Here is a 57671-nt window from a genome sequence, read left to right as displayed (position 1 = left end):
CCCACAAGGCGCTCGTCTTCGACGACGTGCACCTCGACGACGCCGGACAGCAGGCCTTCGTCCGCCACCTCGGCGACCTCACCACCGCCCATCCGACGGTCGGCGCCGTCGAGGGCTCCCCGAACGTGCTGCCGGTGGACAGCGAGCGGGGCCGCGCCAACCACTGGCACACCGACGTCACCTTCGTCCTCAACCCGCCGCAGGCCAGCACCCTGCGCTCGATCACCGTCCCGCCGTACGGCGGCGAGACCCTGATCGCCAACGCGGCGGCCGCCTACCGCGACCTGCCCGAGCCGCTGCGCCGGCTCGCCGACACGCTGTGGGCCGAGCACACCAACGACTACGACTACGCGGTGCCGGACGAGTCGATCGACGAGGAGAAGGCCGCCCAGCGCGCCCAGTTCACCTCCATCAAGTACCGCACCGCCCACCCGGTGGTCCGCGTCCATCCGCTGACCGGGGAGCGCGGGCTGTTCATCGGCGGGTTCGCGCAGCGGATCGTGGGGCTGTCGGTGGGCGAGTCCCGCAAGGTCCTCGACCTGCTGCAGGCGTACGTCACCCGCCCGGAGAACGTGCTGCGCCACCGCTGGTCGGAGAACCAGCTCGTGCTCTTCGACAACCGCATCACCCAGCACTACGCCATCGACAACTACGACGGGCAGCCGCGCCGGCTGCACCGGGTGACCGCCGCCGGTGACATCCCGGTCGGCGTCGAGGGCAAGGAGAGCTACTCCATCGAGGGCGACGCCACGCACTACACCCCGGTCGCCGCGTAACCGGGGTCTCACCCTTCGTACAGCGCGCGTCCGGATGCTGGGCGGCCCCTTCGCGGGAGCGAACGGGCCGCCCAGACTGGCTTGGTTTTCGCCGCCGACGACTGGACGAGCCGCGCCCATGCCCCACAGCACCCTCGAGACGCCACCGCTGCAGCGGTCCGGCGACTCCCTCTCCCACGGCCTCAAGCAGCGCCACCTGTCGATGATCGCCCTCGGCGGGGTGATCGGCGCCGGCCTGTTCGTCGGCTCCGGCGCCGGCATCGCGGCCGCCGGTCCCTCCGTCGTCGTCGCGTACGCGGTATCCGGCCTGCTGGTCATGCTGGTGATGCGGATGCTCGGCGAGATGTCCGCCGCCTACCCGTCCTCGGGCTCGTTCTCCGCGCACGCCGAGCGGGCCATCGGCCCGTGGGCCGGGTTCACCGCCGGCTGGTCCTTCTGGGTGCTGCTGTGCACCGCGGTGGGCCTGGAGGGCATCGGCGCCGCGAACATCGTGCAGGGCTGGCTGCCGGGCACCCCGCAGTGGGTCTGGGTGGCCCTGTTCATGCTGGTGTTCTGCGGTGCGAACCTCACGGCCGTGAAGAACTTCGGCGAGTTCGAGTTCTGGTTCGCGGCGCTGAAGGTCGGCGCGATCGGCCTGTTCCTGGTCCTCGGCGTGCTGGCCATCGCCGGCGTCCTGCCCGGCACCCACTCCCCCGGCGCCTCCCACCTCGGCGACTTCCTGCCCCACGGCAGCGAGGGTCTGGTGATCGGCCTGCTGGCCTCGGTCTTCGCCTACGGCGGCCTGGAGACGGTCACCATCGCGGCGGCCGAGTCCCAGGACCCGGTCAAGGGCGTGGCGAGCGCGGTGCGCACCGCGATGTGGCGGATCGCCCTGTTCTACATCGGCTCGATGGCCGTCATCGTGACCTTGGTCCCGTGGAACGCGAAGTCGGTGGTGACGGACGGCCCGTACGTCGCCGCCCTGCGGCAGATCGGCCTGCCCGGCGCCGACCAGGTGATGAACGTGGTCATCCTGGTGGCCCTGCTGTCGGCGATGAACGCCAACATCTACGGCTCCTCGCGCATCGCCTACTCGCTGGTCGAGCGCGGCCAGGGCCCGAAGGCGCTGGCGAAGGTCTCCGGCGGGGTGCCGCGGATCGCCGTCCTCGTGTCGTCGGTCGTCGGCTTCGGCTGCGTGCTGCTCAGCTACTGGCGGCCGGACGACGTCTTCGCCTGGCTGCTGAACATGATCGGCGCGGTGATCCTGGTCGTCTGGATCTTCATCGCGGTCTCCCAGCTCCTGCTGCGCCGCCGCATCGAACGCGAGGCGCCCGAGAAGCTGGTCGTGCGGATGTGGGCGTTCCCGTACCTCACCTGGGTCGCGCTGGCCGGCATGGCGGCGATCTTCGTCCTCATGGCCCGGGAGCCGGACACCCGCCTGCAGCTCCTGTCGACGGGCGGCATGACGCTGGTCCTCGCGGCCGTGGGCTACGCCTGGCAGCGGGCCCGCGCCAAGCGCTGACCCGTCCCCGCCCCGGCGCCGAAGGCCCCCGCGTGCGACACGCGGGGGCCTTCGTGCGTCCCCGCCTTGTTGTTGCTAGCGTGTAGTTGCAAGAGACTTGCAATAAGGTTCGGAGGGGAACCGCCCATGCCCGTGTACTCGCTGCCCGACCTGCCCTACGACTACGCCGCGCTCGCGCCCGTGATCAGCCCCGAGATCATCGAGCTGCACCACGACAAGCACCACGCGGCCTATGTGAAGGGCGCCAACGACACCCTGGAGCAGCTCGCCGAGGCACGGGAGAAGGAGAGCTGGGGGTCGGTCAACGGCCTGGAGAAGAACCTGGCCTTCCACCTCTCCGGGCACATCCTGCACTCGATCTACTGGCAGAACATGACCGGCCCGAAGGAGGGCGGCGGCGAGCCCCTCGCGGCCGACGGCGTGGGCGAGCTGGCCGAGGCGATCAGGGAGTCGTTCGGCTCGTTCGCCGCGTTCCGGACCCAGCTGTCCAAGGCCGCGGCCACCACCCAGGGCTCGGGCTGGGGCGTGCTGGCGTACGAGCCGCTGAGCGGCCGGCTGATCGTGGAGCAGGTCTACGACCACCAGGGCAACGTCGGTCAGGGCTCGACCCCGATCCTCGTCTTCGACGCCTGGGAGCACGCCTTCTACCTGCAATACCGCAACCAGAAGGTGGACTTCGTCGAGGCGATGTGGCGGGTCGTGAACTGGCAGGACGTGGCCGGGCGCCTCACGGTCGCCAGGTCCCGCGCGGACGTGCTGCTGCTCGCCCCCTGAGAACGCCCCGCCTCGTGATCGTCTTCTCACCCTTCACGGCGGCGGGCGGATGAGAGGAGGACCCCCGCGAGGACGTGACTCGCGGGGGCCCTCCGGGCTGAGCGCGGGCTCTACAGGTTGCTGAAGTCCGGGCCCTTGGTGCGGGTCCGCTTGATCTCGTAGAAGCCGGGGACGGAGGCGACCGCGAGGGTGCCGTCCCACAGACGGGCCGCCTCCTCGCCCTTGGGGGCGGGGGTGACGACCGGGCCGAAGAAGGCGATCTGCTCGCCGTCGGGGCCCGGCACCGCGATGACCGGGGTGCCGACGTCCTGGCCGACCTTCTCGATGCCCTCCTTGTGGGAGGCGCGCAGCTCGGCGTCGAACTCGAAGTCCTGCTGCTCGGCGTAGTCGATCAGCTCCGCGGGCAGGCCGACGTCCGCGAGCGCGCCCGCGACGGCCTCCAGGGTCGGGCCCTCGCCGTTGTTGTGGATGCGGGTGCCGAGCGCGGTGTACAGCGGGCCGAGGACGTCCGCGCCGTGCTTCTGCCAGGCGGCGGTGACCACGCGCACCGGCTGCCAGGCCTTGGTGGCGAGCATCTCCCGGTACTCCTCGGGCAGCTCGTCCAGCCGGTTCTCGTTGAGGACGGCGAGACTCATGATGTGCCAGCGGACCTCGATGTCCCGGACCTTCTCGACCTCCAGCACCCAGCGGGAGGTCATCCAGGCCCAGGGGCACAGCGGGTCGAACCAGAAGTCCACGGGGGTCTTGCCGGAGGGGGTCGCGGTCTCGGACATGCTTCTCCTCAGCGAAGGTCTTTTGAAGCGGCAACAGCACCGCCGCTCCCGCCATTCCCGCACCGGCCGTGTCGAGGGGATTCCCTGATGTGCCGTGTCAGGTGCGCATGGCAGGATCGGTCCTGTTGTGAGGTGTCCAAGCGACCACAAGGGAGTGCCACGACGTGCCCGGTGAGAATCTGACCCGCGACGAGGCCCGGGAGCGGGCCGCCCTGCTGTCGGTCGACGGCTACGAGGTGGCGCTGGACCTGCGGTCCGCCGTCGGGGACGGGGGCGCCGAGCCGCGCACCTTCCGTTCGGTGACGGTGATCAGGTTCCGCTGCAACGAGCCGGGCGCGTCGACCTTCGCCGACCTGATCGCACCGAGCGTGACCGCGGTCACGCTCAACGGGCGGGACCTGGACCCCGGCGCGGTCTTCGACGGTTCCCGGATCCTGCTGGAGGACCTGGCCGCGGAGAACGAGCTGACGGTCGACGCCCAGTGCGCCTACTCGCGCACCGGCGAGGGCATGCACCGCTTCGTCGACCCCGAGGACGGCGAGGTCTACCTCTACACCCAGTACGAGCCCGCCGACGCCCGCCGGGTCTACGCCAACTTCGAGCAGCCGGACCTGAAGGCGCCGTACCGCTTCGAGGTGCGGGCGCCCGAGGGCTGGACGGTGTGGAGCAACGGAGCCGGCGAACTCGCCGACGGCGTCTGGCGGTTCGCGGAGACCAGGCCGATCTCGACCTACATCACCTGTGTGGTGGCGGGGCCGTACCACTACGTGACGGACCACTACGAGCGGGTCTTCGAGGACGGCACGAAGCTGGAGATCCCCCTTGGCGCGATGTGCCGCAAGGGGCTCGCCCCGTACTTCGACGCAGAGGACGTCTTCCTGGTCACCAAGCAGGGCCTGGACTTCTTCCACGACCACTTCGACTACCCGTACCCGTTCGGGAAGTACGACCAGGCCTTCGTCCCCGAGTACAACCTGGGGGCGATGGAGAACCCGGGTCTGGTGACCTTCCGCGAGGAGTACATCTTCCGCGGCAAGGTGACGCAGGCGTCGTACGAGGCGCGGGCCAACGTGATCCTGCACGAGATGGCCCACATGTGGTTCGGCGACCTGGTCACCATGGAGTGGTGGGACGACCTGTGGCTGAAGGAGTCCTTCGCGGACTTCATGGGCACGTTCGCGAACGTCGGCGCGACCCGCTTCACCGACGCCTGGATCACCTTCGCCAACCGCCGCAAGGCCTGGGCCTACCGCGCGGACCAGCTCCCCTCCACGCACCCGATCACGGCGGACATCCGCGACCTGCAGGACGCCAAGCTCAACTTCGACGGCATCACCTACGCCAAGGGCGCCTCGGTGCTCAAGCAACTGGTGGCGTACGTCGGCCGGGACGCCTTCCTCGAGGGCGCCCGCCGCTACTTCAAGCGCAACGCCTACGGCAACACACGCCTGGGCGACCTGCTGTCGGTGCTGGCGGAGACCAGCGGCCGGGACATGACGGTGTGGGCGCGCTCCTGGCTGCAGACGGCCGGCGTCAACTCGCTGACCCCGCAGGTGCTGCTGGACACCGAGGGCGGCCGGATCGCCGAGCTGGCCGTCCTCCAGGAGGCCGCGGAGACGCACCCGGAGCTGCGCCCGCACCGGGTCGCGGTGGGTCTGTACCGGCGCACGCCCGAGGGCGCGCTGGAGCGGTACGCGCGCGTGGAGACGGACGTCGAGGGCCCGCGCACGGTCGTGGCGGAGCTGGCCGGCGCCGAGGCGCCTGAGCTGGTGCTGGTCAACGACGACGACCTGACGTACTGCAAGGTCCGCTTCGACGAGACCTCGCTGGCCACCCTGCGCGAGCACCTGGGGGCGCTCACCGACCCGCTGGCCCGCGCCCTGTGCTGGTCGGCGCTGTGGAACCTCACCCGTGACGCCCTGCTGCCGGCCCGGGACTTCATCGGCCTGGTGCTGCGGTTCGCGGGCCGCGAGTCCGACATCGGCGTGCTGCAGATGCTGCACGCCTGGGCGAACTCGGCGCTGGTGCACTACGCGGCGCCGCAGTGGCGCGCGACCGGTGAGCGGCTGGTGGCGGAGGGGGCCCTCGGCGAGCTGCGGGAGGCCGAGCCGGGCAGTGAGCACCAGCTCGCGTGGGCGCGGTTCTTCGCGACCGTCGCCGCCGCCGACCACGATCTGCTGCTGCTCCTGAAGGACCTGCTGGACGGCGCGGCGGAGATCGACGGCCTGGTGGTGGACCAGGAGCTGCGCTGGGCGTTCCTGGAGCCGCTGGCGGCGCACGGCATGGCGGACGAGGCGGTGCTGGCGGCCGAGCTGGCCCGCGACGACACGGCGTCCGGCAAGCGGCACCAGGTCCGGTGCCTGGCGGCCCGCCCGTCGGCGGCGGTGAAGGCGCAGGCCTGGGCGCAGGTGGTGGAGTCCGACGCGCTGTCCAACGCGCTCGTGGAGGCGACCATCGCGGGCTTCGGCCTGCCCTCGCAGCGGGAGCTGACCGCGCCGTACGCGGAGAAGTACTTCGCGGTGATCGAGCGGGTGTGGCGGGAGCGGTCGATCCAGATCGGCATGGACGTGGTGCGCGGTCTGTACCCCTCCTACCAGGACCGGCCGGAGACGCTGGCGGCGACCGACGCCTGGCTCGCGGCGCACACGGAGGCGGCCCCGGCGCTGCGCCGGCTGGTGCTGGAGGCGCGGGACGACCTGGCGCGGGCGCTGCGCGCACAGGAGTGCGACGCGGCGGCGGCCGGCCACTGAGCCTTGGCCAGGGATTCCGCTTTCGGTGACCGTTACGGAATTCAGTCAATAGCAGCCGTAACCCCTGGTCCGCACCCGATGGGACCAGGGGTTTCCGGACCCTACTCGGCACCCGAACACCCGTCCTTTAATACCGCGTTGTCCGCATTCCTCAACGAGCGTGTAACAGCGGTTACAGGGGGGACGAAGCGCGGGAACGTCGAGGCCATGACGCACGACACCCCCCTCTCGCCCCGCACCCTGCGCCACCTTCCCGACGTCCGCCGGCGCATCATGACGCCCGCTCAGCTCCGCTCCCACGGCGTCTCCACCGCCGAGCTGAACGAGCAGTGCCGTCCCGGCGGCGCCTGGCAGCTCCTGCTGCCGAACGTGGTCCTGCTCCACTCCGGCCCGCCGACCAGCGAGGAGCGGCTGCACGGCGCGCTGCTGTACGCGGCGCGGGAGTCGGCGCCGGGCGTCCCCACCCAGCCCACGGCCGGCGACCCGCACCGCCCGGTGTACCCGGAGACGATGATCACGGGTCTGGCGGCGCTCACCCTGTACGGCTTCTCCTGCACCCCGCCGCTGCTCTCCCTCGACAGCGTCGACGTCCTGGTCCCGCGGCTGCGCCGGCTGCGCACCACGGGCTACGTCCGCGTGCTGCGCGCCCCCGACCTGCCCACGCCCGTCGCGGTGACGGGCCTGCCGGTGGCTCCGGTGCCGCGCGCGCTGGCGGACGCGGTGGCGGGGCTGACGGACGCGGGCGCGGTCCGCCGGCTGCTGACCGAGGCGGTGCGCGACGGCCACTGCGAACCCGCCGCCGTGGTGCGCGAGCTGACCCGGGCGAAGCTGCTGAACCGGCCGCACGTGGTGGGCGCGGTGGACTCGCTGGTGGCCGAGGGACGGTCGGTCGCGGAGACCCGGCTGTACCGGATGGTCGGCGAGCACGGGCTGCCGGACCCGGTCTGGAACGTGGACCTGCGCCTGCCCGGTGGTCCGCACCTCGGCGGAGTGGACGCCTACTGGCCCGAGCAGGCGGTCGCGGTGGAGCTGGACACCCGCGGGCCCCGGCAGGACGAGGACGCGACGTGGTCGGAGTACGCGCGCAGGCGGGAGCACCTGGAGCGGCTGGGGATCACGGTCGTCCACATCACGCCCCGCAAGCTCAGGGAGTCCATGGAGCAGCAGGCGGCGGTGGTCCGGACGGCCCTGATGGCGTCCGGCGACCGCGATCCGGCCGCGTACGTCGTGGTGCTGCCACGGTAGGAAGGTCCGGCCGGGGCCGGGGACGAACGGCACGGCCGGCGGAGGACGGGCGGAGGACTAGCCGCCGCAGAACTCCTTCTCGGTCACGGCGCCGGTGCCGCCCGACCAGTCGCCGTTGAAGTCGACCGCGAGGGAGTGCCGGCCGTCGGCCGTGGTCACCGCGGAGGAGGCCGAGCCGTGGATGGCGCCCTCGTGGCCCCACACATGGACGCCGCAGCCCAGCCTGGTGTCCATCAGGCCAAGCCCGTAACCGGTGTTCGGCGAGCCGGGGACGCGCACGGTGGTCTTCATCTCCTTGAGCTGACGGGCCGGGAGCAGTTTCCCGCCCAGGAGGGCGGAGTAGAAGCGGTCGAGGTCCGCCGAGTCGGAGATCATCTCCCCGGCCGCGGAGGCGAGGGAGGGGTTGAGCTCGGTGACGTCGTACGTCGGGCCCGTCGTCGTCAGGGCGAGCTTGGAGTAGGCGCGGCTGCTGGGCCGGGGAACGGTGACCCGGGTGCCGGGCAGGGAGGTGGCGGTGAGCCGCAGCGGCCGGATGACGCGCCGCTCGATCTCGGTGGCGTACGAGTGGCCGGTCACCTCCTCGATCAGCATGCCGGCGACGACGTAGTTGGTGTTGGAGTACTTCCAGGACGTGCCCGGCGCGAAGTACGGCTCGTGCCGCATGGCGGTCTCCACCAGGTCGCGCGGGGTGAGCGTGTCGTAGCGGTGCCGGAAGAAGCCGTCCTTGAGGAAGTGGTCGCGGACGAAGTCCGCGTCGGAGGTGTAGTCGTAGACGCCGCTGGTGTGGTTCAGCAGTTGCCGGACGGTGATCTCCCGGCCGTCGTGGCCGTGGCCCCGCAGCAGCCCGGGCAGCCAGGTGTCCACGGTGTCGTCCAGGTCGAGCCGGCCCTCCGCCTGCAGTCGCAGCAGGACGGTGGCGACGAACGTCTTGGTGATGCTGCCGACCCGGTAGCGGTCGGCGGGCGAGCGCGGCGCGCCCGTGACGACGTCGCCCACGCCCGCGGTCGCCGACCAGGTGCCCCGGGAGTCCCTGGCGGTGGCGGTCACCCCGGGCACACCGGCCGCGACCGCCGCCTCCATCGCCCGGCGGGTGGCCTGGTGGCCGCCGGCGTCCCGGCCGGCCGCGGCGGGTGCGCCCGCGAGGGCCGGCCCCGCCAGGGCCGCCGACAGGAACAGGGCGGTGGTGCCCACCAGGGCGATGCGGACGCGCATGCTGTCCCCCAACATGTGGTGTTCGGTGCCGTCGGGGGGTGATACCCGGCAGTGCGCGCGATCGTGCCTGACCGTCACTCGGTCGAGTGACTCTCAGCCCTTCTTGAGCACCAGCTCCGTGTTCCGGTCCACCGCGTCGCCGGCGAGCGCCTTGCTCGCGCCCGGGGCGTTGTACGACAGCTCACGGTAGAGGGCGGCCAGGCCGGTCTGCGAGAGGTCGGCGTGGTCGGCGCGGTGCGGGGCGGCGGACTCGACCAGGGTGGTGAAGACGGAGAGCGTGCCGTCCTTGTTGTCGACGAGTTCGACGACGCGGGCGAGCTGGGGGAAGTCGACGTGCGAGGCGGTGGAGACCTCCCAGAAGGCGCGGCCGCCGGAGGCCCGGTGCGGGGTGATGTCGTTGCGGTGGATGTGGCCGTTCACCCAGGCCAGCACGTTGGGGTGGGAGGAGAGCACCGAGACGACCTCGGCGCCGTTGTGGCGGCGCTCCCCCGGGCGGTCCGGGTCGGGGCGGGTGTTGGTCATGGTCTTGCTGGTGTGGTGGCTGAAGACGACGGCGTAGGAGTCCTTGTTGTCCTTGAGCGTCCTGTCCAGCCACGTGAGCTGGGCGGTGCCGATGGACCCCTCGTAGTGGCCGCCGGGGTCGGTGGTGTCGAGGCTGATGCCGATGACGTCCTCGGAGACGCGGAAGGCGTAGTACTGGGTGCCGGCGTCCAGGTTCGCCGAGGAGTAGCCGTGGCCGGCCGGGCCGAGGCCCTGGTGGGCGGGGTCCAGGTGGGCCTTCAGGTAGTCGGCCCGGGTGTACGGCGCCCGCCTCTCGTCCGGGGTGACCTGGCGCGCGGAGCGGGCGTGGGCCTTGAGGAAGTCGCGGTAGCCGACGCCCTCGGGGTCGGTCGCGTTCTTGATGGCGTCCTGCAGCTTCTTGGCGTCGGCGGCGGAGACGCTCATCAGCTTCCGGCCGCCGATGGCCGCCTCGGTGAGGTACGGGTCGCCGTGGGAGCCGTAGCAGCCGAGCGGGAGGGCGTCGTGGTTGCCGACGGTGGAGTACCAGGGCAGGTTGAGGCCGGGGCTGCGGACCTCCCGGGTCGCGGCGGCCAGGAAGCCCTTCAGGTACGGGAAGCCGAGCGCCTTGTCCCTGTCGCGGGCGGTGGAGCCGGGCTGCCAGTACTGCTTCAGGCCGCTGTTCTGCACGCCCTCGTAGTGGCGCGGGTCCCCGGAGTTCGGGGTGATGCGGCCGCCGCTCATCACCGTCATGAACCACTCCAGTTCGGAGTGGGCGTTGTTGTCGGTGTTGTCGCCGGTCGTCATCACGAAGTGCAGCGGCGCGCCGGTGACGGGGGCGCCGCGCAGCGCGTTGACCCGCTCGACGAGCGAGACGGCGCCGGGCACGGTGAGCGCCTCGTGCGGGCGCCAGGCGTGCGGGTCGTGGGCGCGCAGGAATTCCAGGCGCAGCGGGTGCTGCACGTCCATCAGGTGCAGGTCGGTGAACTGCACGAACGCCGCGAGGGCGGTACGGCGGCCCGCGCGGCCGGACTTGGGGGCCGCCAGCTCGTCCCGGACGACCCGCTTCCAGCCGGGGCCGTCGCCGAGCCGGCGGTAGCCGGAGCCGCTCAGCGGGGCGGCGACGGAGGCGAGGGTGGTGCCCTTGGTGTAGGGGGCGAGGGGTGCCGGGGCCGCCTTGCGTGAGGTGGCGACGGGTGTCTCGGCGGTGGTGGTCGCGGCCCGGCCGTCGGTGGCGGTGGCGGCCTGGCTTTCGGTGGGGCGCAGGGCGTAGCCGACGCCCGCGGAGAGCGAGACGGCTCCGGCGGCGGCGAGCACGGTACGGCGGTGGACCCCCAGCGTGGAGGTGGCGACAGAGCGTATGCGCGACATGGCGCGGTCTCCCCGGGTGCGAACGCGTCGGCGGTGGTCGCGGGCCGTCGCAGGCGCCGACGCCCCGCTCGCTCTGGATGGTTCGCACCGGGGATGACCTGTGCGTGAACAGGGCGGCAACGCGCAACACCGATCACCGAACGTGGATCACGGTGTGCGCGGCGCGGTCATGGAGTCGAACGCGCGCGGCCGGGGGCCGGTCACTCCTCGTTCATCTGCCGGGGCAGTGGGTGGGTTCCGGGTCCGAGATGTCCGGTCTCCGGACGCTCGCGCCACAGCCGCAGCGCCACGTCGACGAGGCGGATCCGGGTGAGGCCGGACACCGCGTCGAGGTCCTGCCAGGCCGCGAAGTCGGTGGAGCCGCCGATCTCGTGGCGGAGTTCGCCGCCGGTGATCCCGGCCTCGTAGACGATCCGCACGCCCTGGTGGTCGGTGCGGCGCGGCGGCCGGCCGCCGCGGTAGACATGGCGGGAGGAGTCCACGCCGAGCAGCCGGGTCACCTCGATCCGGTAGCCGGTCTCCTCGGCGACCTCGCGCCGCACGGTGTCGTACGGGTCCTCGCCGTGCTCCATGCCGCCGCCCGGCAGCACCCACTCGTGGCCGCCGCCGGGGGCCGGTGAACGGGCCAGCAGGATCTGTCCGTCACGGACGCACACGGCGTAGGCCGCCACCCTCAACTTCTGTCGCATGAGGGGACGTTAGCGCGGGTTGTCCGGATTGGCGGGTGAGTATTCCGGCGCGGACCAGCGCAGCGGCAGGGCGGCCGGGGTGTGCACGGCGCCGGTGACGGTGAAGCGGACGGTCCGCTCGCCGCCGGCGCCGAACCGGGTGCGGGCCGAGCCGGTGAGCTGGAGGGTGGTGCCGGTCGTCCAGTCCAGGAAGAGCAGTCCGGCGCGCGGGTCGGCGTACAGGTTGCCGAGACTGCGGAACATGGCGTTGCCGGGATAGTCCGGCCAGGCCAGTTCGTCCGGTGAGACGACCCGGACGAATCCGGGGTTGCCGCCGCGGTGGCTGGCGTCGGCGCCGTCGGCGTGCACGGTGGCCAGGAAGAAGGTGTCGGCCGCCGCGACGAGCGCGGCCTGCTCCGCGCCCAGCCGGTCCAGGGTGCGGGGGGTGCCCGGCACGCGGTCCGGCACCCGCTCGCAGAGCTCCCGGCGCTGGATGTACTTGGGGCAGTTGGCGAACACCTGCTCCGCCTCGACGGCGAAGCCCCGGGGGGTGGGCCGGACCCGGCCGCCGAGGCGCATCCGGCGCCGGGTGCGCGGATCGAGGGCGATGGCGCCCACGGCGGTGCCCGGGGTGGCCAGGGCCGTCGCGAGCGGGTCGGCCGGGGGCGGCCCGCCGGTGACGGACACCTGCCGGGGCCCGGTGGCCCGGACGAAGCCCGGGGCGCCGGCGAGCGGGGACGCCCAGACCCGGCCCGTGGCGGGGTCGGCGGCGCCCACGACGAGCAGCGGCTGGAGTTCCAGGAAGGCCGCCGCGACCGGTTTGAGGTCCGGCCCGAGGGAGCGGCCGACGTGGTCGGCGCGGTCCCGTACGCCGACCAGGTCCTGCACGGCGCGGGAACCGGCGTGATAGACGCTCATGGCACCGCTTTCTAGAAGAAACCGCAGGTCGGATCGGATGCGTGCGGGGCGGGCGCATCCTCGGCGCCGTGCGGGACGGAGATCTCCAGGCGGGTGCCGTCCGGGTCGTGGAAGAAGATCCCGCCCGAGGCCGACCCCTCCCGGTGGGCCACCACGCCCTCGTGGGCGAACTCCACCCCGGCGGCCCGGAGCGCCGCCTCGTACTCCCGGACCCGGTCCACCGAGCCGGCCGTGAAGGCGAGGTGGTGCAGCCCGGCCCGGCCGCCGTCGTAGGGGCCGCCGGCCTGCTGCCAGAGGGTGAGGACGGGCCCGTCTCCCCCGGCCTCGCCGAGGAACGCGTACCGGCGGCCGTCCTCCTTGCCCTCGGCGAGCAGTGCGAAGCCCAGGACGTCCCGGTAGAAGGCAAGGGAACGGTCGAGGTCGGTGACGTTCAGGCCGGTGTGACCGGTGCGCAAGGTCATGGCTCTCCCTTCGGGGCTGTCCCGCGATCGGGACTCTCTAACCCCCATGGGCAACGTTAGACAGTTAGAGAGCATTGCGTCAACCGGTCACGTACGCTTGAGCGGTTAGCAGAGAAGGAGCCGGTCATGCCCACCGCCCGCGACCCCCGCCCGCTCACCGGCGAGCCCCTGGCGCTCGACCTGCTCAACACCCGGTGGAACAGGGACGGCGCGCCCCAGGACCTGCTCGACGGCACCGACGGCCTCGCGGTGTGGCTCGCGGCCAACGGGCTGGACGGCGAGCACCCGGCCGACGAGGACGTGCTGCGCCATCTGCGGCAGGCGCGCGAGGCGCTCGGCGCCGCGGTGGACGGGTCGCTGGAGGAGGGCGCCCCGCTCGTGGACGCCGTGCTGGCGCACGGGCGCATCCGGGCACGGCTGACCGGCGAGGGGGCCTTCGAGGAGCCCGAGTTCGCCGACGCCTCCTGGGCGCCGGCCTGGCTCGCCGCCCGCGACTACCTGGACCTGCTCGACCGGGCCCCGGACCGGATCCGCCGCTGCGCCCACGAGGCGTGCGTCCTGCACTTCTTCGACACCTCCCGCAACGGCACCCGCCGCTGGTGCTCGATGGCGTCGTGCGGAAACCGCGCCAAGGCCTCCCGGCATTACGCCCGCTCCAAGGAGAGTTGAGCCAATCCGGGACGCGACGGGATTCATCCCGCCAAATCCCATCGCGGGTTTTCCCCATACATTGATTACGTTCAGGTCAACGGTCCCCAAATTCCTTTGCCTTGGGTAAAGCTGTGCGCTCGTCCGGCACTGGTTTCTCACCTGCAAGGGATGCCGATGACCCACACCCCCGAGCGCGACCCGATATCCGGCCCGAGACGCCTGGCCCGCATAGCCGTGGCCGTCGGCGTGGTGGCCGCCCTCTCCGCGGCCGGGCCGGTACCGCTGGCCCTCGGCGCGGACGCGCCCCCCGCCACGGCCGATCCCGCCGTCAAGTCCGCCCACGACAAGCTCGGTTCGGAAGACGCCGACCGGCTCGCCGAGGCCAAGGCGGACGGCGACAAGAACGTCACGATGATGATCGCCACGGCGCCCGGGCAGACCGAGCAGGTCGCCTCGGAGCTGGACGCGGTCAAGGGCGGCTCGGTGGGCCGCACCTACGACAAGCTGGGCTACGTCCGCGCCACCGTCCCGACGGCGAAGGCGGACTCCGCGATCGCGGCCGCCGCGAAGCTGTCCTCGGTGCACGCGATCGACCTCCGCCAGGAGATCCCGCTGGACGACCCGACGCCCGCCGCGGACACCGCCCAGGGCGCCAAGGGCCACGGCTCGGCGACCACTTACTCCGGACCGGGCAGGAACACCCCGGCCGAGAACCCGTACAACCCGTCCTTCGAGACCGGCGCCGTCGACTTCGTCAAGGACCACCCGAAGGCGGACGGCCGGGGCATCACCATCGGCATCCTCGACTCCGGCGTGGACCTCGGCCACCCGGCGCTGCAGAAGACCACCACGGGCGAGCGGAAGATCACCGACTGGGTGACCGCCACCGACCCGATCATCGACGGCGACGGCACCTGGCGCCGGATGACCAACCCGGTCAGCGGTCCGTCCTTCGCCTACGGCGGCGCGAACTGGAAGGCGCCCGCGGGCAGCTACCAGGTCAACCTGTTCCGCGAGTCGTCGACGGCCGGCGGCGACGCCAAGGGCGACGCCAACCGGGACGGCGACACCACCGACGTCTGGGGCGTCCTCTACGACCCGGCCGCCGGCACCGTGCGGGTCGACCTGAACAACAACTTCGACTTCACCGACGACACCCCGATGAAGCCGTACAAGGACGGCTACCAGATCGGGTACTTCGGCACCGACGACCCGAAGACGGACGTGGTCGAACGCCAGCCGTTCGTCGTGCAGATCCGCAAGGACGTGCCGACCGACCCGTACGGCGGCGACTGGGTCGGCAAGACGGCCGACTTCGTCAACATCGGCGTCATCGAGTCCGAGCACGGCACGCACGTCGCCGGCATCACCTCCGCCAACGGGCTGTTCGGCGGCAGGATGAACGGCGCGGCCCCGGGCGCGAAGCTCGTCTCCTCCCGGGCCTGCACGTGGAGCGGCGGCTGCACCAACGTCGCGCTGACCGAGGGCATGATCGACCTCGTCGCCAACCGCGGTGTCGACATCGTCAACATGTCCATCGGCGGTCTGCCGGCGCTGAACGACGGCAACAACGCGCGCGCCGAGCTGTACACGCGGCTGATCGACACCTACGGCGTCCAGCTCGTGATCTCCGCGGGCAACTCCGGGCCCGGCGCCAACACGATCGGCGACCCCGGCCTCGCGGACAAGGTGATCTCCGTCGGCGCCACCATCTCCAAGGACACCTGGGCGGCCAACTACGGCTCGGCCGTCGCGACCAGGTACGCGATGATGCCCTTCTCCTCGCGCGGCCCGCGTGAGGACGGCGGCTTCACCCCGACCCTGAGCGCGCCCGGCGCCGCGATCAACACCACCCAGACCTGGCTGCCGGGCTCCCCGGTCGCCGAGGCGGGCTACTCGCTGCCGGCCGGCTACTCGATGCTCCAGGGCACCTCGATGGCCTCCCCGCAGGCGGCGGGCGCGAGCGCGCTGCTGCTGAGCGCCGCCAAGCAGAAGGGCATCGACCTGACGCCCGCGAAGCTGCGCACGGCTCTGACCTCGACCGCCGACCACATCAGCGGCGTGCAGGCCTACGAGGAGGGCGCCGGCCTCATCGACATCGTGGACGCCTGGGACGCCGTCCGCGACGGCGCCACCGCCCACGACTACACCGTGAAGGCGCCGGTCGACACCGCGATCGACTACGCGCTGAAGACCCCGGGCTTCGGCACCGGTCTGTACGACCGCGAGGGCGGCCTGAAGGCCGGCCAGCGCAAGACGTACGACGTCACGATCACCCGCACCTCCGGCCCGGACCGTGCCCTGCGGCACGAGCTGAGCATCGAGAACAACGCCGGCCGGACCTTCCGGATCCTCGGCGACGACGAGGTGCGGCTGCCGCTGAACCAGCCGGTGACGGTCAAGGTCCAGGCGGCTCCTGGCTCCACCGGTCTGAAGAGCGCGATCCTGGACGTCGACGACCCGCGCACGGAGGGGGTCGACAAGCAGATCCTCACCACCGTCGTGGTCGCCTCCCCGGTGAACTACACCTACTCCGCGTCCGGTTCGGTGCAGCGCAACAGCACCCGGTCCTACTTCGTGACCGTGCCCGAGGGCGCGAAGTCGCTGGAGGTCGCGATCGGCGGGCTGAAGGACAAGAGCCAGACCCGCTTCATCTCGATCCACCCGTACGGCACGCCGGTGGACAACACCAGCACCCCGTACTGCTACAACAACTACCTCGACGGCAACGGCTGCAAGCCGGACGTCCGCTCCTACGCCGACCCGCAGCCCGGCGTCTGGGAGGTCGAGGTCGAGGCCCGGCGTACCTCCCCGCTGCTCGACAACCCGTACGAGCTGGACGTCACCGTGCTCGGCGCGGTCTTCGACCCGGAGACCGTGACCGTGCCCGAGGCCAAGGTCGGTACGCCGGCCGCCGTCTCCTGGAAGGTGACCAACAAGTACGCGGCGCTGGACGGCAAGCTGGTCGGCGGCCCGCTGGGCTCCTCCGAGTCGTCCCGCCCGTCCATCAAGGAGGGCGAGACGCACACCACCACGGTGGACGTCCCGGCCGGCGCCAAGTCCCTGGACGTCGCGATCGGCAACGTGTCCGACGCGGGTGCCGACCTGGACCTGACCGTGTACGACGCCAACGGCACGCAGGTCGCGCAGTCCGCGGACGGCGACTCGGAGGAGGCGGTCTCCATCCCGTCCCCTGCCGCCGGCACGTACACCGTCAAGGTCGTCGGCTACTCGGTTCCGGCCGGCTCGACCGACTACGACTACCGGGACGTGTTCTTCTCCAGCACGCTCGGCACCGTCTCGGTCGACGGCTCGGCCGCGGTCAAGCTCGGCACGGGCGACTCCGCCACGGTGACCGGTCAGGTCACGGCCGCCGCCGAGGCCCCCGCGGGCCGCGCGTTCTTCGGCCAGGTCCAGCTGGTGAACGGCCGCGGCACGGCCGCGGGCACCGGCAGCGTGAAGATCGAGAAGGTCACGCCGTAACGGGGTGATCCCAGCAGAGGGGCGGGTGTCCGGACACGGGCGCCCGCCCCTCTTGTCGTCCGCCGGGTCACCACCCGCGGGCGCAGGCCGTCCCGGCCGGCCTCGTCGTCCCCGTCGGCCCCGTCGTCCCCGTCGTCCCCGTCGTCCCGCAGGCGGGATACGCGTCCGCGTGCCCTCGCTCCGAGACGACGAGGACGGCGACCGCCGCCGCGGCGAGCAGCAGCAGCGCCCCCACGACCACGGCCCACCGCCACCACCGCGTCACCGTGTCCCGCTCACGGCTCGTCGCACGGGGCGGGCGCGGACTCGGGCCCGGTCCCGGCGATCCGGGCGCGTTCGGCGGCCACGCGGGCGTCGCCGACGGCCCACAGGGTCGCCTCCCGGCCGCCCCGGACCACCCCGGCCAGCACGTGCTGCCCCTCGCGCGGGGCCGGGCTCGCGGCGTCGCCGAGGAGGAAGGCGACCTCCGACGGGCCGTGGGAGGGGCGGTAGGAGCGGGTCACGGTGAGCACGACACGGATCCGGGGGGCGTCCGTCCGCCGGTCCACCCCGGCCACGGTGCCCTCGGCGAGCAGCCGGTAGCAGGAGAGCGCCGCGCCGCTTCCGGCCTCGGCCGGGCCGTCCGCCCGGCTCTTCGCGTCGGCGCTCTTGTCCGAGCTCGCCGAGACACCGCCACCGGACCGCACCGCCACCCAGCCGAGCCCCGCCACCAGCCCGAGGGCCATCACCCCGGCCACCGAACCGAGCACCACCCGCGCCCCGCGCCGGACTCCGCCGGGCCGGCCCGGCCGCCGGACGCTCCGCGCCCGGCCGGGGGCCCGCGGCCCGCGGACCCCGGCGGCGCCGGGACCCCCGGCCCGCACGCGACCGGCCCCCCGACCGCCCGCGGCGATCCCCTCCGCCGCGCCCGCGGCGGCACTCGCCGCCGGCCCGCCGTCGCCCTCGGACCCGGCCGGGTCCGCGCTGCGGGAAGACATGCTGTCCCCGCCCGGACCGTCCTGACCCGAGGCGGCCTCGGGCCCGGCCGGGCCGGTACCCGGACCGTCCGCCCCGCCCTGGCCGGGGTCGTGCGCGGCCGCCAAGGCCCCCGCCCGCCCGGCGTCCGTCGCCCCCGGTGCCGGTCGTTCCGTCTGGCGCTCCCCCGTCAGGGCCTCGGCGAGCCAGACCAGTTGGTCCCTCAGCACCGCCACGTCCGCCTCGGCCGACCACCGCCGCGCGAGGAGGGCGGGGTCGTCGTGGGCGTCCGGCGGCAGCGGGTCGCCCGTGATCGCGGCCATCAGGGCGTCCATGCCGCCGTGCTCCCCGGTGTCCTCGTGTCCGGCGGGCATCTCACACCACCTCGTCCTCGTGCAGTCGCCGGCGCAGGGCGCGGACCGCCGTGTGCAGCCGGCTCTTGACCGTGCCCTCGGGAACGCCCAGCTCCTCGGCGATGCCGCGCACCGGCAGGTCCGCGAAGAAACGCAGGACCAGGACCTGGCGCTGGGCGTCGGGCAGCTCGTCCAGCCCCCGGGCGACGGCGAGGGAGAGCACGCTGGTCTCCTCGCCCGACGGGTGCGCGGGCTCGCGCAGGGCCGCCAGCCGCTCCCCCAGCCGCTCCTGGCGCCGCTTGGCCCGGTGCCAGTCCATGGCGAGGTTGGAGGCGACCACCGCCGCCCAGGCCGACACGTCCCGCGGCGCCTCCCGCCCGCTCGCGGCCCGCTCCAGCAGCCGCAGACGGACCTGCTGCACCCCGTCCGGCAGGTCCGCCTGCGGCACTCCGCCGAGCGCGAGCACCGCCCGCACCCGGCGTTCCTGGGCCGCGTCCAGTGGGTCTCCGCCGGTACGGTCCGCACCGGCGTACGCCCCCTTGTCGCGGCGCGTCCTTCCGCGCAGCACAAGCCACCCCCTCACGCGTTTGCCCCTACGACGCACGAGGCGGCGGAAACGTTCGGCCGGACGCCGAGGTCCCGGGAGGCGTACATCACACCACCGTGTGGGCGGTTCCCCGACGGGCAGGGACCCCGCAGCACAGCTTCCGGCGCGGGGCCGCCGCCGGGGAAACATCTGCAGCTCAGCGCGGCGTACGACGGAGGTCCAGAACCGGACCCGGAGTGATCGCGTCTTACAACGCGGGCAGGCGCCGCAAAGAATTGGACAGGTGGACCGGGACTGGCCGCATGATGGAAAAGCCCCGGTCATGCGAAGGCAAGCAGCAACACACACAGAGGGAGTCGCCGTGAGGGTCGGAATCGTCGGAGCCACCGGTCAGGTCGGCACGGTCATGCGCAGGATCCTCGCGGAGCGGAACTTCCCGGTCACCGAGCTGCGCCTGTTCGCCTCGGCCCGTTCGGCCGGGACCGTGCTGGACGGCGTGACGGTGGAGGACGCGGCGGCCGCCGACTACTCCGGCCTGGACATCGTGCTCTTCTCCGCGGGCGGCGCGACCTCCAGGGCGCTGGCCGAGAAGGTCGCCTCCCAGGGCGCCGTGGTGATCGACAACTCCTCGGCCTGGCGCCGCGACCCCGAGGTGCCCCTGGTGGTCGCCGAGGTGAACCCGCACGCCATCGCCGACCGGCCCAAGGGCATCATCGCCAACCCGAACTGCACCACCATGGCCGCGATGCCGGTCCTGAAGCCGCTGCACGAGGAGGCCGGCCTGGAGGCGCTGGTCGTCGCCACCTACCAGGCGGTGTCCGGCTCCGGCCTGGCGGGCGTGGCCGAGCTGCACGGGCAGGTGCAGAAGGTGGCCGCCGAGGCCGACAAGCTGACCCACGACGGCGCGGCGGTCGACTTCCCCGAGCCGCAGGTCTACAAGCGCCCCATCGCCTTCAACGTGCTCCCGCTGGCCGGCTCCATCGTCGACGACGGTCTGGGCGAGACCGACGAGGAGCAGAAGCTGCGCAACGAGTCCCGCAAGATCCTGGAGATCCCGGCCCTGAAGGTCTCCGGCACCTGTGTGCGCGTCCCGGTCTTCTCCGGTCACTCCCTCCAGGTCAACGCCCGTTTCGCCCGGCCGCTGAGCCCGGAGCGGGCGACCGAGCTGCTCGCGGGCGCCCCGGGCGTGGCCCTCTCCGACATCCCGACCCCGCTCGAGGCGGCCGGCCAGGACCCCTCGTTCGTCGGCCGCGTCCGCCGCGACGAGACGGTGGACAACGGCCTGGCGCTGTTCGTCTCCAACGACAACCTCCGCAAGGGCGCCGCGCTGAACGCCGTCCAGATCGCGGAGCTGGTGGCGGCCGAGCTGTCCGAGAAGTAGGCGCCCGTCGCACAGGGGGCGGTCACGTGCGCGTGACCGCCCCTTTCGCGTGCCCGGGCTCATCGCTTTCCCCGTGGCCGCCATGGAAGGATGGCGCAACCCACACATAACGAGGAGATGACCGCGTGCCTGGCACAAACCTGACTCGCGAAGAGGCGCGGCAGCGGGCGAAGCTGCTCACCGTTGACTCGTACGAGATCGATCTCGACCTCTCCGGCGCGCAGGAGGGCGGCACCTACCGGTCCGTGACCACGGTGCGCTTCGACGTGGCCGAAAGAGGCGCCACGTCCTTCATCGACCTGGTGGCCCCGGCCGTCCACGAGGTGACGCTGAACGGGGACTCGCTCGACCCCGCCGAGGTGTTCGCCGACTCGCGGATCGCGCTGCCCGAGCTGCTGGACGGGCGCAACATCCTGCGTGTCGTCGCCGACTGCGCCTACACCAACACCGGTGAGGGCCTGCACCGCTTCGTGGACCCGGTCGACGAGCAGGCGTACCTCTACACCCAGTTCGAGGTGCCGGACGCCCGCCGCGTCTTCGCCTCGTTCGAGCAGCCCGACCTGAAGGCGACCTTCCAGTTCACCGTGAAGGCCCCCGAGGGCTGGACGGTCATCTCCAACTCGCCGACGCCGGAGCCGCAGGAGAACGTCTGGGTCTTCGAGCCGACGCCCCGCATCTCGTCGTACATCACGGCGCTGGTCGTCGGCCCATACCACTCGGTGCACAGCGTGTACGAGCGGGACGGGCAGAGCGTGCCGCTCGGCATCTACTGCCGTCCCTCGCTGGCCGAGTTCCTGGACTCGGACGCCATCTTCGAGGTCACCCGGCAGGGCTTCGACTGGTTCCAGGAGAAGTTCGGGCTGGCGTACCCGTTCAAGAAGTACGACCAGCTCTTCGTGCCCGAGTTCAACGCCGGCGCGATGGAGAACGCGGGCGCGGTCACCATCCGCGACCAGTACGTCTTCCGGTCCAAGGTGACCGACGCGGCGTACGAGACGCGCGCCGAGACCATCCTGCACGAGCTGGCCCACATGTGGTTCGGCGACCTGGTCACCATGGAGTGGTGGAACGACCTGTGGCTGAACGAGTCGTTCGCCACCTACACCTCCATCGCCTGCCAGGCCGCCGCGCCCGGCTCCCGCTGGCCGCAGGCGTGGACGACGTTCGCGAACTCCATGAAGACCTGGGCGTACCGGCAGGACCAGCTCCCGTCCACGCACCCGATCATGGCCGACATCCGCGACCTGGACGACGTGCTCGTCAACTTCGACGGCATCACGTACGCCAAGGGCGCGAGCGTGCTCAAGCAGCTCGTCGCGTACGTCGGCGAGGACGAGTTCTTCAAGGGCGTGCAGGCCTACTTCAAGCGGCACGCGTACGGCAACACGCGCCTGTCCGACCTGCTGGGCGCCCTGGAGGAGACCTCCGGACGCGACCTGAAGACCTGGTCGAAGCAGTGGCTGGAGACGGCCGGCATCAACGTGCTGCGCCCGGAGGTCGAGACGGACGCGGACGGCGTCATCACCTCCTTCGCCGTCCGCCAGGAGGCCCCGGCGCTGCCCGCCGGCGCCAAGGGCGAGCCGGTGCTGCGCCCGCACCGCATCGCGATCGGCGTGTACGAGCTGGACGGCGGCGGCAAGCTGGTGCGCACCGACCGGATCGAGCTGGACGTCGACGGCGAGCTGACGGCCGTGCCGCAGCTCGCGGGCCGGCGCCGGCCGGCCGTCGTGCTGCTCAACGACGACGACCTGTCGTACGCGAAGGTCCGGCTGGACGAGGAGTCGCTGCGGACCGTCACCGAGCACCTCGGCGACTTCGAGGCCTCCCTGCCGCGCGCCCTGTGCTGGGCCTCGGCCTGGGACATGACCCGCGACGCCGAGCTGGCCACCCGGGACTACCTGTCGCTGGTGCTGTCCGGCATCGGCAAGGAGTCCGACATCGGTGTCGTGCAGTCGCTGCAGCGCCAGGTGAAGCTGGCGATCGAGCTGTACGCCGACCCGGCCGCCCGGGAGACCCTGCTGGCCCGCTGGACCGACGCCACGCTGGCCCACCTGCGCTCGGCCGGCCCCGGCAGCGACCACCAGCTCGCCTGGGCCCGGGCGTTCGCGGCGACGGCCCGCACGCCGGAGCAGCTCGACCTGCTGGACGCGCTGCTCGACGGCTCGCAGACCATCGAGGGCCTGGTCGTCGACACGGAGCTGCGCTGGGCGTTCGTGGAGCGGCTCGCGGCGGTCGGCCGCTTCGACGAGGCGGAGATCGCGGCGGAGTACGAGCGGGACCGGACCGCGGCCGGTGAGCGGCACGCGGCCACCGCCCGGGCGGCCCGTCCGACGCCGGAGGCCAAGGCGGAGGCGTGGGCGTCGGTCATCGACTCCGACAAGCTGCCGAACGCCGTGCAGGAGGCCGTGATCGGCGGCTTCGTGCAGACCGACCAGCGGGAGCTGCTGGCGCCGTACACGGAGCGGTACTTCGAGGTCCTCAAGGACGTCTGGAACGCCCGTTCGCACGAGATGGCCCAGCAGATCGCGATCGGCCTGTACCCGGGGGTGCAGATCTCCGAGGACACGCTGGCCAGGACGGACGCCTGGCTGGCCTCGGCGGAGCCCGGCGCGGCCCTGCGCCGGCTGGTCTCGGAGTCCCGCTCGGGCGTCGAGCGCGCGCTGAGGGCCCAGGCGGCGGACGCGGCCACCGCGTAACGCCGAACGGCCACGAGGGCGCCCGGTCCGGCACCGGGCGCCCTTTTCCGGGCCGGCGTCCGCGGGCGGCGGGTTCGACGTCCGGATTCCGCCGGTGCGCGGTACGCCCGGCGGGCCACGCTGGCCGTATGACGACCTACACCGCACGGCCCCTGCCGGCCGCGGTCCTAGGTCGTGTCGTCAAATTCCCGTCGTCCGCCCGGAGGGCGGGCCCTGCGGCGTCAGGTGCGTGCTCTCGGCGTGCCGGGCCCTGGCCCTCGTACTGGATGTACCCGGGTCTGGGCCCGGTGCGGCGAGAGTGCGTGCATGGCGTCGCAGGGCAGACGGGAATTTGACGACAGGGCCTAGCGGAGCTGCGCGTCTCGGACGACGCGGGCCGCCCCATGACCGCCTTCGAGGACACGGAGGGCGGCGCACCGCTGCGCTGCTGCCTGCGCCGCAGCGCGCCGGGCGAGCGCGTCGCCCTGGTGTCGTACGCGCCCCTGCGCCGCTGGGCGGCCGCGACGGGCGCCGACCCGGGGGCCTACGACGAGCAGGGGCCGGTCTTCGTGCACGCCGGGGACTGCGCCGGGCCCGAGGACGGCGACGCGCTCCCCTTCACCGGCGCCCACCGCACGCTGCGCCGCTACTCCGCCGACGGCCGCATCCTCGGGGGCCGCCTCGTCGCGGACCCGGACGGCTTCGGACCGGCGTTCGCGGAGGCCTTCGCCGACCCGGAGGTGGCGCTGGTGCACGTGCGGGCGGTGGAGTACGGGTGCTTCCTGTACGAGGTGCGGCGTCCGTAGACCGCTGCGCTCCCGAGCTGCCCGGCCGCCGTCGCCGCGAACGCCAGGGCCATGCCGAGCGTCTGCACGGGGGTGAGCGCCTGCCCCAGGGCCGCCCAGCCGGTCACGGCGGCGGTCAGCGGGGAGAGCGGGCCGAGGAAGCCGGCCCGGGTGGCGCCGAGCCGGCCGATGCCGCGGAACCAGAGCCAGTAGGCGACCGCCGTGTTCGCCAGCGCCAGGTAGAGGTAGCCGCCGACCGCGCGGCCGTCGAGCGCGGGCGGGGCGCCCTCGGCCAGCAGGGCGACCGGCGCGATGAGCAGGCCGCCGGCGGTGAGCTGCCAGCCGGTGAGGGCGAGCGGTCCGACGCCCTCGGGCCGGCCCCAGCGCCGGGTCAGCACGGTCCCCGCGGCCATCGAGGCGGTGGCGGCGACGGCGGCGAGCACCCCGGCCGCGTCCAGGGCGCCGGCGCCCTTGAGCACGACGAGGCTGACGCCGAGCGCGGCCACGGCTCCCGTGACCAGGGTGCGGGCGGTCGGCCGCTCCCGCAGCAGCAGTGCCGACAGGCCGACCACGAACAGCGGCCCGACCGAGCCGACCACGGCGGCCATCCCGCCGGGCAGCCGGTACGCCGACACGAACAGCAGCGGGAAGAAGGCGCCGATGTTCAGCGCGCCCAGCGCGGCCGCCTTGGCCCACCAGATGCCGCGCGGCCGCACCCGGGTGAGGGCGAGCAGCAGCAGCCCGGCGGGCAGAGCCCGGACGAGAGCCATGAACAGGGGGCGGTCCGGCGGCAGGAACTCGGTGGTGACGGCGTAGGTGGTGCCCCAGGAGACGGGGGCGAGGGCGGTGAGCAGGACGGTCGTGGGGCGCTTCATCACGGGCCCTTTCGCGGGTTTCAGCAAGTGATAAGTAGCTTAGCTGCAAGCTACTTATCGTCAAGCTACTTTCTTGCCGACGACTGTGCCCTGCGGCGATACTCGGCACATGAACGCAGGCCGGCAGCAGCCCCACGACCCCGTCGACGCGATCATCGACCAGTGGGCGGCCGTCCGCCCCGACCTCGACACCCGGGCGATGGAGGTCTTCGGGCGCATCCACCGCCTCTCCCGCGCCATGGGCGACCGCATGGAGAAGGCCTACGAGCCCTTCGGCGTCTCCCGCGGCGAGTTCGACGTGCTGGCCACCCTGCGCCGCTCCGGCGAGCCGTACACCCTGTCCCCGCGGCAGCTCTCGGCGACCCTGATGCTCACCACCGGCGGCATGACCGGCCGCCTCGACAAACTGGAGCGGGCCGGGCTGCTGCGCCGCTCCCCCGACCCCCACGACCGCCGCGGGCTCCAGGTGACCCTGACCGAGAAGGGGCTGGACGTCATCGACCGGGCGGTCGGCGCGGGGCTCGCCGTCCAGACGGAGGCCTTGGCCCACCTGGACGACGAACAGGCCGGCCAACTGGCCGGCCTGCTGCGGGAGCTGCTCTCCGGGACGCGGTAGGCGGGCGGGCCGCCGCCGGCGTGCCCGGAAACGCCGAGGGCGCCGGCCTCACCCGGGTACGGCGGTGTGCGCGTACCGGGGGGAGAGCGGCGCCCTCGGCGGGACGGGGAGGCCGGTCAGGCCTTCGCCTCGCCCTTCACGTTGATGTTGGACGTCGTGCGGTCCTTCTTGGCGTGGGACTTGTCCAGCACCATGACCAGACCCGCGATGACCACGAACAGGGCGATGGGCAGGAGCACATAGAGGCCCAGCGTCTGGATGACGCTCAGGCCGGGGCCGGGGTCGTCACCGTCGTCGCGGGTCAGCGCGAGCGCGGGGGACGACATGAGCAGCATCATCAGCGTCGTACCGGCGGCCAGGGCGCCGGCGCGCAGGGCGTTCTTCTTGTCCACACTCTCAAGTTAGCGAACCACCCGAACGGACGCGCGCGCGGGGTCCCCTACGCGGCCCTCACCGCCCCACCCCCTGCCTGAGCACGTCCAGCAGCGCCCGCAGCCGGGGCGAGGCCGCCAGCTCCTCCAGCGTCACCGGGCGGCCGTCCGAGTCGGCGACGGGCAGCCGCCAGTTCGGGTACTCGTCCCAGGTGCCGGGCAGGTTCTGCGGGCGGCGGTCGCCGACGCCGTCCGGGAGCCAGACGCCGACCAGCCGGGCCGGGGTGCGCAGCAGGAAGCGGTGGACGCCCTGGATCTCCGCCTCCTCGTCGCTGCCGGGCGGCCCGGCCGCCGGGCTGTCCAGCAGGCCGAGGCTCCCCAGCAGGGCGAGCCACTCCGCCGTGTCCGCGGCCGCCTCGGCGCTCTCCTCGGCGGCGGAGCGGGTGAGCAGGCCCAGGCGGTCGCGCAGACCGACGTGGTCGCCGGTGAGCCGGGCGGCGGTGGGCGGCAGGTCGTGGGTGGTGGCGGTGGCCAGGCAGTCCGCGCGCCACCGCTCCGGGGGCAGCGGGCGGCCGTCGCCCTCCCAGTCCCGTTCGAACCAGAGCACGGAGGTGCCGAGCACCCCGCGCCGCTGCAGCCGCTCGCGCACCCCGGGCTCCACGGTCCCCAGGTCCTCGCCGATCACCACCGCCCCGGCCCGGAAGGCCTCCAGGGCGAGCAGGGCGAGCATGGCCTCGGCGTCGTGGCGGACGTAGGTGCCCTCGGTGGGCGGGCGGCCCTGCGGCACCCACCACAGCCGGAACAGGCCCATCACGTGGTCGATGCGCAGGGCGCCGGTGTAGCGGAACAGGGCGCGCAGCAGGTGGCGGTAGGGGGCGTGGCCGGAGGCGGCCAGCCGGTCGGGCCGCCAGGGCGGCAGCCCCCAGTCCTGACCGTGGGCGTTGAAGGCGTCGGGCGGGGCGCCGACCGACATCCCGGCGGCGAAGTGGTCCTGCTGCGCCCAGGCGTCCGCGCCCTGGGGGTGCACGCCGACGGCGAGGTCGTGGATGATCCCGACGGTCATGCCGGCCTCCAGCGCGGTGCGCTGCGCGGCGCGGAGCTGGCCGTCGGTGAGCCAGGCCAGGCGGGAGTGGAAGTCGACCCGGTCGGCGAGCTCGGCGCGGGCGTGAGCGGTCTCGTCGGAGCGCGGGTCGCGCAGGCCCGCGGGCCACAGGTGCCAGTCGGAGCCGTGCGCCTCGGCGAGCGCGTACCAGGTGGCGTGGTCCTCCAGGGCCTGCCCCTCCTCGGTACGGAAGGCGTCGTAGGCGGCCTGCCGTCCCGGTCCGAGGGGCACGGCGAGGACCAGTTCCAGCGCCTCGCGCTTCAGCTCCCACACCGCGTCCCGGTCGATGAGGGCGCCCTTGTCGAGGACGTCGGCGCGCAGCCGCGCGGCGCGGTCCAGCAGGTCGCGGACCCGGTCCTGGTCCTCGACCTGGGCGAACTCGTCGATCAGCTCGACGCGCAGATGCACCGGGTCGGGGAAGCGGCGGGAGGAGGGCCGGTACGGCGAGGGGTCGGTCGGAGCGCCGGGCACGGCCGCGTGCAGCGGGTTGACCTGCACGAACCCGGCACCGGCGGTGCGTCCGGCCCAGCCGGCCAGCTCGGCGAGGTCACCGAGGTCGCCCATGCCCCAGGAGCGCCGGGAGAGCAGCGAGTACAGCTGGACGAGCAGGCCGTAGGAGCGGGTGGCCGGGGTCGGCAAACGGTCGGGGGCGACGACGAGATGGGCGTGCCCGGTGCGGCCGTCGGGCGCGACGGCGGTCACCCGGTGCGCTCCGAGCGGCAGTCCCTCGGCCGTGTCCCGCGTCTCGCCCTGTTCGGTCTCGACGGTGAGGCGGGTGCCGGCAGGCAGCGCGGCGAGGGCGGCCGGGCCGCCCGGGTCGCCGGACCAGTGCACGACCGTCGGTGGGAGCAGCCGCTCGCGCAGCTCGCGCTCCCGTTCGGCGAGCGCGGCGCGGACCGCGTCCGGGGTGCCCGCTTCGACGCCGAGGGCGGCCAGGGCGGCCACCACGGCGGAGGCGGGGACGTCGACCGTGCGGTCGGGGGCGGGGCGGTAGGACGTGTCCACCCCGTGCAGTGCGGCGAGCCGGGCCAGCTCCTCGTCGGCGGCCGCGGTCATCTACAGTCCCGCGCCGAAGAAGTCGGGGATCGGGTCGGACTCGCCGGTCAGCGGGGCGGCCTCGGCGAGCGGGGGCTCGCTGGTCAGGGGTTCGGCGTCGGGCAGGGGCGGCTCGCTGGTCAGCGGAGCCTCCACGCAGGCGCTCTCCGCGCTGAAGACGCACAGCCGCGCGTCGTCGGTCTCGGCGGACTGCTCCGCCAAGGGTTTCCACTGGGCCGGAATGGTGGGATGAGCCGGTGCGGCCACGGGGGCCTCCTTCTCTCTCGGTCGCTTGCCGCGGCTAGCGGTGGTCAGGGCAGGCCTACCCCGCGAGGCCGAAGCCACTCGCCCCGCCGCCCGGGCACGCGTGTGCGCGTCGGGTGAACCGATCCCGGGCGCGTGATCGATAGAGGGAGTGTGAGACTGTTCCGCCCCGTGGGGGGCCAGCGGGAGAAGGACGGGGACGCGGCGCTGCTGCGGGCCGTCGCGGCGGGCGACGCGGCCGCCATGGCCGATCTGTACGACCGGCACGCCGGCTGGGTGCACGCGCGGCTGAGCAGGCGCTGCGCCGATCCGGAGGTCGTCCGGGAGGTGCTGCAGGACACGTTCGTCACCGTGTGGCGGTCGGCGGCCGGGCACCGCGGCCAGGAGACCGGTGGCTGGCTGTGGACGATCGCGGCACGGCGGCTGGTCGACGCGCGGCGGGCGCAGGAGCGGGCCGCGCGGGTGGCGGGCGCGCCGCTGGAGTCGGCGGACGGCGTCCACGAGCCGGCCGCCGCGCCCTCCGCCGAGGACAGGGTGCTGGCCGGTCTCGAGTACGGGGACGTCGGCGCCGCGCTGGACCGGATCTCCCCCGAGCTGCGCGAGGTGCTGCGCGCGACCGTCGTCGACGGGCTGAGCACCCGGGAGGCGGCCCGGCTGCTCGGCATACCCGAGGGCACCGTCAAATCCCGCGCCCGGCGCGCCCGTACGGAGCTGCGGTCCGCGCTGGCCCATCTGAACCCGTCCCCGCTGGGAGGCACGGCATGACCCACGGCGACCCGCACGTCTGGCACGCCTCACCCCGCCTCGTCGCCCGTTACGCCGACGGCTCCCTGGCCGAGCCGGACGCGTGGTCCCTGGAGAAGCACCTGGAGGACTGCCCCGGCTGCGCGGCGCTGGTGTCGCGGGCGGTGCGCGGCACGGCGGCCGGCGCCGTGCTCGACGAGGTCCGCGGAGCGGTGCTGGCAGCGGCGCCCGCGGGAGCGGAGCGCTCCGTGGCGCCCGCGGCCCCGGCGCTGTCCCGGATCGCCCGGCTGCTCTGGGCCGCCGGGCCCGCCGTGCGGGGAGCCTGGCTGCCGGCCGTGCTGCTCGTCGCGGTGGCGGCGATGGCCCTGGGGTACGGGGGCGGCGTGCCCGGCGCGCGGGCGCTGCTGCTGGCGATAGCGCCGGTGGTGCCCGTGGCCGGGGTCGCGCTGTCCTACGGGCCGCACGCCGACCCGCTGTACGAGGTGGCCGCGGCCAGTCCGGCCGGCGGGCTGCGGCTGGCGCTGACCCGGACGGCCGCCGTGCTCGCGGTGAGCCTGCCGCCGCTGACCCTGACCGGGCTGCTGCTGCCCGCATCCGGCGCCCCGGCCGCCGCGGCCTGGCTGCTGCCGGGGCTGGCCCTGACCCTGGGCACGCTGGCCCTGGCCTCCTTCGTCGGCTGCCGGGCGGCGTCCGGGGTCACGGCCGGGGGCTGGCTGTGCGCCGTCGGCGCCCCCGTGCCCGGCGCTCCGGGCGGCGAGGTCACCACGCGCCTGGCCGAGCAGCTCTCGCGTTGCTTCGACGGCGCGGCGGCACAGGGCGCGTGGGCGGCGGCCGCCGTCCTGAGCGCCGCCCTCCTCACCGCCCGCCGCCAGGCCTACGACCGACCGCTTTACCGCTGAAGCGCGCCCCTGCCGCGTCACCCGGCACGTCACGGCATCACCCACGACCGCCTGATCCACGCGGCAGCAGGAGTTCCCGGCCGAACGGCCGGGCCACCAGGCCGGGAGCGCTCCCGGCCGCGGGGCCCCGTCGCAGCCGGGCCCCTGCGCCCCGACCGCCCGACCGCCCGAACCACCCCGAGCACCAGGACCCACGACCCCGCCGACCGGCATGACCCGTGGCCAGACAGCCGCCCTCACCGGAACGGCCCGCGACCGCCGGGCCGTCCCGAAAGCCACCGGCCAGCCGGACCGGCGCCCCACCCGCAACCAACCGAACCACCCGGGCAACAGGACCCGCGACCAGCCGAGCCGCCCCGGCGGACTCAGCCGGCCCGCACCCGGCCCGGCACGCGGCCCCCGCCGCACCGCCCGGCGCCGTACGCGCTCACGACCGTCCGATCACCCCACCCCGGTGACCACCGCCACCCGTGGCCGTCACCGGCAGCATCTCTGGAGACCTCTTGAGTTCCATACTCGTGTCCGGCCTGCGGGTCCGGCATCGGAAGCATCTCGCGCTGGACGGCGTGGATCTGGACCTCGGCACCGGTGTGCACGGGCTGCTCGGGCCGAACGGCGCCGGGAAGACCTCGCTGATCCGGGTTCTGGCCACCGTGGCCCGGCCGTCCGCCGGGCGGGTGGAGATCCTCGGCCAGGACACCGCCGGGCACCGCGGACGGTCCGCGGTCCGGCGGGACCTCGGCTATCTGCCGCAGGAGTTCGGCTACTACCCGGGCTTCACGGTGCGGGAGTTCGTCGGGTACGTGGCCTGGCTGAAGGAGATGCCCGCCGCGCGGGTCCCGGCCGCCGTGGCGGAAGCGGTGGCCCGGGTCGGCCTCGCGGACCGCGCCGACGCGAAGATCCGCACCCTCTCCGGGGGCATGGTCCGCCGGGTCGGCATCGCCCAGGCGATCGTCAACGAGCCGGGCGTGCTGCTGCTGGACGAGCCCACCGCCGGTCTCGACCCCGAGCAGCGCGTGGAGTTCCGCGAACTGCTGCGCGAGCTCGGCGCCTCGGCCACGGTGGTGGTCTCCACCCACCTGGTGGAGGACGTGGCCGCCGCCTGCACGGAGGTCACCCTGCTCGACGGGGGCCGGATCGCCTACCGCGGCACCCCGCGCACGCTCACGCTGCTGGGCGAGACCTCGGGCGGGCCGGGCGACCACCCGATCGAGCGCGGCTACACGGCCGCGCTGCGGGCCCACCGCGACGGCGCGCGGACGAGGGAGTCGGTGCGATGAGCCTCGTGACCGACCGCGGAACACCGGTTCCCGCCCTGCGGGCCCCCCGTCCGCTGCGCGCCGAGGCCGTGCGCGGGTTCGCGCCCTTCGCCGGGGCCGCCGTACTGCTCACCGTCGGCGTCCTGCTGGCCGGCTCGGCCGCCCGCTGGCAGGGCGGCTGGGCGGAGACCGCCGCCCAGACGCACATCACCGTCCTGATCGCCGCGCCGCTGGCCGCCGCGGCGGGCTGCTGGCAGGGCGGGCGGGAGCGGCGACGCCGTACCGAGGAGCTGTGGGGGACGGTCGTCCGGTCGCCGCTCGCCCGTTTCCTGGCCTCGGCCCTGCCCGTCGCGCTCTGGACGGCGGCCGGCTACCTGGCCGCGGCCGGCCTGGCGATGCTCGCCACCTGGCGGTACGCACAGGGCGACCGCCCGCACCCCGGCCTGCTGCCGGGGGACACCGTCGTGGTGGCGGCGGCCGCGCTGCTCGGGCACGTGGTGGGCCGCGTCGTCCCCACCCGGCTGGCCGCACCGCTGCTGGCGATCGCGGGGTACGCCGGGCTCGGCCTGGCGTCGATGAGCCGCTCGGGTTCCGCACGGCATCTCAACCCGGCGTTCTCCGTCACGACCACCGGCGTCCCGGTGTGGTGGCAGCCGGTGTCGATGGCCGTATGGACGGCGGGCCTGGCGTTCGCCGCCGTGCTGGCGTACGCGGCGCGGCGCCGGGTGACGGCCCTGCTGCCGCTGGCCGCCGCCGTCGCGGCGGGGGCGGTGCTGACGCAGACCGGGGACGGACTGTGGCGCGAGGCGCCGCTCGCGCACCGCCAGGTGTGCGACACCTCCACCACCCCGGCGGTCTGCGTGAACGCCCGGTACGCGGGGATGCTGCCGCAGGTCACCGAGGCCCTGTCGGGGATCACGGGCAGGCTCGAAGGGGTGCGGAACCTGCCGGTGCGGTGGGAGGCGCGCGACCAGGAGTCGCACGGCGCCGAGGCGCAGCTGCCGGCTTTCACACCGCTCGGCTGGTCGGTGGTACGGGGCCGGCTCACCGATCCGCGGCAGTTCGCGTGGGAGGCGACGGCGGCCCTGCAGCGGCGCCCCGACTGCTCGCACCCCACGGAGCGGAAGTCCCTGGCCGACGACGCCGTGGAGACCTATCTCGCCCCCAGCCCGGCGCAGAAGCACTTCGACGACATGGACGCCCGTGGCGACGCGGCTCACCGCGCCGGGCTGCGCAAGCGCCTCGCCGCCCGGACCGCGCTGGCCGCCATGGGCGCGCAGGAGCGCCGGGACTGGCTGTCGGCGTACTTCGCGACGGCGGGCACCTGTGACGTGAAGGGGGTGCCCGCGCTGTGACCGGTCCCCTCCTCTACGCCCGCTCCCGCGCCCTGCCCCTCACCCTGCTCGCGCTGGCCGGCACCACCGCCTTCGCGGTGTGGGCCGCGGGCAGCCTGGACGCCTACCTCGACCCCTACCGCCGGGTGCCGGTGGTCGCCCTGGCCCCGCTGCTGGCGGCCGCCGTGATCGGCACCAGCCTGTACTCGGCGTCCGACGAGCTGGACCGGACGGCCGTACGGCCCTGGTGGCCGCGGCGGCTGGCGCAGCTCGGGGCGCTGACCGCGCTGGCGGCGGTGCTGCTGCCGCTGGCGGTGCTGGGGCACGCGGAGACCTTCGGGCCGCCCGCGGTCGTCCGCAACACGCTCGGCTGCACCGGCGTCACGGCCGCGGCGGCCGCCGTGCTGGGCGCCCGGCTGAGCTGGCTGCCCGCGTTCGGCTATGTGACGGCCGTCTACCTGGCCTCCTCGGGGGCGCGCGGACGCGCGGTCACGGTGTGGGCGTGGCCGATGCAACCCGGTGCGCAACCGGGCGCCTGGGCCGCGGCGCTGACCGCTTTCGTGGTGGGCGCCGCGCTGTACGCGGTGCGCGGGGCGCGTGCCGAAGGGCCCCGCGGCTGAACGAGGAGCCGTCCGGCCGCGGGGTGCGCGAAGGCCCGGAACCGTCAGGCTGAGATGCCGTCGATCCGGGCCATGGCGTCGTCCGCGCCGTACGGCTGCAAGTAGGGCAGCCAGCGCGGGTCCCTGTGGCCGGTGCCGATGATGCGCCAGGCCAGACCGGTGGGCGGGGCGGGTTTGTGGCGCAGCCGCCAGCCGATCTCGACGAGGTGCCGGTCGGCCTTCACGTGGTTGCAGCGGCGGCACGAGGCCACCACGTTGTCCCAGACGTGCTTGCCCCCGCGGCTGCGCGGGATGACGTGGTCGACGCTGGTTGCGACGCCACCGCAGTACATGCACCGGCCCCCGTCGCGCGCGAACAGCGCCCGGCGGGTGAGAGGAACGGGCCCCCGGTAGGGAACCCGCACGAAACGCTTCAGCCGGACCACGCTGGGCGCGGAGACTGTGACGGTCGCGCTGTGCATAAAGGCGCCGGATTCCTCGAGGGAGACGGCCTTGTTCTCCAGGACGAGGACGAGCGCGCGGCGGAGCGGTACGACGCCGAGCGGCTCGTACGACGCGTTGAGGACCAGGACGTGCGGCACGGGTGCCTCCTTGGGCGTCGGCGGCGCGTGGCTCGCGCCGGGACGATCTGCAGTCAGTCTCCCCTCATGCCTGGTGAACGCGCCACCATGTCCCGGTAACGGGCTGGGAGTGTTTTCGACCACACCTGATGTGTCCCCCGGATCATGGCGTGTTCAAGCCCAGGTGAGACCCGTCTCCCTTGGGCGGAACGGCGCGGAGCACACACGATGCCCCGTTAGTGTGTTGGTTCTGTCCGCCCGGTGACCTTTTCGTGATCGCGAAGACCTTGACCGCCCCGCCGGAGCGGACCGCGCAGCACCATGGAGGTACCCGCCGTGTCCTTGCCCGCCGTCCTCACGGCCGCCGGTGCGACTCCCTCGCCGTCCCCCTCGGGTTCGACGACGCCGGCCGTTCCCAGCCTGCAGGACGCCCAGGATCACGCGACGAACGCCGCGAGCTGGGTGGAGCAGAACTGGTCGACCTGGCTGGCGATGGGGCTGCAGATCGTGCTCGTCGTGGTCGTGGCCGTGGCGCTCAGAGCGGTGGTGCGGCGGGCGATCACCAAGCTGATCGAGCGCATGACCCGGACCGCGCAGGCCGCGGAGGGCAGCGCGCTGGGCGGGCTGCTGGTCAACGTCGAGCGGCGCCGTCAGCGGGCGGCGGCGATCGGCTCCGTGCTGCGCTCGGTGGCCAGTTTCCTGATCCTCGGCACGGCCGCGCTGATGGTGCTGTCCACCTTCAGGATCAACCTGGCGCCGCTGCTGGCCTCGGCCGGTGTGGCGGGCGTGGCGATCGGTTTCGGCGCCCGGAACCTGGTCACGGACTTCCTCTCCGGTGTCTTCATGATCCTGGAGGACCAGTACGGCGTCGGCGACGTCATCGACGCGGGTGTGGCCGCGGGCGAGGTGATCGAGGTCGGGCTGCGGGTGACCAAGCTGCGCGGTGACGGCGGTGAGATCTGGTACGTCCGCAACGGCGAGGTCAAGCGGATCGGCAACCTCTCGCAGGGCTGGGCCACCGCCGGGGTCGACGTGACCGTACGGGCGAGCGAGGACCTGGACCGGGTGAAGGCCGTCCTGGACGAGGTCGCCGAGAAGATGAGCAAGGAAGAGCCCTGGAACGAGCTTCTCTGGGGTCAGGTCGAGGTGCTGGGCCTGGACAGCGTGCTGATCGACTCCATGGTCATGCGGCTCACCGCGCGGACCATGCCCGGCAAGTCGGTCGCCGTGGAGCGCGAGCTGCGCTGGCGGGTCAAGCGGGCCTTCGACGCGGCGAGCATCCGCATCGTGGGCGGCGCGACCGCCGTGGAGGACGTCGAGGACGCCCCGGACCCGGCCGCGGCGGTGGCGGCGCCGTCGGTGTACGCCAACTCCGAGTCCCCGCAGTCCGTGGCCGCGGCCCCGATCGCCACCCAGCGCCCGGCCCCTCCGGGCAAGTAGCGCGGCGCCGCAGGCGCCCTGCCCCCTCCTGACTCCCGCCCCCCGAGGCGACGACTCCGTCGCCTCGGGGGGCGTCGTCTATTGACGCCCTCTTCGTCCTGGGCTTACGTTCCTCCCACGCCAATAGGAAAGTTTCCTAACAGTGATCTTCCGGGCGCCCGTTGATCAAGGCTGGACGTCATGCCCAGGTCACTGAAAAGCTGGGCAGTTGGAAAGGCAGGTGTCGACCGCATGGCAGGAACCGCCGGTACGCCGGGCACCCCGCGGGTCCTGCGCGCCATGAACGACCGCGCCGCGCTGGACCTCCTCCTGGAGCACGGCCCGCTGTCCCGCACCCGCATCGGCAAGCTCACCGGCCTGTCCAAGCCGACCGCGTCCCAGCTCCTGGCCCGGCTGGAGGCGGCCGGGCTGGTCCGGGTCACCGGCACCAGCGAAGGACGGCCGGGCCCGAACGCCCAGCTCTACGCCGTGAACCCGGGCGCCGCGTACGCGGCCGGGCTCGACGTCACCCCGCACCGCATCCGCGCCGCCGTCGCGGACGTCACCGGCCGCACGGCCGGCGAGTACGAGCTGCCCACCCCGGGCCGGCGTCCGGCCCGGCCCGTCGTGCAGCAGGTCACCGAGGCCCTCGACGGCGCCGTGAAGGCCGCGGGTCTCGCCCGGTCCGACGTGCACCGGCTGGTCATCGGCACCCCGGGCGCCTTCGACCCGGGCACCGGCCGGCTGCGCTACGCCTCGCACCTGCCCGGCTGGCACTCCCCCGCCCTCCTGGACGAACTCGCCGCCGCGCTGCCGATGCCGGTCGAGTACGAGAACGACGTCAACCTCGTCGCGATCGCCGAACAGCGGCTCGGCGCGGCCCGCGGCCACACGGACTTCGTCCTGCTGTGGAACCAGGAGGGCATGGGCGCCGCCCTGGTCCTCGGCGGCCGGCTGCACCGCGGCTGGACCGGCGGCGCCGGCGAGGTCGGCTTCCTGCCCGTGCCGGGCACGCCCCTGGTGCGCCAGGTGACCAAGGCCAACAGCGGCGGCTACCAGGAGCTGGCCGGCTCCCAGGCCGTACCGAAGCTGGCCCGCGAACTCGGCGTCGGCGACGTGCCGGCGGGCCCGTACCCCGAGGTGGCCGCCGCCCTCCTGGCGCGGGCGGCCGACCATGCCGGCGGGCCGCACCGGGAACTGCTGCGGACCTACGCGACCCGGCTGGCCACCGGTCTCGCCTCGCTGGTCTCCGTCCTCGACCCCGAACTCGTCGTCCTCAGCGGCTCCGCCCTGACGGCCGGCGGCGAGGTGCTGCGCGCCCTCGTCCAGGCCGAGCTGGAGGAACTCGCCGCGGCCCGCCCCCGGCTGGCCGTCGGCGACGTGACGGAACACCCCGTGCTGCGCGGCGCGCTGGAGTCCGCGCTCGCGACCACCCGCGACGAGGTCTTCGACACCTCGCGCTGAGCGCCCGAGCCCCACCGAAGCACTCCCTCCTCACCCACCCCGTCCCCGGGAGACCCCGCCATGCCCACAGCCGTACCCGGAACCGCCCGAAAAGCGGCCTTCGCCCTGACCGCCTCGCTCGCCCTGCTCACCACCGCCTGTACCGGTCAGTCCGGCTCCGGCGCCTCCGACGACGCCTCCAAGGAGACGACGATCAACTTCTGGCACGCCTGGAGCGCGCCGAACGAGGTCAAGGCGGTGAGGTCCCTGGTCGCCGGGTTCGAGAAGGCGCACCCCAACATCCATGTGAACGTGGTCGGCAACATGACCGACGACAAGATCAACCAGGCGCTGCGCACCGGCGGCGACCGGGCCCCCGACGTGATCTCCTCGTTCACCACCAACAACGTCGGCAAGTTCTGCTCGTCGGGCGCGCTCATCGACCTGAACCCGTTCTTCGAGAAGGCGGGCATCGACCCGGAGACGACCTTCCCGAAGGCCATGAACGAGTACACCCGGTTCGAGGGCGACCGCTGCACGGCGCCGCTGCTGGGCGACGCCTACGGGCTCTACTACAACAAGACGGCGTTCCGGAAGGCCGGCATCACGGCCCCGCCGAAGACCTGGTCGGAGTTCGAGGCCGACGCCAAGAAGCTCACCGTCTCCCGGGGCGGCACCTACGAGCAGCTCGGCTTCATGCCGGACTACCACGGCTGGGAGTCGACCACCGAGCACTACTTCGGGCAGTTCTCGCCGACCTACTTCGACAAGGACGGCAAGTCGGCCCTGGCGAAGGACCCCGCCTTCGAGAAGGGCTTCACGCTGCAGAAGCGGCTCGTGGACGAACTCGGCGGATTCCAGAAGCTGGAGAGGTTCCGGGCCACCCTCGGCGACGAGTGGGGCGCACGGCACCCCTTCCACACCGGGCAGGTCGCCATGCAGCTCGACGGCGAGTGGCGGCTGGGCATGGCCGAGGAGGCCAAGCCAGGGTTCGAGATCGGGGTGGCCCCGCTGCCGGTCCCGGACGATCAGGCCGACCAGTACGGCAAGGGCTACATCACCGGCACCATCGCCGGCATCGCCGCCACCAGCCACAAGCAGAACGCGGCCTGGGAACTGCTGAAGTACATGACCACGGACACCGACGCGGTGGTCGGCTTCGCCAACGACATCCACAACGTGCCCTCCACCCTGGCCGCGCTGAAGTCGCCGAAGCTCCGGTACGACCCGCGCTTCAAGACCTTCCTGGACATCGCCGCCGACCGGAACTCCACCACCACCCCCGCCTCGGTCAACGGCGGCGTCTACCTGGTGACGATCCAGCAGTTCGGGTACGACTACGAGAGCGGCAAGGTCACCGATCTGAAGGCCGGCCTGAGGAAGACGGCCGCCCAGATCGACACGGACATCGCGCAGGCGAAGTAGCCATGGCGACCACCACGCTGGGCTCCAGGCGCCGCAGGGCGGCGCTGCGCACGGCGGCCTTCATGTCGCCCTGGCTGATCGGCTTCGCGGTCTTCTTCGCGTACCCGCTGATCTCGACGGTCTACTTCTCCTTCATGCACTACGACGGCTTCCGGCCGCCGACGTGGAGCGGCACGAAGAACTGGACCTACGTCTTCGAGCACTACCCGCTGTTCTGGCCGGCGCTGCGCAACACCCTGTGGCTGGTGGTGGTGATGGTGACGCTCCGGGTCGTCTTCGGGCTCGGGGTCGGGCTGCTCATCACCAGGATCAGGACGGGGGCCGGCGTCTTCCGCACCCTGTTCTACCTGCCCTACCTGGCCCCGCCGGTCGCCGCGACCATGGCCTTCGCCTTCCTGCTCAACCCCGGCACGGGCCCGGTCGACTCCATCCTGGAGCGGATCGGCGTCCCGGCGCCCGGCTGGTTCGGCGACCCGGCCTGGTCCAAGCCGGCCCTGACCCTGCTCGCCCTGTGGGGCATCGGCGACCTGATGGTCGTCTTCATGGCCGCGCTGCTCGACGTGCCGGCGGAGCAGTACGAGGCGGCCGAGCTGGACGGCGCCTCGGCGTGGCAGCGCTTCCGCTACGTCACCCTGCCGAACATCTCCCCGATCGTGATGTTCGCCGTGGTCACCGGCGTGATCCAGACGATGCAGTACTACACGCAGCCGTTGATCGCGGGAAAGGTCGCCTCGGGCGTGATCCAGGGCGCGGGCACCCAGTTCGAGCCCGGCTACCCGGACAAGTCCACCCTCACCCTCCCCCAACTCGTCTACAACCTCGGCTTCCAGCGCTTCGACTACGGCTCGGCGTGTGTCGTCGCACTGGTCCTGTTCGCCCTGTCGATGGCGTTCACCGCGCTGTTGATGCGGCGCCGGGGCGGCCTCGTCCAGGCAGGTGACTGACCATGACCCAGGTACTGGATAAGCCGGTGCGGACGGCTCAGGCCGTCCCGGGCGCCGAGCGCGCGGCACGGCGCCGGGCGCTGCTGGAGTGGATCGCGGTGCACTCCCTCGGCGTCGCCGCGGCGCTCTTCTTCACCCTCCCCTTCGTCTTCGTGTTCCTCACCTCCCTGATGAGCGACAGCCAGGCACTGAGCCGGGACCTGATCCCGCACACCTGGGAGTGGGGCAACTACCGCCAGGTCCTCGCCACCCCGGGCTTCCTCACCTGGTGGAAGAACACGCTGATCTACGCCGGGCTCGGCACCGTGCTCACCGTGGCGTCCTCGATACCCGTGGCGTACGCGCTGGCCAAGTTCCGCTTCCGGGGCCGGAATCTGTCCCTCATGCTGGTGATCTCGATGATGATGCTGCCCCCGCAGGTGGTCGTCATCCCGATGTACCTGTTCTGGGCGAAGCAGCTCGGCCTGTCGGGCACCCTGTGGCCGCTGATCGTCCCGATGGCGTTCGGGGACGCGTTCTCCATCTTCCTGCTGCGCCAGTTCCTGATGACGATCCCGAACGAGTACGTGGACGCCGCGAAGGTGGACGGCTGCGGCGACCTCAGGACCCTGGTGCGGGTGGTGCTGCCGATGGCGAAGCCCGGCATCGCCGCGGTGGCCCTCTTCCAGTTCTTCTACGCCTGGAACGACTACTTCGGCCCGCAGATCTACGCCTCCGAGAACCCCGGCGCCTGGACGCTGAGTTACGGCCTGGAGTCCTTCAAGGGCGCCCACCACACCGACTGGAACCTCACCATGGCCGCCACCGTGCTGGTCATGGCCCCCGTGATCCTCGTGTTCTTCTTCGCGCAGAAGGCGTTCGTCGAGGGCGTCACCCTCACCGGAGTAAAGGGTTGATCCACGTATGAAACTCACCGTGGTCGGCGGCGGCTCGACCTACACCCCCGAACTCGTCGACGGCTTCGCCCGGCTCAGGGACACCCTGCCGGTCGAGGAACTCGTCCTCGTGGACCCGGACGCCGGACGCCTGGAGCTGGTGGGCGGCCTGGCCCGCCGGATCTTCGCGAAGCAGGGCCACACCGGCCGTGTCGTCACCACCGCCGACCTGGACGCGGGCGTGGACGGCGCCGACGCCGTACTGCTCCAGCTCCGGGTCGGCGGTCAGGCCGCCCGGCAGCAGGACGAGACGTGGCCGCTGGAGTGCGGCTGCATCGGCCAGGAGACGACCGGCGCGGGCGGCCTCGCCAAGGCGCTGCGCACGGTCCCGGTCGTCCTGGACATCGCCGAGCGCGTGCGCCGTGCCAACCCGCGCGCCTGGATCATCGACTTCACCAACCCGGTCGGCATCGTCACCCGCGCCCTGCTGGAGGCCGGGCACCGGGCGGTCGGACTGTGCAACGTGGCGATCGGGCTGCAGCGCAAGTTCGCGGCCCTGCTGGGCACCGACCCCAAGGACGTGCACCTGGACCACGTGGGCCTGAACCATCTGACGTGGGAGACGGGAGTGCGGCTCGGCGGACCCGAGGGCGCGGACGTCCTGCCCGAACTGCTCGCCCGGCACGGCGACGCCGTCGCCGCCGACCTGCGCCTGCCCCGGCCCCTGCTGGACCGCCTCGGCGTGGTCCCGTCCTACTACCTGCGCTACTACTACGCCCACGACGAGGTGGTGCGGGACCTGCGCACCAAGCCCTCCCGGGCGGCGGAGGTCGCGGCCATGGAGCGCGAACTGCTGGAGATGTACGCCGACCCGGCGCTGGACGAGAAGCCGGCGCTGCTCGCCAAGCGGGGCGGCGCCTTCTACTCGGAGGCGGCCGTCGACCTGGCGGCGGCCCTGCTGGGCGGCGGCACGGGAAGCCCGTACCAGGTGGTCAACACGCTCAACCGGGGCACCCTGCCCTTCCTCCCGGACGACGCGGTGATCGAGGTGCAGGCGGCGGTGGGCCCGTCCGGCGCCACGCCCCTCGCGGTGCCGGACCTCGACCCGCTGTACGCCGGCCTGGTGGCGAACGTGACGGCGTACGAGGAACTGGCCCTGGAGGCGGCCCTGCGGGGCGGCCGCGACCGGGTCTTCCGCGCCCTGCTGGCCCATCCGCTCGTCGGCCAGTACGAGTACGCCGAAGCCCTCACCGACCGGCTGGTCGCGCACAACCGGGAGCACCTCGCGTGGGCCTGATCCCGACCGTCCTCGCCATCGACGCGGGCAACAGCAAGACCGACGTGGCCGTGGTCACCGCCCGGGGCGAGGTGCTGGCCACGGCCCGCGGCGGCGGCTTCCGCCCGCCGGCGGTGGGCGTCGAGGCGGCGGTGGACGCCCTCGCCGAGCCGGTCGCGCGGGCGTTCGCGGCCGCGGGCGCGGCCTCCGCCTCGCATGTCTCCGCCTGCCTCGCCAACGCCGATCTGCCGGTGGAGGAGGAGCAGTTGGCGGCCGCGCTGCACGCGCGCGCGTGGGGCGCCTCGGTGGAGGTGCGCAACGACACCTTCGCGATCCTGCGGGCGGGCGTGCCCGAGCCGCGGGGTGTGGCCGTGGTGTGCGGCGCGGGCATCAACTGCGTCGGGATGCGCCCCGACGGCCGCACCGCCCGCTTCCCGGCCATCGGGCGCATCTCCGGCGACTGGGGCGGCGGCTGGGGCCTTGCCGAGGAGGCCCTGTGGCACGCGGCCCGCGCGGAGGACGGCCGGGGCGAGGCGACCGAACTGGCCCGCACGCTGCCCGCGCACTTCGGCCTGCGCTCCATGTACGCCCTCATCGAGGCCCTGCACCTGGGGCACGTCGAGCACGGCCGCCGGCACGAGCTGACGCCGGTGCTGTTCCGCACGGCCGCGCACGGGGACCGGGTCGCCCGCTCCCTCGTGGACCGCCTCGCCGAGGAGGTCGCGACGATGGCCACGGTGGCGCTGACCCGGCTGGACCTCCTCGGCGAGCAGACCCCGGTCCTGCTGGGCGGCAGCGTGCTGAGCGCCGGTCACGCCCGGCTCGACGACGGCGTGCGCGACCTGCTGGCGTCGCGCGCACCCAAGGCGGACGTCCGCGTGGTCACGGCCGCCCCGGTGCTCGGCGCGGCCCTCCTGGGCCTGGACCGTCTGCGCGCGGGGGAAGCGGCCCTGGAACGGGCCCGGGCCCACTGGGAGACCGGCCGGCGCTGAGGCCGGCCGGGCCGCTCCGGGGCAGGCGGCGAGGGAACCGAACAGGTGCCCACGGCGTATTCATGGGCAGGGGACGCCGCGATCCCATCAAGATCCAGCGAAGGCCGGTGCGGATGTCGGTCCGGGCCGCAATACTTGGCGGCGAACGGATGACCATGGGGGAGGTCAGGTGACACACCCGCCGAGGAGCAGCACGGCACCGCCGCCGGCGGGCTCCGCCGTGCCCGCGATCCCCTCGCAGCCCCTGCCGCCGGCGCCGGCCGCCCGGCCGGGCCCGCCCCCGGCGCCCCGCCGTACCGCCTTCGCCGAGGGCGTCGACCGGCTCCGGTCCGCCGCGACCACCGAGCCGGGGCGGCTGCGCATCATCGGCGCCGTACTCGCCGTGCTGGTCGTCGCGTTCGGCGCGGTCACCGCCTGGCAGACCGCCGAGCGCGCGGCCGCCGCCGACGACGTGCTGCACAGCAGCCAGCCGCTCAGCTCCGGCGCCGCCGACATATACCGCTCACTGGCCGACGCCAACACGGCGGCCTCCAGCGGCTTCCTGGCGGGCGGCCAGGAGACCGCCGACTCGCGGGACCGGTACGAGAAGGACATCCGCACCGCGGCCGCCGGCCTCGTCACCGCCGCCGCCAACTCCGAGCCGGGCTCGCCGTCGGAGGCGGCCGTCGCCAGGCTGAACAAGCTGCTGCCCGAGTACAAGGGCCTCGTGGAGCGCGCCCGCACCTACAACCGGCAGGGCTATCCGGTCGGCGGCGCCTATCTGCGGTACGCGAACGAGAAGATGCAGAAGGAGATGCTCCCGGCGGCGGAGGACCTCTACAAGAAGGAGAACCAGCGGCTGAACGCCGACTACGGGGACGCGACGCCCTACCCGTGGGCGGCGATCGCGCTCGGCGTGCTCGCCCTGGCCGCGCTCGGCTGGGCCCAGCACCGCACCTACCGGCGCACCAACCGCGTCCTCAACCACGGCCTGGTGGCCGCCTCCGCCGCCACCGCGGCGGCCCTGCTGTGGCTGGTGGTCGGGCACACGGTCGCCCGGTCGGGGCTCAACGGGTCCTACGACAACGGCGTCCGCTCGCTGAACGTCCTGCACGACGCCCGCATCGCCTCCCTGAAGGCGCGGGGCAACGAGAACCTGAGCCTGGTGGCGCGCGGCGCCGAGACCGTCACGGTGGGCGGGCAGACGTACGACGCCTACTACTACGACTTCGACCGGGACATGGGCGTGCTCGCCAAGGGCCTCAGCGACGCCCGCGGGCTCGCCGACGACAGCGCGGGCACCGGTCCGGTCAAGGCGGCCGAGGGCAACATGGCGGTGTGGAAGCAGCGCCACGCCTCGGCCCGCACCGAGGACGAGAACGGCAACTACCAGCAGGCGCTGGACAAGGTGATCGGCGGCGCGGACGCCACCGGCGCGTGCTTCGACAGCGTGGACCGCAACATCGCCCTGGCCATCGGCCACGAGCAGACAGAGTTCCGGCAGGCCGCCGGCGACGGACGCGACGCGATGACCGGGCTGCCCGTCGGCGCCGCCGTGCTGGGTGTGCTCGGCGCGGCGGGCGCGGTGGCCGGCGTCGGACGCAGGCTTTCGGAGTACCGGTGACAGGGGGCGTGACGATGTACGCGAGCCGTGTGCGGGCCTCCCTGCGGGGCTGGGGCGGGGTCGGCTCGATGGCCGTGCTGTGCGCGCTCGCGCTGGCCTTCGCGCTGCTGCTGCCGTGCACGCAGCCGCGGCACGACGACGGCGGCGTGCGGGCCGCCGGCCCGGGCGTCGCCCACGGCAGCCAGGCGCGCGCCGGCGACTGCAAGGACTCCGAGGCGCAGAAGCAGACGCTGTCCCCGTCCGGCGCGGACGGCCGGACCATCGACGCCATCAAGTCCCGTACGGGCGCCAAGCGCAAGCTGGTCGTCGGCGTCGACCAGAACAGCTACCACTGGGGCTACCGCAACCCCAACACCGAGACCGCCCAGCTCGAGGGCTTCGACATCGACCTCGTCCACAGAATCGCCGAGGACATCCTCGGCGACCCGGACGCGGTGCAGTTCAAGGCCATCCCGACCAGCCAGCGCATACCGGCGATCAAGGACGGCCGGGTGGACATGGTGGTCCGCACGATGACCATCAGCTGCGAGCGCCTGGACGACGTGGCGTTCTCCGCGCCCTACTTCAAGACCGGCCAGCAGGTGCTGGCCCCCAAGTCGTCCTCCGTGAAGGGCTACGACGGCACGCTCGCGCACAAGAGGATCTGCACGGCCTCCGGTTCCACCGCCTACGGCAAGCTGAAGGCCGACCGGGACGCGGGCGACCTGCCCGCCTCCACCGACATCTCCACCACCGTCCCCAGCCAACTCGACTGCCTGGTACGGCTCCAGCTCGGCGAGGTCGACGCGGTGGTCACCGACGGCGCCCTCGCCGCCAGCCAGGCCGCGCAGGACCCGACGGTCGCCCTGAAGGGTGACGCGTTCACCACCGAGTACTACGGCGTGGCGATGAAGAAGGACGCCGACGATCTGGTACGCCGGGTCAACCGCATCCTGGTCGACTACCGCGCGGACGGCTGGCAGGCGTCGTACGACAGGTGGCTGTCGGCCACACTGGGGAAGGACTCGGCCCCGTCCGAACCGCCCGCGCCGCAGTACCTGCGCAAGAGCTGAACCCGACCCGATCCAGGCCAACCACACAGCAGCGAGAGGTGATCGATGGGCGTCACGGACCCCGCCGGGCCGTTGATGGACCGGGACGAGGTGGACCGTGCGCTGGCGCGGCTCGGCGCGGAGCACGAGGCGATCGAGACCTCGCTGCTCGCCCTCCAGGACCACGCGGGCCGCAGACTCCTCGAAGGCGCCGAGCTGACCGGCGTCACCCGGCAGCGCTGGCAGGCCGCGGAGGCGTCGATCACCCTGCTGTGGGCGTACTTCGACGCCTACACGGCGGCGCTGCGCTCCGCCCGGGAGATCCGCGCCCGGCGCCGCTGGTCCAGCCGCGAGGACCTGGCGGAGCTGACCGAACTGCTGCGCGGCGCGTCCGTCACGGTGCCCGGGGGCGCGGACCCCGCCGGCGCCGCGAAGCTCAGCGAGAGCTTCTCGCTCACCACCCTGGTCGACCGGATGAACGAGCTGTACGCCTCCTCGCTCGACCTGGTCGTCACCGCCGACGCGGTCTGGTCGGCGCTGCCCGCCCGGATCGATTTACTCGCCGCGGAGCTCCAGCGCACCCGCAGGCTCGCGCACTCGGTCGGCGTCCGCCCGGGCGAGCACGCGGCCGGTGACGACCTCGAGCGCATCACGCGCACGCTGACCGCCCTGCGCGCGGACGTGGTCTCCGACCCGCTCGCCTTCTGGGTGCGGGCCGAGGGCAGTTCGGCGCCCGGCGGCGGCCGCCCGGACACCACGGTGTACGACCGGGAGGCCCGCGCCCTGGAGGACGTGCGGCGCGAGATCGACGCGGTGCTGACGGTCCGGCAGGACGCCGAGGCGCGGCTGATCCGGCTGCGGGACGTGCTCTCCCGCGCGGACCGCACCCTCGCCGAGGCGCGCACCGCGCGCGGCGAGGTGCTGGCGAAGATCGCGGCGACCGAGGTGCCGGTGGTCAGCGGCCCGCCGACCGCGCTGCAGGAGCAGCTCGCCGCGGCCGCCGAGTACCGGCGGCACGCGCAGTGGCACCGGCTGTCCCCGCTGCTGGAGTCCCTGGAGCGGAAGGCCGAGGACGAACTGCTGCGCGCGCGTGAGTCGCTGACCGCCGTCACCGCGCCGCTCGCGATCCGCGCCGAGCTGCGCGGCCGGCTGGACGCGTACCGGGCGAAGACCACCCGCAACGGCCTCGCCGAGGACCCGCTGCTGGTCGAGCGGTACGACGCGGCCCGGCGGATGCTGTGGAGCGCCCCCTGCGACCTGCGCGTCGCCGAGCAGGCCGTGCTGCGCTACCAGCAGGCGGCGGCCGAACTGCTCGGCGCGCCGGGCGTCCCCCGCCAGGGCGGACCCGAGGACCGTAGAGGTGAGTCGTCATGAGTCAGGCACAGCGGACGTGCCAGCGGCCCGGCTGCGAGGGCTCCTACGAGGACGTCGGCGGCGGCGAGCTGTACTGCGACACCTGCGGCCTGGCCCCGGTCGTGGCGTCCGGGGGTCCCGGCTCCGGGGCGGGCATGGTCGGCTCGCCGGCCACGGGCGTCACGAAGGGCTCGGGGACGGGCGCCGGCGGCCGCAGTTCGCGCACCTCCTCGCAGGCGTCGAGGTCGCGCCGCTCGGTGTCGGGGCGGCTCTCGCGCGACCTGTCGGGCGGCTCCAGCGCCCGCTCGGTGTCGGTGCGCAGCTCCGGTTCGTCCTCCGGCGCCTCCACCCGCGGGCGGCTCGGCGCCGGGCTGGTCTCGGTGCCGCAGGTGCCCCGGCCGGACCCGCGCGCGATGGTGCTGGAGAACCCGGAGGTGCCCGAGCGCAAGCGGTTCTGCTCGCGGTCCGACTGCGGGGCGCCGGTCGGGCGCTCCCGGGGCGAGCGGCCGGGGCGCACGGAGGGGTTCTGCACCAAGTGCGGGCACCCGTACTCGTTCGTGCCGAAGCTGAAGGCCGGGGACATCGTGCACGGCCAGTACGAGGTCGCGGGCTGTCTGGCGCACGGCGGCCTCGGCTGGGTCTACCTCGCCGTGGACCGGGCCGTGTCCGACCGGTGGGTGGTGCTCAAGGGCCTGCTGGACACCGGCGACCAGGACGCGATGGCGGCGGCCATCTCCGAACGTCGGTTCCTCGCCGAGATCGAGCACGCCAACATCGTGCGGATCTACAACTTCGTCGAGCACCTCGACCAGCGCACCGGTTCCCTCGACGGCTACATCGTCATGGAGTACGTCGGCGGCAAGTCGCTGAAGGAGATCGCCAACGCCCGCCGCACGCCCGACGGCAGGCGTGACCCGCTGCCGGTGGAGCAGGCCTGCGCGTACGGCATCGAGGCGCTGGAGGCGCTCGGCCACCTGCACAGCCGCAACCTGCTGTACTGCGACTTCAAGGTCGACAACGCCATCCAGACCGAGGACCAGCTCAAGCTGATCGACATGGGCGCCGTGCGCCGCATGGACGACGACGAGTCGGCGATCTACGGCACGGTCGGGTACCAGGCGCCGGAGGTCGCGGACGTCGGCCCGTCGGTGGCCAGCGACCTGTACACGGTGGGCCGTACGCTCGCCGTCCTCACCTTCGACTTCCAGGGCTACACGAACGTCTTCGTGGACTCCCTGCCCGACCCGGACAACATCGAGGTCTTCCACCGCTACGAGTCCTTCTACCGGCTCCTCGTCCGCGCCACCGACCCCGACCCGGCCCGCCGGTTCGCCTCCGCGCAGGAGATGTCGGAGCAGCTGACCGGCGTCCTCCGGGAGGTCGTCTCACTGCAGACCGGGCAGGCCAGACCGGCCCTGTCCACGCTGTTCGGGCCCGAGGTGAAGGTCGTCGACACGGAGCTGTTCCCCCGGGCGCACGGGGACGTGTCGCTGCTCGGGGCGCGTCCGGCGCGCGGCGCCGCGCCGGCGCCCGCGCTGCCCGCCCCGGCCGTCGTCAGGCCCGTGGACACGCCGGCCGCCGCCCTGGCGCTGCCGGTGCCGCTGGTCGACCCGAACGACCCCAACGCCGGTTTCCTGGCCGGGCTCATGGCGTCCGCGCCGGCCGAGCTGATCAGCGCCCTCGACGCGGCGCCCGCGCCGAGCGTGGAGTCGCGGCTGCGGCAGAACAGGGCCCGGCTGGAGAACGGCGAGCACCGGGCCGCGCTCACGGCCCTGGACGAGCTGGAGGGCGAACGGCCCGACGACTGGCGGGTGGTCTGGTACCGGGGCGTGGCGGCGCTGGTCACGGGTGACTTCGAGGGCGCCGCGCTCGGCTTCGACGCGCTCTACGACGCCTTCCCCGGCGAGGCGGCGCCCAAGCTGGCGCTCGGCCTGTGCGCCGAGGTGCTGCACCAGTTGGACAACGCGGCCGAGTACTACCGGCTGGTGTGGTCGACCGACCCGAGCTTCGTCAGCGCCGCCTTCGGACTTGCCCGGGTGCGGCTCGCGGCCGGTGACCGGCGCGGCGCCGTCGACACCCTGGAGTCGGTGCCCGAGTCGTCCATCCACTACACGGCCGCCCGGGTCGCCGCCGTCCGGGCCCGGATGCGCGGGCGTACGCCGAGCGCCGGCGACCTGCCGTTCCTCGACGACCTGACGGCCGCCGCCGGGCAGGTCGAGGCGCTGGAGGCGTACGGTCTGGACCCGGCGCGCCGCGAGCAGTTGTCCGCCGAAGTGCTCGGCAGCGCGCTGGACTGGGTACTCTCCACAGGCCGGGACACCGCTCCGCCGGCCGCCGGCGGACGGAAGGTGCTCGGCAGCGGTCTGGACGAACGGGGCCTGCGCTTCGGCCTGGAACGCGCGTACCGCACGCTGGCCAGGCTGGCGCCCGGCGGCGAGGAGAGGATCGAGCTGGTGGAACGGGCCAACCGTTACCGCCCCCGGACGTGGGTGTAGTTGATGTCGCAGATGCCCCAGCAGGCCGCACTGGAGAAGTGCCCGAGCTGTGCCGAGCCGCTCGAGTCGGGTGACCTCTTCTGCGGCGCGTGCGGATACGACCTGTCCGTCGTGCCCGCCGTGCCGCAGGACCACCCGACCCTCACCATGACCGGCTCCGCCGGGCCGGGGGACGGCGTGGACTGGCCGGCCCCCGAGCCCGCCGGCTCCGACAGCACCCAGCCGGTGGCGCACTCGTCGACCGACGTGCCCGGCACCGACTCGGGCGGCAACGCGCTGCACCACGAGGAGCCGGCCGCGCCCGGCGTCCGCTTCGACCGGCGCCCGGAGCCCGACGAGTACCCGCTGCAGGCCCCCGACCCGCGCGCCTCGGCCGGTCCCGCCGCGCCGCCGGCACCTGCCGCTTCCGACCCGGCCGCCGCTCCCGCGCAGGTCTGCGTGGCCTGCCGGGCCGGCCGGGTGGACGACGACGGCTACTGCGAGAACTGCGGGCACGCCCAGCCCCGGGAACGCGACCGGATGGAGCGGGAGTCGGGCCCGGTGGCCGCGGTCAGCGACCGCGGCCTGCGCCACCACCGCAACGAGGACGCCTTCGGTGTCGCCCACACCGTGCTGCCCGACGGCTCGCCCGCGGCGCTGGCCATCGTGTGCGACGGCGTGTCCTCGGCGACCCGGCCGGACGAGGCGTCGATGGCCGCCTCGCAGGCGGCCGTCGACACCCTGCTGGCCGCCCTGCCGCGCGGCACCCACCCGCAGGCGGCGATGCACGAGGCGATCGTCGCCGCCGCACAGGCCGTCAACTCCCTGGCCGAGGAGCCCGAGGCGGCGCGCGAGCACGACCCGCACCAGAACTCCCCGGCGTGCACCATCGTCGGCGCGATCGTCACGGGCGGGCTGCTGGTGGTCGGCTGGGTCGGCGACAGCCGCGTCTACTGGGTGCCGGACGACCGCTCCGCTCCCCCGGCCCGGCTCACCGAGGACGACTCCTGGGCCGCGCAGATGGTCGCGGCCGGCCTGATGAGCGAGGCCCAGGCGTACGCCGACGAGCGCGCCCACGCGATCACCGGCTGGCTCGGCGCGGACGCCTACGAACTGGAGCCGCACACCGCCGCCTTCAAGCCGGACCGGCCCGGAGTCGTGCTGGTCTGCACCGACGGCCTGTGGAACTACGCCGAGACGGCCGAGGAGATGGCCGAGGCCGTGCCCGCCGACGCGGCCGCCCGTCCGCTGCACAGCGCCCGCGTTCTGGTGGGCCACGCCCTGGACGGCGGGGGCCACGACAACGTAACAGTGGCCGTCGTGCCGTTCCCCGCGGCGCCGCAGGGGGCAGGATCGGCCTGAGGCCGCACCATCACGGGGAAGCCCGGCGGACCGGAGGGGACCGGTCCGTCCACCGGCACTGCCTCGCGCCAGCGGGGCGTCACAGGGGGATCCGAACAGTCATGGCCAATTTCGCCAAACCGAGCGTGCCGCAGTTCTCGGTCGACGTGTACCAGAACGAGTACCTGCCCGAGGGCGGCCGAGAGGTCAACGCCATCGTCACCGTGACCGCCACCGGCGGCGGCACGGTGGGCGGCGCCGTCACGGCCCCGCATCCGTACCCGGCCGGCCAGGGACCCTCCGCGGCGGTCGCCGTCATGGTCGACTGCTCGGGCTCCATGGACTATCCGCCGACGAAGATGCGCAACGCCCGGGACGCCACGGCCGCCGCGATCGACACCCTGCGCGACGGGGTGCGCTTCGCGGTGGTCGGCGGCACCCACGTGGCCACGGAGGTCTACCCGGGCGGCGGGCGGCTCGCGGTCGCCGACGCCGGCACGCGCGAGCAGGCCAAGCAGGCGCTGCGCCGGCTCGCCGCGGGCGGCGGCACGGCCATCGGCACCTGGCTGCGGCTCGCCGACCGGCTGCTGTCCTCGGCGGACGTGGACATCCGGCACGGCATCCTGCTGACCGACGGCCGCAACGAGCACGAGTCGCCGCAGGACCTGCGGGCGGCGCTGGACGAGTGCGCCGGGCGGTTCACCTGTGACGCGCGTGGCGTGGGCACCGACTGGGAAGTGAAAGAAGTCACAGGCATCGCCTCCGCGCTGCTCGGCACCGCCGACATCGTCGCCGACCCGGCGGGCCTGGCCGCCGACTTCACGCGGATGATGGAGGCGGCGATGGGCAAGGAGGTCGCCGACGTGGCGCTGCGGGTGTGGACCCCGGTCGGCGCGAACCTCCGGTTCGTCAAGCAAGTGGCGCCCTCCGTCGAGGAGTTGACCGACCGCCGCACCGAGGCGGGGCCCCGGGCCGGGGACTATCCCACCGGGTCCTGGGGCGACGAGTCCCGCGACTACCACCTGTGCGTGGAGGTCCCGGCGGCCGGTCTCGGCCAGGAGATGCTGGCCGCCCGGATCTCCCTGGTCGTGCCGCAGCCGGACGGCCAGGTGCGCAACCTCGGCGGCCAGGGCCTGGTCAGGGCGGTGTGGACGGACGACATGGCGGCCTCCACCTCGATCAGCCCCCAGGTCGCCCACTACACCGGGCAGGCCGAGCTGGCGCAGGCCATCCAGCAGGGCCTCGACCTTCGCAAAGCGGGCGATTTCGAGCGGGCGACGGCCAAACTGGGGCGCGCCGTCCAGCTCGCGAGCGCCTCGGGCAACGCCGATACTGCGAAACTCCTTTCGAAGGTGGTGGACGTGGTCGACGCCGCGACAGGTACTGTGCGGTTGAAGGCGAAGGTCGCGGAGGCCGACGAGATGACCCTCGAGACCCGGTCCACGAAGACTGTTCGTGTAAAGAAGTGACCCGCGGGAGACCGCGGGGACGACCAGGAAGAGATCCGGACGTACCGGAGGACCCTCAGGAGAAGGGGAAGCGCCGACATGCCGACCTGCCCGAACGGACACCAGTCGGGTTCCGACGACTGGTGCGAGGTCTGCGGTCACCGCATGGCCGGTGCCGTACCTCCGCCCCCTCCGCCGCCCCCGCCGGGCGGTGGCTACGGCTTCCCGCCGCAGGGCGCGCAGCCCGGCGGCCGCCCGTCCGCGCCCGGCGGCCACGAGCCGGAGCTGTGCCCGCAGTGCCGCACGCCCCGCGAGGGCGGCGCCCCGTTCTGCGAGGAGTGCCGGTGGAACTTCCTGACCAACACGGCCACTTCCTACACCCCGGCCGCCCCGCGCCCGCCGCAGCCCCGCTTCGAGCCGCCGAGCTCGACGTACGGCGGCGGTGACTCGTACGAGTACCAGGGCTCGCGGCCCTCGCAGGTGAACCGGCCCGCCGAGCCGATCCCGTCCTTCGGCAGCGAGCCGTCGGGCCCGACGCCGTTCGCCGGCGAGCGCGGTCAGTCCGGCTTCGGCGGCGGCCGGCCGCCGGCCGGTCAGCCGCCCTTCGGGGGCGTACCGGGGCAGCAGGGCCCGGGCGGTCCCGCGGGCCCCGGCGGTCCTTCCGGCTTCGGCGGCGGTCCCGGCGGCCCGGGCGGTCCGGCCGGCGGTCCGCCGCCCTTCGGCCGTGAGCCCGGTGGTCCCGGTCCGTCCGGCTTCGGCCCCGACCCCTCCCGTCCGGTTCCGCCGCCGCCCGGCCCCACCCCGCCCGCCGGTCCCGGCGGTACGGCCGGCGGTCCGCCGCAGGCCTTCCAGCAGGCCGGGGCGCCCGCCTTCCCGCAGGAGACCCGCCGGCCCCCGGCCGGCGGCGGCCCCTTCGGCGGCGGTGAGGACGACTGGGTGATCTCCCCGCCGTCCGCCGGCGGCCCCGGCGCCCCGGGCGGCGGCTACGGCTACCCGCAGCCCGGCGCCACCCAGGCCCCGCCCGGTCACGGCTTCCCGCAGGCCCCGCAGGGCCCGGCCACCTGGACCGCGACCATCGGGCCGGACCGCGACTACTTCATGGCGATGATGCAGCGCTCCGGCCCCGAGGCCGCGGGCCTGAACCTGCCCGCCTACTCGCCCGAGCAGCAGCGCACGCTCACCGGCAACCAGATCACCATCGGCCGCCGCCGGCACTCCACCGGCGACACCCCCGACATCGACCTGTCGGTGCCGCCGGAAGACCCCGGCGTCTCGCACCAGCACGCGGTGCTGGTGCAGCAGCCGGACGGCAACTGGGCGGTCGTCGACCAGAACTCGACCAACGGCACCACGGTCAACGGCTCCGACGAGCCGATCCAGCCGTTCGTGCCGGTGCCGCTGCAGGACGGCGACCGGGTGCACGTGGGCGCCTGGACGACGATCACCGTCCGCAGGGGCTGAGGCGCCTCACGGGAGGGGCCAGGTGTACGGCCCCTCCGGGTCGTCCAGCCAGGCCCAGGTGCGGCCGCCGCCGACCGTGACGCCGTAGCGCTCCCGGTCGGGGCAGCCCTCGCGCTCCCACAGCGCGTGGGCCTCCCGCGGGTCCAGCACGCCCCTGGTCAGGTCCAGCAGGAAGCGGAACGGCTCCTGCTCGCGGGCCCGGCCCGGCAGCCCGCTCAGCGACACCGCCTCCGGCTCCGCCCGTCCCGCGCCGCGCAGCGGCACGAAGTAGGCGGCCGTGGGCAGGAAGCGGCCCTCGGCGTGGCCGGGGCCGCGGACGGTGAGGGCGAGCAGGCCGGTGGCCAGCGGGGTCAGGATCCGGCCCCCGGGCCGGCACTGGGCGAGCCAGGCGCCGGGCACCGTGGGCAGCCCGCAGGTGGCGACGATCCGGTCGAAGGGCGCGCGCTCCGGCACTCCCCGCGCGCCGTCGCCGGTGACGACGGCCGGGTGGTGGCCGGCCGCGGCCAGGTGCTGCCGGGCCGACTCGGTGATCTCCGGGTCGAGGTCGACGGTGGTGACGAGCACGTCGTCGCCGAGCCGGTGGGCGAGCAGGGCGGCGTTGTAGCCGGTGCCGGCGCCCACCTCCAGGACCCGGTCGCCGTCCTCGACGCCCAGCGCGGCCAGCATCATCGCCATCAGGGAGGGCTGACTGCTGGAGGAGAGCAGTTCACCGTCGCGCAGCCGGGTCGCCAGCGGGGCGTCCTCGTAGGCGCCGCACACCCAGCGCTCCCGGGCCCCGGGGTCCGGGCTCTGGCCCCAGCGGCGTTCGTAGCCGCCCCTGACGCCGACGTAGTAGTACGGCACGAACAGGTGCCGGGGCACCGTCGCGAACGCCTCCCGCCACACTGGGTCCTCCGCCCAGGCGCCCTCGGCGTCGATCTCCCGCACCAGCGCGGCCCGCGCCTCGGCGGCCAGCCGCTCGATCCCCGCGTCGTAGGCGCACATACCCCCACAGTAGGGGCGCGGGGCGTCCGGGAGCCCCAGGCGGAGGGGTCCTGGGCCTCGGGTCCTCGGTCACCGGGTCTGAGAGCATGGACGGGTGAATGAGATTCGGCGCGGCACGCTTCAGGAGCAGACGTTCTACGAGCAGGTCGGCGGGGAGGAGACCTTCCGTCGGCTCGTCCACCGTTTCTACGAGGGGGTCGCCGAGGACCCGCTCCTGCGGCCGATGTACCCGGAGGAGGACCTGGGCCCGGCCGAGGACCGGCTGACCCTGTTCCTCATCCAGTACTGGGGCGGCCCCAGCACCTACAGCGAGAACCGCGGCCACCCGCGGCTGCGCATGCGGCACGTGCCGTTCACGGTGAACCGCGCCGCGCACGACGCCTGGCTGAGGCACATGCGGGTCGCCGTCGACGAGCTGGGCCTGTCCGAGGAGCACGAGCGGACGCTGTGGAACTACCTGACGTACGCGGCGCAGTCGATGATCAACACCCCTGAATGACCGGCTGAATCCCGGATTCCGGTCGTTCCGCGCCGGATTCCGGTCACGATCCGGTATAGACCGGTCGGCAACCGGTTACCCGTGACCGTCCCCCTCTGCGAGCATCACCGGGATCGACAGAGCGCTTGCGGAAGTCGGGACGACACGGGGGTCGGGTGACGGGGTTCGTCGTGTCACGCGCGCGGGCACACCGCCTGCTGCTCGGCTCCGCCCTGCTCACGGTCCTGCTGACCACCGCCGTGCTGGCCACGCTCACGGCGTACTCGGGCGCGATCGGGGACGCGGCGCTGCGCCATGTGCTGAACGACCCGCGCAACACGGCCGCCACCGCCCTGATCGTCAAGGCCGACGTCCCCGCCGAGGAGCAGGCCGCCGCCGGCACCGCCGTACGGCAGGGCGCCCGGACGGCCTTCGACGGGCTGCCGGTCACCGTGCGGACGCTGCGCCGCTCCGGCCCGTACGCGCTCCCCCTGTCCCTGCGGCCGGCCGCGCGGCGCTCCGGAGACCCGGACCTGACCTACTTCGCGGCGCTGGACCACACCCAGGTGCGGACCACCGCCGGGCGGCTCCCGGGCCGGAGGGCCGGCGAGATCGAGGTGGCCCTCCCGCAGGCCGCCGCCCGGCCGCTCGGTCTCGAGCCCGGCGACCGGCTCACCCTCGCCGACCGGCTCGGCGACCGCCGGGTCCGGGTGCGCGTCACCGGGCTGTACCGGCCCGCCGCCACCGGCGCGCCGTACTGGCGGCTGGACGACCTGCTCGGCCGCGGTGTGAAGAAGGCCGGCTTCACCACGTACGGTCCGCTGCTCGCCGATCCCTCGGTCCTCGCCGGCGGGCGGGTGAGCACCGGCGCGACGGCCTGGCTGGCGTCGGCCGACTTCGGCGCGATGACCACCGGGCGCACGGGGGAACTGCGCGAGGCCGCGGGGGCGGGCGGCGGGAAGCTGCGCAAGGCCGCCGCCCTGCGCGGTGCGACGGCGGTGACGACCTCGCTCCCGGACGTGCTGGACCGCGTCGACCGCTCGCTGCTCGTCGCCCGCTCCACGCTGCTGATCGTCGCGCTCCAACTGGTGCTGCTCGGCGGGTACGCGCTGCTGCTGGTGGCCCGGCTGCTGGGCGCAGAACGGGCCGCGGAGACCCGGCTGCTCAGGGCGCGCGGCGCGTCCCGCCCCAGGATCGCGGCCCTCGCCGGGGCCGAGGCGCTGCTGCTCGCCCTCCCCGCGGCCCTCTGCGCACCGTTACTCGCCGGACCGCTCACCGCCCTGCTCACCGCACACGGCCCGCTGGCCCGTCTCGGCCTGCGCCTCGACCTCCCGCCCGCCGGGAGCCCCGGAGTGTGGCTGGTGGCGGTGGCGGTGGCCCTGGGCTGCGCGCTGACGGTGACCCTCCCGGCGCTGACGGGCGCCGGCACGGAACCGTCCGGTCGCCGCGGGCGGCGCGGCGCGGAGTCCGGCCGGACGCGCGCTCCGCGCGCCCCCCGCTTCCGTGTGCGCCGTTCCGCGGGCCCGCCCGGCGCCCGGCCCCGCCGCGCGGGCGGCGGTCTCGTCCCCACCCCGCTCCGCGCGGGCGCCGACCTGGGGCTGCTCGCCGTGGCCGGGGTCGCCTACTGGCAGTTGCGGCAGCAGGGCTCCGGGGGCGTCGCCACCGACCGGTCGGGATCGCTCGGGGTCGATCCGCTGCTGGTCGCCGCGCCCGCGCTGGCGCTGCTCGCCGGGACGGTCCTCACCCTGCGGCTGCTGCCGCCGGTGGCACGGCTCGCGGAACGGTGGGCGGCGGCCGGGCGCGGGCTGCCCGCGGCGCTGGCCGGCTGGCAGTTCAGCCGCCGCACCGCGCGCGCGGCGGGGCCCGTGCTGCTGCTGGTGCTCGCCGTCGCGCTCGGCATCCTGGCCATCGGCCAGGGCGCCTCCTGGAACCGCTCGCAGGACGACCAGGCCGATTTCCGCGCCGGGGCGCCGGTGCGGGTGCTGGACGCCGGGCAGGGCGGACCCGGCCGTACGGACGCCTACGCGGCCCTGCCGCACGTCCGCGGGGCGGTGCCCGTCGTACGCGCCGAGCAGGGCCTGTCCGGTGACCGTACGGCGACCGTACTGGCCCTGGACACCGCGCACGGGGCGAACGCGCTGCTGATGCGCCCGGACCTGGCCGACGAACCGGTGCGGTCGCTGATGGCCGGGCTGACGCCGAAGGACATCCCGGTGGGGGCCCGGGTACCGGCCCGCACCGCCCGGCTGCGGCTGACGGCGAGCCTGCGCAGCTCCACCGGCCCCGGGACGACCGCCGAGGCGTCGGTCCGGCTGGAGGACGCGGCCGGGGTGCCGTACTGGTTGCCGGCCGGGCTGCTGCCCGCCGACGGCCGCCCGCACACCCTCGTCCTCGACCTCGGCTCCGCCGACGGCCCGGCGCTGCTCACCGGGCTCCGGCTCGACATGCCCCAGCCCGCCGAGCGCGCCGAGCGGCACCGGTTCACGGTCCGCGACCTGACCGCCGAGGGCACCGACGGCACCAGGCGCCCGCTCACCCTGCCGGCGTCCTGGACCACGGCCGTGGAGACCGGCGGCATGGCCGTCCCGTCCTCGCGCACCGACCCCGCCCGGCCCCGCACCGTCTCCACCCGTCCACCGACGTTCTCCTACGGCACCGGTTACCTGCCGGACGCCGACATCTGGACGGTCGCCACGGTGTCCGTGCGGTTCCAGGTGACGCGGCCCGCGCCGCCCGAGGTGCGGGCCGTCGTGACCGACCGGTTCCTGGCCTCCGCGGGCGCCCGCACCGGACAGCGGCTGGACGTCGTCATCGGCGGCGAGAGCCTGCCGGTGCGGATCGTCCGTTCGGTACGGGCGCTGCCCTCCACCGGAACGCCGGCCGCCTCCGCCGACCACGACGGCGGCGCGGTCCTGGTCGACCTGCGCGCCGCGAACCGGGCGCTGCAGGCGCGGTACGGGGAGAGCGCCACCCCGAACGAGTGGTGGCTGCGGACCGCGCCCGGCGACGCGGCCCGGGTGGCCGCCGCGGTGCGGGCGCTGCCGGACGTCGACCCGGAACAGGTGGTGGTCCGCGACGAGATCGCCGCCGAGCTGCGCGACGACCCCTTCGGCGCCGGACCCACGGCCGCGTTCACCGCGGCCGCCGCGGTGGCGGCCGCGCTCGCCGCGGTCGGCTTCGCGGTGGGCGCCGCCGGGTCGCTGCGGGTACGCGAGACGGACTTCGCCGTGCTGCGCGCCCTCGGCGCCCCGCGCCGCCGGCTGGCCCGGACGGTCGCCGCCGAACTCGCCGTACTGGTGGGCCTGGCGCTCGTGGTGGGCGCCGTCCTCGGCACCGTACTGGCCCGTGGGGTGCTGCCGTTGATCGTGCTGACCGGCGAGGCCACCCGGCCCGTGCCCGGGCTGCTGGTGCTCCTGCCTCCCGGGCAGGTGGCGTTGCTGCTGGCCGGCGTCGCCGCCGCGCCCCTGGCGGTCGCCGTCGTGACCGCCCTGCGCCGGAGCGATCCGGCCCGGGCGCTGCGTGAACAGGGGGGTGAGTGACGTGCGTTCCGCACCGGCCGTCGTCGCGCCCCGGCAGGTGGCGTTGCTGCTGGCCGGCGTCGCCGCCGCGCCCCTGGCGGTCGCCGTCGTGACCGCCCTGCGCCGGAGCGATCCGGCCCGGGCGCTGCGT

Annotated in this window: 45 protein-coding genes and 1 pseudogene (1 of these 46 cut by a window edge); 32 read left to right on the top strand and 14 right to left on the bottom strand. The window is 74.0% G+C overall.

The window, feature by feature from the left end; all coding sequences use genetic code 11:
- The 3 genes from ACZ7JA_RS06165 to ACZ7JA_RS06155 form a co-directional block, all read left to right on the top strand.
- Positions 1 to 776 carry the 3' portion of a TauD/TfdA dioxygenase family protein gene (locus ACZ7JA_RS06165; protein ID WP_470807436.1) on the top strand. It extends 115 nt beyond the left edge of the window, so 776 of the gene's 891 nt are visible here — the last part of the coding sequence; its start codon lies beyond the left edge, outside the window; it ends in the stop codon at positions 774 to 776.
- Between the two features lie 118 nt (positions 777 to 894).
- Entirely contained in the window at positions 895 to 2277 is a 1383-nt protein-coding gene (locus ACZ7JA_RS06160; RefSeq protein ID WP_351659257.1) for an amino acid permease, read from the top strand.
- A 126-nt stretch (positions 2278 to 2403) separates the two neighbouring features.
- Complete coding sequence (locus ACZ7JA_RS06155) at positions 2404 to 3051, top strand: superoxide dismutase (RefSeq protein ID WP_470807434.1); 648 nt, start codon at positions 2404 to 2406, stop codon at positions 3049 to 3051.
- 110 nt (positions 3052 to 3161) lie between these two features.
- Here ACZ7JA_RS06155 and ACZ7JA_RS06150 read toward each other — a convergent pair whose 3' ends face one another.
- Positions 3162 to 3824, bottom strand: coding sequence for a mycothiol-dependent nitroreductase Rv2466c family protein (locus tag ACZ7JA_RS06150; protein WP_351659252.1), 663 nt, complete (start codon positions 3822 to 3824; stop codon positions 3162 to 3164).
- 164 nt (positions 3825 to 3988) lie between these two features.
- On the opposite strand from ACZ7JA_RS06150, the gene pepN (ACZ7JA_RS06145) reads away from it, so the two are divergent.
- Positions 3989 to 6574, top strand: a complete 2586-nt coding sequence (gene pepN, locus ACZ7JA_RS06145) for an aminopeptidase N (protein ID WP_470807431.1) — start codon at positions 3989 to 3991, stop codon at positions 6572 to 6574.
- A gap of 207 nt (positions 6575 to 6781) precedes the next feature.
- Positions 6782 to 7819 carry a hypothetical protein gene (locus ACZ7JA_RS06140; RefSeq protein WP_351659246.1) on the top strand — a complete coding sequence of 346 codons (1038 nt, stop codon included), beginning with the start codon at positions 6782 to 6784 and terminating at the stop codon, positions 7817 to 7819.
- Positions 7820 to 7876: 57 nt separating this feature from the next.
- On the opposite strand, the gene ACZ7JA_RS06135 is transcribed toward ACZ7JA_RS06140, so the two are convergent.
- The 5 genes from ACZ7JA_RS06135 to ACZ7JA_RS06115 form a co-directional block, all read right to left on the bottom strand.
- A complete protein-coding gene (locus ACZ7JA_RS06135; RefSeq protein ID WP_470807426.1) occupies positions 7877 to 9046 on the bottom strand; it encodes a serine hydrolase domain-containing protein in 1170 nt (389 codons plus the stop codon).
- A 78-nt stretch (positions 9047 to 9124) separates the two neighbouring features.
- The gene (locus ACZ7JA_RS06130) at positions 9125 to 10900 is read right to left on the bottom strand and encodes a TIGR03767 family metallophosphoesterase (RefSeq protein WP_351659240.1); all 1776 of its coding nucleotides are present in this window, start codon (positions 10898 to 10900) and stop codon (positions 9125 to 9127) included.
- 200 nt (positions 10901 to 11100) lie between these two features.
- The gene (locus tag ACZ7JA_RS06125; RefSeq protein WP_450745831.1) at positions 11101 to 11589 is read right to left on the bottom strand and encodes an NUDIX hydrolase; all 489 of its coding nucleotides are present in this window, start codon (positions 11587 to 11589) and stop codon (positions 11101 to 11103) included.
- A 9-nt stretch (positions 11590 to 11598) separates the two neighbouring features.
- Positions 11599 to 12486 (bottom strand): pyridoxamine 5'-phosphate oxidase family protein, encoded by an 888-nt coding sequence (locus tag ACZ7JA_RS06120; RefSeq protein WP_389446704.1) that lies wholly within the window; start codon positions 12484 to 12486, stop codon positions 11599 to 11601.
- A gap of 11 nt (positions 12487 to 12497) precedes the next feature.
- Entirely contained in the window at positions 12498 to 12947 is a 450-nt protein-coding gene (locus ACZ7JA_RS06115; protein WP_470807418.1) for a VOC family protein, read from the bottom strand.
- 126 nt (positions 12948 to 13073) lie between these two features.
- Here ACZ7JA_RS06115 and ACZ7JA_RS06110 point away from each other — a divergent pair, with 126 nt between their 5' ends.
- Together ACZ7JA_RS06110 and ACZ7JA_RS06105 are read left to right on the top strand one after the other, a co-directional pair.
- Positions 13074 to 13616, top strand: a complete 543-nt coding sequence (locus ACZ7JA_RS06110; protein ID WP_450745827.1) for a CGNR zinc finger domain-containing protein — start codon at positions 13074 to 13076, stop codon at positions 13614 to 13616.
- Between the two features lie 156 nt (positions 13617 to 13772).
- A complete protein-coding gene (locus tag ACZ7JA_RS06105) occupies positions 13773 to 17081 on the top strand; it encodes a S8 family serine peptidase (protein WP_470807416.1) in 3309 nt (1102 codons plus the stop codon).
- A 275-nt stretch (positions 17082 to 17356) separates the two neighbouring features.
- On the opposite strand, the gene ACZ7JA_RS06100 is transcribed toward ACZ7JA_RS06105, so the two are convergent.
- Together ACZ7JA_RS06100 and ACZ7JA_RS06095 are read right to left on the bottom strand one after the other, a co-directional pair.
- The gene (locus ACZ7JA_RS06100; protein WP_470807410.1) at positions 17357 to 18409 is read right to left on the bottom strand and encodes a hypothetical protein; all 1053 of its coding nucleotides are present in this window, start codon (positions 18407 to 18409) and stop codon (positions 17357 to 17359) included.
- 1 nt (position 18410) lies between these two features.
- On the bottom strand, positions 18411 to 18956 hold the full coding sequence (locus tag ACZ7JA_RS06095; protein ID WP_351660159.1) for a sigma-70 family RNA polymerase sigma factor: 546 nt from the start codon (positions 18954 to 18956) through the stop codon (positions 18411 to 18413).
- Positions 18957 to 19296: 340 nt separating this feature from the next.
- On the opposite strand from ACZ7JA_RS06095, the gene ACZ7JA_RS06090 reads away from it, so the two are divergent.
- From ACZ7JA_RS06090 to ACZ7JA_RS06080, 3 genes and pseudogenes are all read left to right on the top strand, one after another.
- Positions 19297 to 20316, top strand: coding sequence for an aspartate-semialdehyde dehydrogenase (locus tag ACZ7JA_RS06090; protein ID WP_351659219.1), 1020 nt, complete (start codon positions 19297 to 19299; stop codon positions 20314 to 20316).
- Positions 20317 to 20441: 125 nt separating this feature from the next.
- Positions 20442 to 23012 carry an aminopeptidase N gene (gene pepN, locus ACZ7JA_RS06085; RefSeq protein WP_470807407.1) on the top strand — a complete coding sequence of 857 codons (2571 nt, stop codon included), beginning with the start codon at positions 20442 to 20444 and terminating at the stop codon, positions 23010 to 23012.
- A 383-nt stretch (positions 23013 to 23395) separates the two neighbouring features.
- Positions 23396 to 23731: pseudogene (locus ACZ7JA_RS06080) on the top strand (DUF1203 domain-containing protein); the annotation flags it as partial.
- Here ACZ7JA_RS06080 and ACZ7JA_RS06075 read toward each other — a convergent pair.
- Positions 23638 to 24651 (bottom strand): EamA family transporter, encoded by a 1014-nt coding sequence (locus ACZ7JA_RS06075; protein ID WP_470807405.1) that lies wholly within the window; start codon positions 24649 to 24651, stop codon positions 23638 to 23640. The pseudogene ACZ7JA_RS06080 and the gene ACZ7JA_RS06075 overlap by 94 nt on opposite strands.
- A gap of 109 nt (positions 24652 to 24760) precedes the next feature.
- Here ACZ7JA_RS06075 and ACZ7JA_RS06070 point away from each other — a divergent pair, with 109 nt between their 5' ends.
- Positions 24761 to 25267, top strand: a complete 507-nt coding sequence (locus ACZ7JA_RS06070) for a MarR family winged helix-turn-helix transcriptional regulator (protein ID WP_351659210.1) — start codon at positions 24761 to 24763, stop codon at positions 25265 to 25267.
- 116 nt (positions 25268 to 25383) lie between these two features.
- Here ACZ7JA_RS06070 and ACZ7JA_RS06065 read toward each other — a convergent pair whose 3' ends face one another.
- The 3 genes from ACZ7JA_RS06065 to ACZ7JA_RS06055 are packed head-to-tail and all read right to left on the bottom strand — an operon-like array spanning position 25384 to position 28042.
- Complete coding sequence (locus ACZ7JA_RS06065) at positions 25384 to 25659, bottom strand: hypothetical protein (protein WP_351659207.1); 276 nt, start codon at positions 25657 to 25659, stop codon at positions 25384 to 25386.
- Positions 25660 to 25717: 58 nt separating this feature from the next.
- Positions 25718 to 27796, bottom strand: coding sequence for a 4-alpha-glucanotransferase (malQ, locus tag ACZ7JA_RS06060; RefSeq protein ID WP_470807400.1), 2079 nt, complete (start codon positions 27794 to 27796; stop codon positions 25718 to 25720).
- A complete protein-coding gene (locus tag ACZ7JA_RS06055) occupies positions 27797 to 28042 on the bottom strand; it encodes a hypothetical protein (protein WP_351659201.1) in 246 nt (81 codons plus the stop codon).
- A gap of 168 nt (positions 28043 to 28210) precedes the next feature.
- Between ACZ7JA_RS06055 and ACZ7JA_RS06050 the strand changes: the two genes are divergently transcribed.
- The 5 genes from ACZ7JA_RS06050 to ACZ7JA_RS06030 all read left to right on the top strand — a co-directional run bounded on the left by ACZ7JA_RS06050 (position 28211) and on the right by ACZ7JA_RS06030 (position 32895).
- A complete protein-coding gene (locus ACZ7JA_RS06050) occupies positions 28211 to 28804 on the top strand; it encodes an RNA polymerase sigma factor (RefSeq protein WP_470807392.1) in 594 nt (197 codons plus the stop codon).
- Positions 28801 to 29682, top strand: coding sequence for a zf-HC2 domain-containing protein (locus tag ACZ7JA_RS06045; RefSeq protein WP_470807389.1), 882 nt, complete (start codon positions 28801 to 28803; stop codon positions 29680 to 29682). The genes ACZ7JA_RS06050 and ACZ7JA_RS06045 overlap by 4 nt, the downstream gene beginning before the upstream one ends.
- A 518-nt stretch (positions 29683 to 30200) precedes the next feature.
- Positions 30201 to 30962, top strand: a complete 762-nt coding sequence (locus ACZ7JA_RS06040; RefSeq protein WP_389447053.1) for an ATP-binding cassette domain-containing protein — start codon at positions 30201 to 30203, stop codon at positions 30960 to 30962.
- A complete protein-coding gene (locus tag ACZ7JA_RS06035; protein WP_470807385.1) occupies positions 30959 to 32296 on the top strand; it encodes a hypothetical protein in 1338 nt (445 codons plus the stop codon). Before ACZ7JA_RS06040 ends, ACZ7JA_RS06035 begins: the two co-directional genes overlap by 4 nt.
- Positions 32293 to 32895 carry a hypothetical protein gene (locus ACZ7JA_RS06030; RefSeq protein ID WP_351659191.1) on the top strand — a complete coding sequence of 201 codons (603 nt, stop codon included), beginning with the start codon at positions 32293 to 32295 and terminating at the stop codon, positions 32893 to 32895. Before ACZ7JA_RS06035 ends, ACZ7JA_RS06030 begins: the two co-directional genes overlap by 4 nt.
- A gap of 44 nt (positions 32896 to 32939) precedes the next feature.
- On the opposite strand, the gene ACZ7JA_RS06025 is transcribed toward ACZ7JA_RS06030, so the two are convergent.
- The gene (locus ACZ7JA_RS06025) at positions 32940 to 33476 is read right to left on the bottom strand and encodes an HNH endonuclease (RefSeq protein WP_199210575.1); all 537 of its coding nucleotides are present in this window, start codon (positions 33474 to 33476) and stop codon (positions 32940 to 32942) included.
- A 315-nt stretch (positions 33477 to 33791) separates the two neighbouring features.
- Between ACZ7JA_RS06025 and ACZ7JA_RS06020 the strand changes: the two genes are divergently transcribed.
- The 14 genes from ACZ7JA_RS06020 to ACZ7JA_RS05955 all read left to right on the top strand — a co-directional run bounded on the left by ACZ7JA_RS06020 (position 33792) and on the right by ACZ7JA_RS05955 (position 52540).
- Positions 33792 to 34895, top strand: coding sequence for a mechanosensitive ion channel family protein (locus tag ACZ7JA_RS06020; RefSeq protein ID WP_351659188.1), 1104 nt, complete (start codon positions 33792 to 33794; stop codon positions 34893 to 34895).
- 231 nt (positions 34896 to 35126) lie between these two features.
- A complete protein-coding gene (locus ACZ7JA_RS06015) occupies positions 35127 to 36338 on the top strand; it encodes an ROK family transcriptional regulator (RefSeq protein WP_351659185.1) in 1212 nt (403 codons plus the stop codon).
- 60 nt (positions 36339 to 36398) lie between these two features.
- Positions 36399 to 37742: an ABC transporter substrate-binding protein gene (locus ACZ7JA_RS06010; RefSeq protein ID WP_470807378.1), complete on the top strand. Its 1344-nt coding sequence runs from the start codon at positions 36399 to 36401 to the stop codon at positions 37740 to 37742.
- Between the two features lie 2 nt (positions 37743 to 37744).
- Entirely contained in the window at positions 37745 to 38686 is a 942-nt protein-coding gene (locus ACZ7JA_RS06005; protein ID WP_351659179.1) for a carbohydrate ABC transporter permease, read from the top strand.
- Between the two features lie 2 nt (positions 38687 to 38688).
- The gene (locus tag ACZ7JA_RS06000) at positions 38689 to 39582 is read left to right on the top strand and encodes a carbohydrate ABC transporter permease (RefSeq protein ID WP_470807377.1); all 894 of its coding nucleotides are present in this window, start codon (positions 38689 to 38691) and stop codon (positions 39580 to 39582) included.
- A gap of 7 nt (positions 39583 to 39589) precedes the next feature.
- Positions 39590 to 40858, top strand: a complete 1269-nt coding sequence (locus ACZ7JA_RS05995) for a 6-phospho-beta-glucosidase (protein ID WP_351659173.1) — start codon at positions 39590 to 39592, stop codon at positions 40856 to 40858.
- A complete protein-coding gene (locus ACZ7JA_RS05990; RefSeq protein ID WP_403678808.1) occupies positions 40849 to 41829 on the top strand; it encodes an N-acetylglucosamine kinase in 981 nt (326 codons plus the stop codon). Before ACZ7JA_RS05995 ends, ACZ7JA_RS05990 begins: the two co-directional genes overlap by 10 nt.
- 169 nt (positions 41830 to 41998) lie before the next feature.
- Positions 41999 to 43432 (top strand): hypothetical protein, encoded by a 1434-nt coding sequence (locus tag ACZ7JA_RS05985; protein WP_403678810.1) that lies wholly within the window; start codon positions 41999 to 42001, stop codon positions 43430 to 43432.
- 14 nt (positions 43433 to 43446) lie between these two features.
- The gene (locus tag ACZ7JA_RS05980) at positions 43447 to 44484 is read left to right on the top strand and encodes a glutamate ABC transporter substrate-binding protein (RefSeq protein ID WP_351659164.1); all 1038 of its coding nucleotides are present in this window, start codon (positions 43447 to 43449) and stop codon (positions 44482 to 44484) included.
- A gap of 45 nt (positions 44485 to 44529) precedes the next feature.
- Positions 44530 to 45837 carry a hypothetical protein gene (locus ACZ7JA_RS05975; RefSeq protein WP_351659161.1) on the top strand — a complete coding sequence of 436 codons (1308 nt, stop codon included), beginning with the start codon at positions 44530 to 44532 and terminating at the stop codon, positions 45835 to 45837.
- Entirely contained in the window at positions 45834 to 48311 is a 2478-nt protein-coding gene (locus ACZ7JA_RS05970) for a serine/threonine-protein kinase (RefSeq protein ID WP_470807376.1), read from the top strand. Before ACZ7JA_RS05975 ends, ACZ7JA_RS05970 begins: the two co-directional genes overlap by 4 nt.
- A 3-nt stretch (positions 48312 to 48314) precedes the next feature.
- Complete coding sequence (locus tag ACZ7JA_RS05965) at positions 48315 to 49652, top strand: PP2C family protein-serine/threonine phosphatase (RefSeq protein ID WP_351659155.1); 1338 nt, start codon at positions 48315 to 48317, stop codon at positions 49650 to 49652.
- 101 nt (positions 49653 to 49753) lie between these two features.
- Positions 49754 to 51100 (top strand): vWA domain-containing protein, encoded by a 1347-nt coding sequence (locus tag ACZ7JA_RS05960; protein WP_401131448.1) that lies wholly within the window; start codon positions 49754 to 49756, stop codon positions 51098 to 51100.
- Between the two features lie 78 nt (positions 51101 to 51178).
- Positions 51179 to 52540 (top strand): FHA domain-containing protein, encoded by a 1362-nt coding sequence (locus ACZ7JA_RS05955; protein WP_351659150.1) that lies wholly within the window; start codon positions 51179 to 51181, stop codon positions 52538 to 52540.
- A 6-nt stretch (positions 52541 to 52546) separates the two neighbouring features.
- On the opposite strand, the gene ACZ7JA_RS05950 is transcribed toward ACZ7JA_RS05955, so the two are convergent.
- Positions 52547 to 53524: a methyltransferase domain-containing protein gene (locus tag ACZ7JA_RS05950; RefSeq protein WP_470807370.1), complete on the bottom strand. Its 978-nt coding sequence runs from the start codon at positions 53522 to 53524 to the stop codon at positions 52547 to 52549.
- A 94-nt stretch (positions 53525 to 53618) separates the two neighbouring features.
- On the opposite strand from ACZ7JA_RS05950, the gene ACZ7JA_RS05945 reads away from it, so the two are divergent.
- Together ACZ7JA_RS05945 and ACZ7JA_RS05940 are read left to right on the top strand one after the other, a co-directional pair.
- Positions 53619 to 54023 (top strand): globin, encoded by a 405-nt coding sequence (locus ACZ7JA_RS05945; RefSeq protein ID WP_470807368.1) that lies wholly within the window; start codon positions 53619 to 53621, stop codon positions 54021 to 54023.
- A gap of 155 nt (positions 54024 to 54178) precedes the next feature.
- On the top strand, positions 54179 to 57541 hold the full coding sequence (locus ACZ7JA_RS05940) for an FtsX-like permease family protein (protein WP_470807366.1): 3363 nt from the start codon (positions 54179 to 54181) through the stop codon (positions 57539 to 57541).
- The last annotated feature ends 130 nt before the right edge of the window (positions 57542 to 57671 follow it).

The organism is Streptomyces sp. NPDC038135, from assembly GCF_055601245.1.
The sequence above is the reverse complement of the archived record's forward strand: the minus strand, read 5'-3'. Positions and strand labels throughout refer to the sequence as shown.

Bases quoted from the DNA above. Each gene is read 5' to 3' on its own strand.
- ACZ7JA_RS05955 (WP_351659150.1), top strand. From the start codon at position 51,179: ATGCCGACCTGCCCGAACGGACACCAGTCGGGTTCCGACGACTGGTGC.
- ACZ7JA_RS05975 (WP_351659161.1), top strand. From the start codon at position 44,530: ATGGGCGTCACGGACCCCGCCGGGCCGTTGATGGACCGGGACGAGGTG.
- ACZ7JA_RS05960 (WP_401131448.1), top strand. From the start codon at position 49,754: ATGGCCAATTTCGCCAAACCGAGCGTGCCGCAGTTCTCGGTCGACGTG.
- ACZ7JA_RS06070 (WP_351659210.1), top strand. From the start codon at position 24,761: ATGAACGCAGGCCGGCAGCAGCCCCACGACCCCGTCGACGCGATCATC.
- ACZ7JA_RS06150 (WP_351659252.1), bottom strand. From the start codon at position 3,824: ATGTCCGAGACCGCGACCCCCTCCGGCAAGACCCCCGTGGACTTCTGG.
- ACZ7JA_RS06110 (WP_450745827.1), top strand. From the start codon at position 13,074: ATGCCCACCGCCCGCGACCCCCGCCCGCTCACCGGCGAGCCCCTGGCG.
- malQ (WP_470807400.1), bottom strand. From the start codon at position 27,796: ATGACCGCGGCCGCCGACGAGGAGCTGGCCCGGCTCGCCGCACTGCAC.
- ACZ7JA_RS06075 (WP_470807405.1), bottom strand. From the start codon at position 24,651: ATGAAGCGCCCCACGACCGTCCTGCTCACCGCCCTCGCCCCCGTCTCC.
- ACZ7JA_RS05965 (WP_351659155.1), top strand. From the start codon at position 48,315: ATGTCGCAGATGCCCCAGCAGGCCGCACTGGAGAAGTGCCCGAGCTGT.
- ACZ7JA_RS05980 (WP_351659164.1), top strand. From the start codon at position 43,447: ATGTACGCGAGCCGTGTGCGGGCCTCCCTGCGGGGCTGGGGCGGGGTC.
- ACZ7JA_RS06010 (WP_470807378.1), top strand. From the start codon at position 36,399: ATGCCCACAGCCGTACCCGGAACCGCCCGAAAAGCGGCCTTCGCCCTG.
- ACZ7JA_RS06105 (WP_470807416.1), top strand. From the start codon at position 13,773: ATGACCCACACCCCCGAGCGCGACCCGATATCCGGCCCGAGACGCCTG.
- ACZ7JA_RS06120 (WP_389446704.1), bottom strand. From the start codon at position 12,486: ATGAGCGTCTATCACGCCGGTTCCCGCGCCGTGCAGGACCTGGTCGGC.
- ACZ7JA_RS06035 (WP_470807385.1), top strand. From the start codon at position 30,959: ATGAGCCTCGTGACCGACCGCGGAACACCGGTTCCCGCCCTGCGGGCC.
- ACZ7JA_RS06005 (WP_351659179.1), top strand. From the start codon at position 37,745: ATGGCGACCACCACGCTGGGCTCCAGGCGCCGCAGGGCGGCGCTGCGC.
- ACZ7JA_RS06045 (WP_470807389.1), top strand. From the start codon at position 28,801: ATGACCCACGGCGACCCGCACGTCTGGCACGCCTCACCCCGCCTCGTC.
- ACZ7JA_RS06000 (WP_470807377.1), top strand. From the start codon at position 38,689: ATGACCCAGGTACTGGATAAGCCGGTGCGGACGGCTCAGGCCGTCCCG.
- ACZ7JA_RS05995 (WP_351659173.1), top strand. From the start codon at position 39,590: ATGAAACTCACCGTGGTCGGCGGCGGCTCGACCTACACCCCCGAACTC.
- ACZ7JA_RS06125 (WP_450745831.1), bottom strand. From the start codon at position 11,589: ATGCGACAGAAGTTGAGGGTGGCGGCCTACGCCGTGTGCGTCCGTGAC.
- ACZ7JA_RS05970 (WP_470807376.1), top strand. From the start codon at position 45,834: ATGAGTCAGGCACAGCGGACGTGCCAGCGGCCCGGCTGCGAGGGCTCC.
- ACZ7JA_RS06140 (WP_351659246.1), top strand. From the start codon at position 6,782: ATGACGCACGACACCCCCCTCTCGCCCCGCACCCTGCGCCACCTTCCC.
- ACZ7JA_RS06115 (WP_470807418.1), bottom strand. From the start codon at position 12,947: ATGACCTTGCGCACCGGTCACACCGGCCTGAACGTCACCGACCTCGAC.
- ACZ7JA_RS05950 (WP_470807370.1), bottom strand. From the start codon at position 53,524: ATGTGCGCCTACGACGCGGGGATCGAGCGGCTGGCCGCCGAGGCGCGG.
- ACZ7JA_RS06130 (WP_351659240.1), bottom strand. From the start codon at position 10,900: ATGTCGCGCATACGCTCTGTCGCCACCTCCACGCTGGGGGTCCACCGC.
- ACZ7JA_RS06015 (WP_351659185.1), top strand. From the start codon at position 35,127: ATGGCAGGAACCGCCGGTACGCCGGGCACCCCGCGGGTCCTGCGCGCC.
- ACZ7JA_RS06160 (WP_351659257.1), top strand. From the start codon at position 895: ATGCCCCACAGCACCCTCGAGACGCCACCGCTGCAGCGGTCCGGCGAC.
- ACZ7JA_RS06135 (WP_470807426.1), bottom strand. From the start codon at position 9,046: ATGTTGGGGGACAGCATGCGCGTCCGCATCGCCCTGGTGGGCACCACC.
- ACZ7JA_RS06155 (WP_470807434.1), top strand. From the start codon at position 2,404: ATGCCCGTGTACTCGCTGCCCGACCTGCCCTACGACTACGCCGCGCTC.
- ACZ7JA_RS06100 (WP_470807410.1), bottom strand. From the start codon at position 18,409: ATGCCCGCCGGACACGAGGACACCGGGGAGCACGGCGGCATGGACGCC.